At 70.9% G+C, this 55,286-nt stretch carries 56 protein-coding genes and 3 pseudogenes (2 of these 59 only partly in view); 25 read left to right on the top strand and 34 right to left on the bottom strand.

Annotated features, from left to right (window positions below; translation table 11 throughout):
* The 3 genes from OG758_RS38795 to OG758_RS38785 all read right to left on the bottom strand — a co-directional run.
* Positions 1 to 1,716, bottom strand: the 5' portion of a protein-coding gene (locus tag OG758_RS38795) for an SMC family ATPase (protein WP_326714141.1). 1,281 nt of this gene lie to the left of the window's left edge; the window shows 1,716 of its 2,997 coding nt (coding positions 1–1,716); it begins with the start codon at positions 1,714 to 1,716; its stop codon lies off the left edge, out of view.
* The gene (locus OG758_RS38790; protein WP_326714140.1) at positions 1,713 to 2,876 is read right to left on the bottom strand and encodes an exonuclease SbcCD subunit D; all 1,164 of its coding nucleotides are present in this window, start codon (positions 2,874 to 2,876) and stop codon (positions 1,713 to 1,715) included. The genes OG758_RS38795 and OG758_RS38790 overlap by 4 nt, the downstream gene beginning before the upstream one ends.
* A gap of 95 nt (positions 2,877 to 2,971) precedes the next feature.
* Entirely contained in the window at positions 2,972 to 3,598 is a 627-nt protein-coding gene (locus OG758_RS38785) for a YigZ family protein (RefSeq protein ID WP_266566891.1), read from the bottom strand.
* A gap of 172 nt (positions 3,599 to 3,770) precedes the next feature.
* Here OG758_RS38785 and OG758_RS38780 point away from each other — a divergent pair, with 172 nt between their 5' ends.
* The 4 genes from OG758_RS38780 (at position 3,771) to OG758_RS38765 (ending at position 7,662) form a co-directional block, all read left to right on the top strand.
* Complete coding sequence (locus OG758_RS38780; RefSeq protein WP_326714139.1) at positions 3,771 to 5,747, top strand: amino acid transporter; 1,977 nt, start codon at positions 3,771 to 3,773, stop codon at positions 5,745 to 5,747.
* Between the two features lie 75 nt (positions 5,748 to 5,822).
* Positions 5,823 to 6,239 (top strand): BlaI/MecI/CopY family transcriptional regulator, encoded by a 417-nt coding sequence (locus OG758_RS38775; RefSeq protein WP_266566889.1) that lies wholly within the window; start codon positions 5,823 to 5,825, stop codon positions 6,237 to 6,239.
* An 8-nt stretch (positions 6,240 to 6,247) separates the two neighbouring features.
* Complete coding sequence (locus tag OG758_RS38770) at positions 6,248 to 7,177, top strand: M56 family metallopeptidase (protein ID WP_326714138.1); 930 nt, start codon at positions 6,248 to 6,250, stop codon at positions 7,175 to 7,177.
* A 77-nt stretch (positions 7,178 to 7,254) separates the two neighbouring features.
* A complete protein-coding gene (locus OG758_RS38765; RefSeq protein ID WP_326714137.1) occupies positions 7,255 to 7,662 on the top strand; it encodes a CoA-binding protein in 408 nt (135 codons plus the stop codon).
* 39 nt (positions 7,663 to 7,701) lie between these two features.
* On the opposite strand, the gene OG758_RS38760 is transcribed toward OG758_RS38765, so the two are convergent.
* From OG758_RS38760 to OG758_RS38745, 4 genes are all read right to left on the bottom strand, one after another.
* The gene (locus OG758_RS38760) at positions 7,702 to 8,472 is read right to left on the bottom strand and encodes a cupin (RefSeq protein WP_326714136.1); all 771 of its coding nucleotides are present in this window, start codon (positions 8,470 to 8,472) and stop codon (positions 7,702 to 7,704) included.
* A 99-nt stretch (positions 8,473 to 8,571) separates the two neighbouring features.
* Entirely contained in the window at positions 8,572 to 9,411 is an 840-nt protein-coding gene (locus OG758_RS38755) for a hypothetical protein (protein WP_326714135.1), read from the bottom strand.
* Between the two features lie 109 nt (positions 9,412 to 9,520).
* Positions 9,521 to 10,078, bottom strand: a complete 558-nt coding sequence (locus OG758_RS38750) for a YbaK/EbsC family protein (RefSeq protein WP_326714134.1) — start codon at positions 10,076 to 10,078, stop codon at positions 9,521 to 9,523.
* A gap of 43 nt (positions 10,079 to 10,121) precedes the next feature.
* On the bottom strand, positions 10,122 to 10,694 hold the full coding sequence (locus OG758_RS38745; protein ID WP_326714133.1) for a helix-turn-helix domain-containing protein: 573 nt from the start codon (positions 10,692 to 10,694) through the stop codon (positions 10,122 to 10,124).
* Between the two features lie 103 nt (positions 10,695 to 10,797).
* Between OG758_RS38745 and OG758_RS38740 the strand changes: the two genes are divergently transcribed.
* Entirely contained in the window at positions 10,798 to 11,664 is an 867-nt protein-coding gene (locus OG758_RS38740; protein WP_326714132.1) for an EamA family transporter, read from the top strand.
* Positions 11,665 to 11,682: 18 nt separating this feature from the next.
* Here the strand turns inward: OG758_RS38740 and OG758_RS38735 are convergent, their stop codons facing one another.
* Positions 11,683 to 12,447 (bottom strand): acyltransferase, encoded by a 765-nt coding sequence (locus tag OG758_RS38735; protein WP_326714131.1) that lies wholly within the window; start codon positions 12,445 to 12,447, stop codon positions 11,683 to 11,685.
* Between the two features lie 144 nt (positions 12,448 to 12,591).
* On the opposite strand from OG758_RS38735, the gene OG758_RS38730 reads away from it, so the two are divergent.
* Positions 12,592 to 13,125: a gamma carbonic anhydrase family protein gene (locus tag OG758_RS38730; protein WP_326714130.1), complete on the top strand. Its 534-nt coding sequence runs from the start codon at positions 12,592 to 12,594 to the stop codon at positions 13,123 to 13,125.
* A gap of 51 nt (positions 13,126 to 13,176) precedes the next feature.
* Here the strand turns inward: OG758_RS38730 and OG758_RS38725 are convergent, their stop codons facing one another.
* Positions 13,177 to 13,812, bottom strand: coding sequence for a DedA family protein (locus OG758_RS38725; RefSeq protein ID WP_326714129.1), 636 nt, complete (start codon positions 13,810 to 13,812; stop codon positions 13,177 to 13,179).
* A 101-nt stretch (positions 13,813 to 13,913) separates the two neighbouring features.
* Positions 13,914 to 14,366 (bottom strand): DUF4442 domain-containing protein, encoded by a 453-nt coding sequence (locus OG758_RS38720; RefSeq protein WP_227293497.1) that lies wholly within the window; start codon positions 14,364 to 14,366, stop codon positions 13,914 to 13,916.
* A 72-nt stretch (positions 14,367 to 14,438) separates the two neighbouring features.
* Here OG758_RS38720 and OG758_RS38715 point away from each other — a divergent pair, with 72 nt between their 5' ends.
* Together OG758_RS38715 and OG758_RS38710 are read left to right on the top strand one after the other, a co-directional pair.
* Positions 14,439 to 15,395, top strand: coding sequence for a hypothetical protein (locus OG758_RS38715; RefSeq protein WP_326714128.1), 957 nt, complete (start codon positions 14,439 to 14,441; stop codon positions 15,393 to 15,395).
* Between the two features lie 96 nt (positions 15,396 to 15,491).
* Positions 15,492 to 16,529, top strand: coding sequence for a hypothetical protein (locus tag OG758_RS38710; protein WP_326714127.1), 1,038 nt, complete (start codon positions 15,492 to 15,494; stop codon positions 16,527 to 16,529).
* 70 nt (positions 16,530 to 16,599) lie between these two features.
* On the opposite strand, the gene OG758_RS38705 is transcribed toward OG758_RS38710, so the two are convergent.
* Positions 16,600 to 16,761 (bottom strand): hypothetical protein, encoded by a 162-nt coding sequence (locus OG758_RS38705; protein WP_326714126.1) that lies wholly within the window; start codon positions 16,759 to 16,761, stop codon positions 16,600 to 16,602.
* 206 nt (positions 16,762 to 16,967) lie between these two features.
* Between OG758_RS38705 and OG758_RS38700 the strand changes: the two genes are divergently transcribed.
* A complete protein-coding gene (locus tag OG758_RS38700; protein ID WP_326714125.1) occupies positions 16,968 to 18,278 on the top strand; it encodes an MFS transporter in 1,311 nt (436 codons plus the stop codon).
* Here OG758_RS38700 and OG758_RS38695 read toward each other — a convergent pair.
* From OG758_RS38695 to OG758_RS38680, 4 genes are all read right to left on the bottom strand, one after another.
* Positions 18,240 to 19,085, bottom strand: a complete 846-nt coding sequence (locus OG758_RS38695; RefSeq protein ID WP_326714124.1) for a spermidine synthase — start codon at positions 19,083 to 19,085, stop codon at positions 18,240 to 18,242. The two genes, OG758_RS38700 and OG758_RS38695, sit on opposite strands and share 39 nt — an antisense overlap.
* A gap of 146 nt (positions 19,086 to 19,231) precedes the next feature.
* On the bottom strand, positions 19,232 to 20,071 hold the full coding sequence (locus OG758_RS38690; RefSeq protein ID WP_326714123.1) for a patatin-like phospholipase family protein: 840 nt from the start codon (positions 20,069 to 20,071) through the stop codon (positions 19,232 to 19,234).
* Between the two features lie 88 nt (positions 20,072 to 20,159).
* On the bottom strand, positions 20,160 to 21,338 hold the full coding sequence (gene tuf, locus OG758_RS38685; RefSeq protein WP_326714122.1) for an elongation factor Tu: 1,179 nt from the start codon (positions 21,336 to 21,338) through the stop codon (positions 20,160 to 20,162).
* Positions 21,339 to 21,665: 327 nt separating this feature from the next.
* Complete coding sequence (locus OG758_RS38680) at positions 21,666 to 22,370, bottom strand: DNA alkylation repair protein (protein WP_326714121.1); 705 nt, start codon at positions 22,368 to 22,370, stop codon at positions 21,666 to 21,668.
* 50 nt (positions 22,371 to 22,420) lie between these two features.
* On the opposite strand from OG758_RS38680, the gene OG758_RS38675 reads away from it, so the two are divergent.
* A complete protein-coding gene (locus OG758_RS38675) occupies positions 22,421 to 23,146 on the top strand; it encodes a TVP38/TMEM64 family protein (RefSeq protein ID WP_326714120.1) in 726 nt (241 codons plus the stop codon).
* 33 nt (positions 23,147 to 23,179) lie between these two features.
* Here OG758_RS38675 and OG758_RS38670 read toward each other — a convergent pair whose 3' ends face one another.
* Entirely contained in the window at positions 23,180 to 24,349 is a 1,170-nt protein-coding gene (locus tag OG758_RS38670) for a thiolase family protein (RefSeq protein ID WP_326714119.1), read from the bottom strand.
* 119 nt (positions 24,350 to 24,468) lie between these two features.
* On the opposite strand from OG758_RS38670, the gene OG758_RS38665 reads away from it, so the two are divergent.
* Positions 24,469 to 24,939, top strand: coding sequence for a winged helix-turn-helix transcriptional regulator (locus OG758_RS38665; protein ID WP_326714118.1), 471 nt, complete (start codon positions 24,469 to 24,471; stop codon positions 24,937 to 24,939).
* Positions 24,940 to 25,132: 193 nt separating this feature from the next.
* Positions 25,133 to 26,008 (top strand): undecaprenyl-diphosphate phosphatase, encoded by an 876-nt coding sequence (locus OG758_RS38660; RefSeq protein WP_326714117.1) that lies wholly within the window; start codon positions 25,133 to 25,135, stop codon positions 26,006 to 26,008.
* A gap of 49 nt (positions 26,009 to 26,057) precedes the next feature.
* On the opposite strand, the gene OG758_RS38655 is transcribed toward OG758_RS38660, so the two are convergent.
* The gene (locus OG758_RS38655) at positions 26,058 to 27,674 is read right to left on the bottom strand and encodes a TROVE domain-containing protein (RefSeq protein ID WP_326714116.1); all 1,617 of its coding nucleotides are present in this window, start codon (positions 27,672 to 27,674) and stop codon (positions 26,058 to 26,060) included.
* Positions 27,675 to 28,161: 487 nt separating this feature from the next.
* Here OG758_RS38655 and OG758_RS38650 point away from each other — a divergent pair, with 487 nt between their 5' ends.
* Positions 28,162 to 28,338, top strand: a complete 177-nt coding sequence (locus OG758_RS38650; protein ID WP_266566843.1) for a hypothetical protein — start codon at positions 28,162 to 28,164, stop codon at positions 28,336 to 28,338.
* A 48-nt stretch (positions 28,339 to 28,386) separates the two neighbouring features.
* Here the strand turns inward: OG758_RS38650 and OG758_RS38645 are convergent, their stop codons facing one another.
* Entirely contained in the window at positions 28,387 to 29,025 is a 639-nt protein-coding gene (locus OG758_RS38645; protein ID WP_326714115.1) for a hypothetical protein, read from the bottom strand.
* An 87-nt stretch (positions 29,026 to 29,112) separates the two neighbouring features.
* On the opposite strand from OG758_RS38645, the gene OG758_RS38640 reads away from it, so the two are divergent.
* Positions 29,113 to 29,625, top strand: a complete 513-nt coding sequence (locus tag OG758_RS38640) for a nuclear transport factor 2 family protein (RefSeq protein WP_326714114.1) — start codon at positions 29,113 to 29,115, stop codon at positions 29,623 to 29,625.
* Between the two features lie 93 nt (positions 29,626 to 29,718).
* Positions 29,719 to 31,404, top strand: coding sequence for an apolipoprotein N-acyltransferase (gene lnt / locus OG758_RS38635; RefSeq protein WP_326714113.1), 1,686 nt, complete (start codon positions 29,719 to 29,721; stop codon positions 31,402 to 31,404).
* Here the strand turns inward: lnt and OG758_RS38630 are convergent.
* Positions 31,328 to 32,233 carry a Gfo/Idh/MocA family protein gene (locus tag OG758_RS38630; protein ID WP_326716174.1) on the bottom strand — a complete coding sequence of 302 codons (906 nt, stop codon included), beginning with the start codon at positions 32,231 to 32,233 and terminating at the stop codon, positions 31,328 to 31,330. The genes lnt and OG758_RS38630 overlap by 77 nt on opposite strands.
* A 326-nt stretch (positions 32,234 to 32,559) precedes the next feature.
* Positions 32,560 to 32,682: a hypothetical protein gene (locus OG758_RS38625; protein ID WP_326714112.1), complete on the bottom strand. Its 123-nt coding sequence runs from the start codon at positions 32,680 to 32,682 to the stop codon at positions 32,560 to 32,562.
* Here OG758_RS38625 and OG758_RS49160 point away from each other — a divergent pair.
* From OG758_RS49160 to OG758_RS38605, 5 genes and pseudogenes are all read left to right on the top strand, one after another.
* Positions 32,675 to 32,791 (top strand): annotated as a pseudogene (locus OG758_RS49160) (RHS repeat-associated core domain-containing protein); the annotation flags it as partial. The gene OG758_RS38625 and the pseudogene OG758_RS49160 overlap by 8 nt on opposite strands.
* A 109-nt stretch (positions 32,792 to 32,900) precedes the next feature.
* Positions 32,901 to 33,146, top strand: coding sequence for a hypothetical protein (locus OG758_RS38620; RefSeq protein ID WP_326714111.1), 246 nt, complete (start codon positions 32,901 to 32,903; stop codon positions 33,144 to 33,146).
* Between the two features lie 79 nt (positions 33,147 to 33,225).
* Positions 33,226 to 33,973: pseudogene (locus OG758_RS38615) on the top strand (transposase).
* A 489-nt stretch (positions 33,974 to 34,462) separates the two neighbouring features.
* Complete coding sequence (locus tag OG758_RS38610; protein ID WP_326714110.1) at positions 34,463 to 35,494, top strand: 7-epi-alpha-eudesmol synthase; 1,032 nt, start codon at positions 34,463 to 34,465, stop codon at positions 35,492 to 35,494.
* Between the two features lie 93 nt (positions 35,495 to 35,587).
* A complete protein-coding gene (locus OG758_RS38605) occupies positions 35,588 to 35,941 on the top strand; it encodes a hypothetical protein (protein WP_326714109.1) in 354 nt (117 codons plus the stop codon).
* A gap of 169 nt (positions 35,942 to 36,110) precedes the next feature.
* Here OG758_RS38605 and OG758_RS38600 read toward each other — a convergent pair whose 3' ends face one another.
* From OG758_RS38600 to OG758_RS38580, 5 genes are read right to left on the bottom strand one after another with little or no spacing between them, the layout of a single operon-like run.
* Positions 36,111 to 37,367 (bottom strand): cytochrome P450, encoded by a 1,257-nt coding sequence (locus OG758_RS38600; RefSeq protein WP_326714108.1) that lies wholly within the window; start codon positions 37,365 to 37,367, stop codon positions 36,111 to 36,113.
* Complete coding sequence (locus tag OG758_RS38595; RefSeq protein ID WP_326714107.1) at positions 37,348 to 37,971, bottom strand: GTP-binding protein; 624 nt, start codon at positions 37,969 to 37,971, stop codon at positions 37,348 to 37,350. The genes OG758_RS38600 and OG758_RS38595 overlap by 20 nt, the downstream gene beginning before the upstream one ends.
* Positions 37,952 to 38,323, bottom strand: coding sequence for a DUF742 domain-containing protein (locus OG758_RS38590; protein WP_326714106.1), 372 nt, complete (start codon positions 38,321 to 38,323; stop codon positions 37,952 to 37,954). The genes OG758_RS38595 and OG758_RS38590 overlap by 20 nt, the downstream gene beginning before the upstream one ends.
* Positions 38,320 to 38,736 carry a roadblock/LC7 domain-containing protein gene (locus tag OG758_RS38585; RefSeq protein ID WP_326714105.1) on the bottom strand — a complete coding sequence of 139 codons (417 nt, stop codon included), beginning with the start codon at positions 38,734 to 38,736 and terminating at the stop codon, positions 38,320 to 38,322. The genes OG758_RS38590 and OG758_RS38585 overlap by 4 nt, the downstream gene beginning before the upstream one ends.
* Positions 38,733 to 40,454 (bottom strand): sensor histidine kinase, encoded by a 1,722-nt coding sequence (locus OG758_RS38580; RefSeq protein ID WP_326714104.1) that lies wholly within the window; start codon positions 40,452 to 40,454, stop codon positions 38,733 to 38,735. The genes OG758_RS38585 and OG758_RS38580 overlap by 4 nt, the downstream gene beginning before the upstream one ends.
* A gap of 188 nt (positions 40,455 to 40,642) precedes the next feature.
* On the opposite strand from OG758_RS38580, the pseudogene OG758_RS38575 reads away from it, so the two are divergent.
* Positions 40,643 to 41,188 (top strand): annotated as a pseudogene (locus OG758_RS38575) (peptide deformylase).
* 556 nt (positions 41,189 to 41,744) lie between these two features.
* On the opposite strand, the gene OG758_RS38570 reads toward OG758_RS38575, so the two are convergent.
* Complete coding sequence (locus OG758_RS38570) at positions 41,745 to 41,894, bottom strand: hypothetical protein (RefSeq protein ID WP_326714103.1); 150 nt, start codon at positions 41,892 to 41,894, stop codon at positions 41,745 to 41,747.
* A gap of 368 nt (positions 41,895 to 42,262) precedes the next feature.
* Between OG758_RS38570 and OG758_RS38565 the strand changes: the two genes are divergently transcribed.
* From OG758_RS38565 to OG758_RS38555, 3 genes are all read left to right on the top strand, one after another.
* Positions 42,263 to 43,681: a cytochrome P450 gene (locus OG758_RS38565; RefSeq protein ID WP_326714102.1), complete on the top strand. Its 1,419-nt coding sequence runs from the start codon at positions 42,263 to 42,265 to the stop codon at positions 43,679 to 43,681.
* A gap of 652 nt (positions 43,682 to 44,333) precedes the next feature.
* Positions 44,334 to 44,963 (top strand): hypothetical protein, encoded by a 630-nt coding sequence (locus OG758_RS38560; protein WP_326714101.1) that lies wholly within the window; start codon positions 44,334 to 44,336, stop codon positions 44,961 to 44,963.
* A 766-nt stretch (positions 44,964 to 45,729) separates the two neighbouring features.
* Positions 45,730 to 46,560 (top strand): hypothetical protein, encoded by an 831-nt coding sequence (locus OG758_RS38555; protein WP_326714100.1) that lies wholly within the window; start codon positions 45,730 to 45,732, stop codon positions 46,558 to 46,560.
* Positions 46,561 to 46,640: 80 nt separating this feature from the next.
* Here OG758_RS38555 and OG758_RS38550 read toward each other — a convergent pair whose 3' ends face one another.
* Complete coding sequence (locus OG758_RS38550; RefSeq protein ID WP_326716173.1) at positions 46,641 to 47,903, bottom strand: FAD-dependent monooxygenase; 1,263 nt, start codon at positions 47,901 to 47,903, stop codon at positions 46,641 to 46,643.
* 156 nt (positions 47,904 to 48,059) lie between these two features.
* On the opposite strand from OG758_RS38550, the gene OG758_RS38545 reads away from it, so the two are divergent.
* On the top strand, positions 48,060 to 48,674 hold the full coding sequence (locus OG758_RS38545; RefSeq protein ID WP_326714099.1) for a TetR/AcrR family transcriptional regulator: 615 nt from the start codon (positions 48,060 to 48,062) through the stop codon (positions 48,672 to 48,674).
* 626 nt (positions 48,675 to 49,300) lie between these two features.
* Here OG758_RS38545 and OG758_RS38540 read toward each other — a convergent pair.
* The 7 genes from OG758_RS38540 to OG758_RS38510 all read right to left on the bottom strand — a co-directional run.
* Positions 49,301 to 49,852: a hypothetical protein gene (locus OG758_RS38540; RefSeq protein ID WP_326714098.1), complete on the bottom strand. Its 552-nt coding sequence runs from the start codon at positions 49,850 to 49,852 to the stop codon at positions 49,301 to 49,303.
* A gap of 164 nt (positions 49,853 to 50,016) precedes the next feature.
* Positions 50,017 to 50,700, bottom strand: coding sequence for a uracil-DNA glycosylase (gene ung, locus OG758_RS38535; protein ID WP_266566828.1), 684 nt, complete (start codon positions 50,698 to 50,700; stop codon positions 50,017 to 50,019).
* A 105-nt stretch (positions 50,701 to 50,805) separates the two neighbouring features.
* The gene (locus tag OG758_RS38530; RefSeq protein WP_326714097.1) at positions 50,806 to 52,386 is read right to left on the bottom strand and encodes an ABC transporter substrate-binding protein; all 1,581 of its coding nucleotides are present in this window, start codon (positions 52,384 to 52,386) and stop codon (positions 50,806 to 50,808) included.
* 174 nt (positions 52,387 to 52,560) lie between these two features.
* Positions 52,561 to 53,328 (bottom strand): SDR family oxidoreductase, encoded by a 768-nt coding sequence (locus tag OG758_RS38525; RefSeq protein ID WP_326714096.1) that lies wholly within the window; start codon positions 53,326 to 53,328, stop codon positions 52,561 to 52,563.
* A 17-nt stretch (positions 53,329 to 53,345) separates the two neighbouring features.
* On the bottom strand, positions 53,346 to 54,107 hold the full coding sequence (gene fabG, locus OG758_RS38520) for a 3-oxoacyl-ACP reductase FabG (protein ID WP_266566823.1): 762 nt from the start codon (positions 54,105 to 54,107) through the stop codon (positions 53,346 to 53,348).
* 158 nt (positions 54,108 to 54,265) lie between these two features.
* Positions 54,266 to 54,655 (bottom strand): DUF3037 domain-containing protein, encoded by a 390-nt coding sequence (locus OG758_RS38515; RefSeq protein WP_326714095.1) that lies wholly within the window; start codon positions 54,653 to 54,655, stop codon positions 54,266 to 54,268.
* Positions 54,652 to 55,286, bottom strand: partial view of a HipA family kinase gene (locus tag OG758_RS38510; protein ID WP_326714094.1) — the 3' portion only. 193 nt of this gene lie beyond the right edge of the window; only the last 635 of its 828 coding nucleotides appear in the window; its start codon lies beyond the right edge, outside the window — the gene reads right to left on this strand; the stop codon is at positions 54,652 to 54,654. The genes OG758_RS38515 and OG758_RS38510 overlap by 4 nt, the downstream gene beginning before the upstream one ends.

Below are 55,286 nucleotides of genomic sequence, written 5' to 3'. Positions count from 1 at the left end.
GGCGAGGGACTCACGCACCGCGGCGAGCCGGCTCTCCTGCTCGGTGCGCGCGTCGTCCGCGCGGCGGTAGGCGGCGAGGGCGGACTCCTCGGCGTCGCGTCCGACATGCTCCGCGGTCTTGCGCATGGGGTCGGGGTGCTCAGTGGAACCGCACACCGCGCAGCTCTCGCCGGGGACGAGCTGCGCGGCCAGCTCGGCCGCGATCCCGTTCAGCCGCTGCTCCTTGAGACCGAGCCAGTGCTCATGGGCGGCCACGGCCTCCTCGCGGGCGCGCAGGGTGCGCGTCTGGGCGTCGGAGGCCTCGCCGGAGAGCCGGTCACGGCGCCGGGCGGCCTCCGACTTCAGTTGAGCGGGCTCCAGTTGCCCCGCCAGGTGCTCGGCGCGCGTCGCGGCCTCCTGCGCGGACTCGACGGCTTCGTGGAGCGCGGCCCGGCTGCTGTCCCAGCCGGCGAGCCAGCTCGCCGCGTCCTGGAGCAGCTCGTCGTCGGCGCGCTCCTCGCGGTCGAGTCCTCGGCGCTGCCCGGCGAGTTCCGTCAGGCGCAGTTCGGCGCGCCGGGCGGACTCCAGGCCGCCCAGCTCCTCGGCCGCCTTCCGCGCGGCGGCGGCGAGACCCGCCGCGCCGGCGCCGGTGAACGACTCGGGCAGCGCGGCACGCGCGCGTGCGTCCTCGCTCGTGGCCCTGCGGTGTTCGCTCTCCGCGGCCTCGCGCAGCGCGAGGGCGGGCGCGACGGCCTCGGCCTTGCGGCCCCGCGCCATGCGCTCCTGGACCCGCCGGTGCTCGTCTGCCCGCTCGTCGAGCCGCGCGGCCCGCTCCCGCGCCTCCTCGAACCGCCGCTGGAGCCGGTGCACCTCCTGCACGCCGGCCAGGTCGCGCTGCGCCTCGGTGCGGGCCGCGTCGGCGGCGGTCAGCGCGAGGTGCGCGACGGTGAGCCGCTCGCGGGCGGTGGAGCGGGCTACGGCGGCCCACGTGAGAACGGAGTCGGCGAGCCCGGGGTCGCCGGGCGCGGCGTCGGTGGCGGGCAGTTCGACGATGTTCCCCGCGGCCTGCTGCATGCGGTGTGCGTCGGCGAGCAACTCGGCGTCCGCCGCGCGCACTTCGCTCTCGGCGGCGCGACGCTGCTCGGCGAGTCTTTGCTCGGCGGCGGCGAAGCGCCGTGTGTCGAAGAGCCGGCCGAGGAGCTTGCCGCGGGCCTCGGCGTCGGCCCGCAGGAACCGTGCGAAGTCCCCCTGCGGCAGCAGGACGACCTGGCAGAACTGCTCCTTGCTCATCCCGAGGAGCTGGCTGATCTCCTCGCCGATCTCCTGGTGGGAACGGCTGAGGTCCTTCCAGGTGCCCGCCGTGGCGTCGTACTCGCGCAGCCAGCTCTGGGCCTTGTCCATGGTGGTGCCGGTGCCACGCTTCTTGGGGCGCTCCCACGGGGGCTGCCGGGTCAGCTCCAGGCGGCGCCCCGCGACGGTGAGGTCGAGGGTGACCTCGGTGCGGGTGCCGGGCGCGGCGTGGTCGCTGCGCAGGGACGCGCCCTGGCCGCTGCCCTGCCGGGCGCCGGGGACCGAGCCGTACAGGGCGTAGCAGACGGCGTCGAGGACGGAGGTCTTGCCGGCGCCGGTCGGGCCGTGCAGCAGGAAGAGGCCCGCCGAGGAGAGGTCGTCGAAATCGACTTCCTGGCTTGCCCCGAAGGGCCCGAAGGCGGTGATCCGCAGCCGGTGGAGCCTCATCGGGCGACCTCGCGCCGGGTGTCGTCGATGCGCACGGCGTCGAGTGCCTCGCGCAGGACGGCGCGCTCGCGTTCGTCAGGTCCGGCGCCGCGCACGTGGGTCACGAAGTCCTCCGCGATCTGATGGTCGTCGCGCCCCTTGAGGCGCTGCGCGTACGAGACGTCGGGGTCCTCGGGGGCGCGCTGCGGGTCGAAGGCGAGGCTGAGGGTGTGCGGGAACCGCTCGGCGAGGCGGGCCATGGGGTCGTCGGGCCTGACCGGGTCGGTGAGCGTGGCCTCGACCCAGGACTCCTCGTGCGCGGTGAGGTCCGGGCGCGCGAGCAGGTCCGCGAGGTCCCCGCGGATCCGGGCGAGCGGCCTGGGCACCGGGCAGTCGACGCGCTCGACGGCGGCGAAGCCGTGCGCGTCCAGGTCGACGAGCCACATGCTCTTGCGGTGGTCGGCCTCGGAGAAGGAGTACGGGAGCGGCGAGCCGGAGTAGCGCACGCGCTCGGAGATGACCTGGCTGCCGTGCAGATGCCCGAGCGCCACGTAGTCGACGCCGTCGAAGACGCCGGAGGGGACGGCGGCGACTCCGCCGACGGTGATGTCGCGCTCACTGTCGCTGGCCTCGCCGCCGGTGACGAAGGCGTGTGCGAGGACGACGGACCGGGTCCCTGCCGGTCGCTCGGCGAGATCGGCCCGCACCCGGTCCATGGCTGCGGCCAGGACGGCCTCGTGGCCCGGCTTCGACACCCCGAACTCGTCCTTCACCAGAGCCGGTTCGAGATAGGGCAGCCCGTAGAAGGCCACGTCACCGGTGGCGTCCGGGATCAGCACGGGGGTCGCGCACGCGCCGGGGTCGGTACGCAGGTGGATGCCGGCGCGGCCGATGAGCCCGGCGCCGACGCCGAGGCGGCGCGCCGAGTCGTGGTTCCCGGAGATCATCACCGTGGGGATGCCCTGGTCTGCGAGGCGGTGCAGGGCGTCGTCGAACAGCTCGACCGCGGCGAGGGGCGGCACCGCGCGGTCGTACACGTCGCCCGACACGACCACCGCGTCGACGTCCTGCTCACGGACGGTCGCGACGAGGTGACCGATGAACTCGGCCTGGGCGCCGAGCATGTTCACCCGGTGAAACGCCCGGCCGAGATGCCAGTCGGAAGTGTGCAGCAGCCTCATGATCCCCGAGACTAACGGGCGGGTCGGACATCACGGGCGGCTACCGGCGTATCGGTACCTGCTCCGCCGCGCACCCGCCCCGCCCCCCGAGACGGTCACGCGTCCCCGTACGCCTCTCCCCCGAGCTCGAACTCCGCGGTACCGGCGGTGACATCGGCCAGCCACGCGCGGAACGCGTCCACGTCGGCGTCCGGCAGACCGATCTCGATCGTGACCGCCTCCCCGTAATGGACGTCACGCACCTCACGTCCCGTGGACCGCAGATCGTTCTGCACCTTGCCGGCGCGCTGGTGGTCGACGGTGACGGTGGCGAGCCGGAAACGGCGCCGGGTGAGGGTGCCCAGCGCGTCGAGCGCCTCGCCGACGGCTCCTCCGTAGGCGCGGATGAGGCCACCCGCGCCGAGCTTCACGCCTCCGTAGTAGCGGGTCACGACGGCGACGACGTACCGCATCTCGCGGCGCGTGAGCATCTGGAGCATGGGGACGCCGGCCGTGCCGCCCGGCTCGCCGTCGTCGCTCGCCTTCTGCACGGAGGCGTCGGCGCCGATGACGTACGCGTAGCAGTTGTGGGACGCGGTGGGGTGCTCCTTGCGGATGCGCGCCACGAAGTCCTGGGCCTCGCGCTCGGTGGCCGCGGGCGCGAGCGCGCACAGGAACCGGGAGCGGTTGATCTCGGTCTCGTGCACGCCCTCACGGGCCACGGTGCGGTACTCGTCCTGCATCCGGCCAGCGTATGCCGCGTGCCGGCGTTCGCTCGCCCCCGCCCGTCGCCCCGGTCACGCGGTGGTGAATACTCGCTCGTCGTCGCAGGGCTCGCGGAACGTCCGTTCCCGTGGCTTCCTGCGCGGATGCACCCCCGGGTCCGTACCGGCACGACAGAGAGCAGTTTCGCCCATGACCGGCACGCAGGCCGCACGCGCCGAAAGCACGGCCGTCCGGCCGACGTCCCCGCGATGGCGGGGCTGGCTCCTCGAAGGTCTGAGCGAGACGACGGCCCGGCATCCGGGACCGCACGGCACGCCGCCGGCCGAGCACAAGGGCCACACGTGGTGGCGGGTGATGTGCCTGACGGGCGTGGACTACTTCTCGACCCTCGGCTACCAGCCGGGCATCGCCGCACTCGCCGCGGGACTCCTGTCCCCGCTGGCCACCCTCGTCCTGATCGCACTCACGCTCGGCGGCGCGCTGCCGGTCTACCGCCGCGTCGCCAAGGAGTCCCCGCACGGCGAGGGTTCCATCGCGATGCTGGAGCGGCTCCTTCCGTGGTGGGCGGGGAAGCTGTTCGTCCTTGTGCTGCTCGGGTTCGCCGCCACCGACTTCATGATCACGATCACGCTGTCGGCGGCCGACGCCGCGGCGCACGTCGTCGAGAACCCCTTCGCGCCCGCGTCGCTCGACGGCGCGAACACCTGGATCACGTTGTTCCTGGTGGCGGGCCTCGGCGCGGTCTTCCTCAAGGGGTTCCGTGAGGCGATACGGGTGGCGGTCGTGCTCGTCGCCCTCTATCTCATGCTGAACGTGGTCGTCCTCATGACCGCCGCCTGGCACGTCCTGACCGAGCCGGTGAAGATCGGCAACTGGTGGGACGCCATGACCGCCGCGCACTCCTCGCCCGTCGCGATGATCGGCGTGGCGCTCCTCGTCTTCCCGAAGCTGGCGCTCGGCATGTCCGGCTTCGAGACGGGCGTCGCCGTGATGCCCCAGGTCCGCGGCGACGCCACCGACACGTACGCGCATCCCAAGGGGCGGGTGCGTGACACCCGCAAGCTGCTCACCACGGCCGCGCTGATCATGAGCGGTTTCCTGCTGCTCTCCAGCCTCGCGACGACGATCCTCATCCCCCAGTCCGCGTTCGAGAGCGGCGGCCCGGCCAACGGCCGCGCCCTCGCGTTCCTCGCGCACCAGTACCTGGGCGAGGGTTTCGGCACGGTGTACGACGTCTCGACCATCGCCATCCTGTGGTTCGCCGGAGCCTCTGCGCTCGCGGGGCTCCTCAACCTCGTGCCGCGCTACCTGCCGCGTTACGGCATGGCCCCGGAGTGGACGCGCGCCGTGCGTCCGCTGGTGCTCATGTTCATGGCGATCGCCGTCTTCATCACGCTCTGGTTCAACGCGAACGTCGATGACCAGAGCGGCGCGTACGCCACCGGTGTCCTGGTCCTGATGCTGTCGGCGTCGTTCGCCTCGACGGTCGCGGTGCGCTCGCGCGGGCGCAAGGCCGCGACCGTCGGCTTCGGGGCGATCACCGCCGTGTTCGGGTACACGCTCGTCACGAACGTCATCGAGCGGCCCGACGGAATCAAGATCGCCCTCCTCTTCATCGTCGGGATCCTCCTCACCTCGTTCGCGTCGCGCGTGCACCGGGCCTTCGAACTGCGGGCGGGCGAGGTGACGTTCGACGAGACGGCGACGCGGATCGTCGACGAGGCCGCGGGCCACGGCCCGCTGCGGATCATCGCGAACGAGCCCGACGAGCACTCCAAGGCCGAGTACCGCGCCAAGGAGTACAGCCAGCGCGAGCAGACCCACATCCCGGACGGGCGGCCCGTCCTGTTCCTTGAGGTCTTCGTCCACGACTCGTCGGACTTCACCGCGCCGGTCGAGGTCCACGGCGACGAGAGGCACGGCGTACGCCGGCTGCGCGTCCAGGGCGCGGGCGTGCCGAACACCATCGCGGCCGTCCTGATGAGCCTGCGGGCCCGCACGGGCGAGGTGCCGCACGCGTACTTCAACTGGACCGAGGGCCATCCCGTCAGCCATCTGCTGCGCTTCCTGGTGTTCGGCGACGGCGAGGTCGCGCCGGTCACCCGCGAGGTGCTGCGCCGCGCCGAGCCCGACCCCGCCCGGCGGCCCCGCGTCCACGTGGGCTGACCTGCGCCCGCATCCCTGCGGAATAGGATGTGGCGCCCACGTGTGGGTGACGGCCGGGGCGGAGGGCGACGGAACATGACGCGGGACGGACACGACGGCCGGCGGCCGCGGCGCCGGGGGCAGGGCGAGCTGGAGGCCCAGGTCCTCTCGGCACTGTGCGAGGCGCCGGGTCCGGTGACGGCGGCCTGGGTCCAGGAACGGGTCGGCGGCGACCTCGCCTACACGACCGTGGTGACGATCCTGACGCGACTCCTCGCGAAGAGCGCGGTGACCCGCGCACGCGAGGGCCGCTCCTTCCTGTGGACGCCGGCTGCCGACGGGGCGGGGCTCGCAGCGCTGCGGATGCGCAAGGTGCTCGACGGCGAGACGAACCGCGAGGCGGTCCTCGCACGCTTCGTCACCGCGCTTCCTCCGGGCGACGAACAACTGCTCCGGGACCTCCTCGAACAGGCGGAACGGCCGGACGAAGCCCCCGGCCCCGGCGAGGGCTGAGCCGGGCGATGGGGGTCTTCGTCTTCCTGCCGCTGGTGCTGCCGCTGACGGCGTGGCCCGTGGCGCGCCTGGCCGAGCAGCATCTCCACCCGCGCACCGCGACCCGTCTCCTGACGGCCGTCGCGGGAGTGATGGCCCTGTGCAGCACGCTGTGCCTGGCGCTGCTCATGGTCGTCGGCACGGCCCAACTGCCCGGAAACCCCCTTCCCGACGGCTGGTCGGACCCCGAGGTGCGGGCGGCCGTGCCGTACGACGGGGTGGCGGGCAGGGCCGCGATCCCCGCCCTCGCCGTCGTGCTCGTGGTCTGTACGCGGGTCGTCGTCCGGCACCACTTGGTGCGGCGCAGGGCCCGGCGGGCGCTCGCCGGGCACGACCGGGGCGTCGCGGTCGTGCCGGACACGGTGCCGTACGCGTATGCCCTGCCCGGTGGCGACCGTGACCGGGTGGTGGTCACGACCGGGCTCCTGGGCGTGCTCACCGGGCCGGAGCGCAGGGCGCTGTTCGCGCACGAGCGGGCCCATCTGGCGGCCCGGCACCATCGTCATCTGCTGGTGGCGCAGTTGGCGGCGCGGGCCAATCCGTTCCTGCTGCCGCTACGCACGGCGGTGGCGTACTCGACGGAGCGGTGGGCCGACGAGGAAGCGGCCCGCTCCGTGCACGACCGCCGCGTCGTGGCCCGTGCGATCGGCAAGGCCGCCCTCGTCTCGCGCGCCGCGCCGGCCCCCACGCTGGCGGGCCTCGCGGCGCCGGGCCCGGTCCCACGCCGGGTCGCGGCCCTCCTGCGCCCGGCCCCGACGGCACACAGCTGGCCACCGGCCGGCACGGGGATCGGCCTCGCGGCGTGGGCGGCGGCCGTGGGCACGGCGGTGTCGGCGATGTCGTCGGCGAACTCGGCGGTGACCATGATCCGCATCCTGCACGACGCCACGTTCCTCTGACCCCGGCCTGGGGGAATCCCGCACGGCACCGCCCTGTTGACCACGGTGAACACCCGTCGACCCCCAGGAGGCAGCGCATGTACGGCGATCAGGAGACGGTCCGCAGGATCCTCACGGAGCTCGGTGACACGTGGGCGGTCGTGGGCCTCTCCTCGAACAGGGCGCGCGCCGCGTACGGCGTCGCCGAGGTCCTCCAGCGCTTCGGCAAGCGCGTCGTCCCGGTCCACCCGAAGGCCGAGACGGTCCACGGCGAGCAGGGCTACGCGTCCCTCGAAGAGATCCCGTTCAAGATCGACGTGGTCGACGCCTTCGTCAACTCCCACCTCGCGGGCCAGGTCGCCGAGGAGGCCCGGTCGATCGGCGCGGAGGCGGTCTGGTTCCAGCTCGGCGTGATCGACGAGGCGGCGTACGAGCGCACGCGCGACGCGGGGCTTGCGATGGTCATGGACAAGTGCCCGGCGATCGAGATCCCCCGCCTGGGCTGAGTCGCTTCACCCCGACAACTGCCGCACGCGAAGGGAAAGTTACCCGTCGCGCTGCGGCAGCGTCATCCCGGGCAGCTCGTACTCGTCGCGGCGGCCGCACATGCCGTAGCCGCCGCGCCGGGTGGGACCCGTGTCGTACGAGGCCGATCCCGTGAGGTAGGAGGGGTCGCCGGATTCGAGGGCCGCGAGCTGGGCGCCGGTGCGCTCGGCAGTGGCCAGCGCGCCGGCCTTCCACAGCTCGCGCCAGGCGGGCACCTTGTCCCGGACGAGGCGCGCCGCGGCCCGCTGGAATTCCAGGTACGGCGCGTCGTCCCCGGCCAACAGCGCCTCGCGCAGCGGCAGATAGCCCTCGACGGCGAGGTCGCGCCGCTGCCGTGCGGCCACCTCCGCCAGGGGTCCCGTCCGCGCCGGGAGTGTCGCGGCGGCGGCGTAGCGCTCGGGATCGGCGAGCACGTCGGGCGGGAAGGTGAAGACGGCGTCCCCGGCCTCGGGCAGACCGCTGTTCTGCATGAGGACGGTGATGCGCAAGCCGCCGCGTTGCACCATCCGGTGCACGGTGCCCGGCGTGAACCACGCCACCGAGCCCGCTTCCAGGGGGACTTCCCGGTAGCCGCCGGGGCTGAGTGTCTGGACGGCTCCGCGTCCGCCGGTGACGACGTAGGCCTCCGTGCACACCAGGTGCAGATGCGGGGTACCGCCGCACACACCGTCGGCGGCCTCCCATTCGTAGGCATTGAGATGGGAGAGGCCGACGGCACCGGGCAGCGGATGTGCGAAGCAGGTCGACGGGAGGTCGGTTTCGGAGGGCATGCGGGGCTCCTCAGCAAGGCCGGGCGGAGCGGGGCGGGGGCGAGCGGGGCAGGCCGTGGAAAGCGCTTGCCCCGAGAGGGAGCCTAAGCGCCACCGTCCTCACTTGCACCCGATCGGCTCGATCGCCCCCGGCCACCGCTCCACGCCACCCCCGGTCCGCACATAGGCGTCGGACCTGTCGGCGGAGAGCCACAGTTGGCGCCGCCCGTCGCGGTACCCGGTGTCCGTGGCCCCGTCCGGCAGCCGGGTCTTCGGCGCGTACGAGGAGTGCAGGAGTTCGCGGGGCAGCGCGTGTTCGGGGTCCCGGAGGAACTGGCGGTCACCGAGGTGGAGGAACTCCACCGACTGCCAGTCGCAGTGCTCGGGCCCGGCCGCGCTGAAGATCTCGGATGCGGGCACCGGACGCCCCTCCCGGTCCTCCCACACCCGGATGTCGAGGTGGGCGCGGTCCCTGCGGGCGAACTCGGACGGATCGCACTGGGCGTACGTCTCCAGACCCCAACCCGGCCTGCGCGGCAGGTCCTTGGCGACGATCACGGCCACGCGGGTACGGCCGCCGACGTCGTACGAGTACAGGACGCGGCGGCCCGCCTCACGCTCGACGCGATAGCCGCGGTGCGGCAGGGACCGGGCGAACTCGTCGGCCACGAGCGCGTTCAGGGCCTCGTCCGGAGAGTCCGCGCCGTCCGACGCGCCCCAGCCGTCGTCCCCGCCGCCGCCCCGGTACGGCTTGCCCGCGCATTCGAGGGCGAGGACGGAGGCACCCCCGACCTGGATGTCGTCCTCGTCACCGTCGATGTCGGGCGCCTTCGCCCGGAGAGGCCCGCGGTAGGGGGCGGCCGGCGAGGAACCGGTCACCACCAGGCCCTCGGGGACTTCCGCGCCGCAGGCCGCAACGGACACCAGCGACCCCGACACCATCGCCAGCACGGCTGCCATCCGAATTCTCATACTTCGCCCCACCCGTTTCTCCGCCCCCGCCCCGCGCCACTGCGCGGAGCCGCTCCTCAGACGCGGCGGCCTCCGGGTTCGTTCGGCCCGGGCGGGGTCAGTTCACGCCGAGCCCTTCGAGGACCACCGCGCCGGGCAGGTCGAGGAACGCCTTGCCCGGCACGATGAGCTTGCCGCGGCGCGTTCCGCTGCCGATCAGGACGTGCGGCCGGTCGACGACCGCCGCGTCCACGAGGAGCGGCCAGTCGGCGGGCAGCCCGATCGGGGTGATGCCGCCGTACTCCATGCCGGTGGCGCCGGTGGCCGTCTCCATCGGGGCGAACGACGCCTTGCGGGCGCCCAGTTGACGGCGCACGACTCCATTGACGTCGACCCGGGTGCCGGAGAGGACCAGGCAGGCGGCGCGGGTCGTCTCGCCGCCGCGCTTGCCCGCGACGACGACGCAGTTCGCAGAGTCCTTGAGCAGCTCCGGGCCGTAGTGCTCGACGAACGTGGCCGTGTCCGCCCAGGCGGGCTCGGTGTCGACATGGATCAGCTGCTCGGCCGGGACCGTGCCGTGCCAGGTGCGTACGGCGTCGGCCACCGGGCCCGTCAGCAGGTCGAGCGCCTCGGGAGCGGGGCGGACGTGGTCGAAGTTTCCGATGGGTGCGCGCATGTCGGCACGCTAACAGCCGTCCGCGGCGGCCGAGTCGGGCGTCTCAGCGTACGGGCGGCACCGACACGGCCATGGTCATCTCCATCGTCTCGGTGCCGTCGTTGCGGTAGGTGTGCGAGGCGTCGGCCTCGAACGAGACGCTGGATCCGGCGGGCACGCGGTACTCGGCGCCGTCCACGACGAGGGTCAGCTCGCCGGCCGTCACATGGAGCAGCTCCACCGTGCCCGCGGGGTGCGGGTCGGAGCCACTGCCGTCGCCGGGCTCCAGGTGCCAGTCCCACATCTCCAGGGGGCCGGGGGCCTCGGTCCCGGCGAGCAGCCGGTTGTAGCTGCCGGCGTCCGTGCTCCACAGCCGTACGGCCTGCTCGGGCGGGACGATGCGGACCTTCGGGCCCTGTTCGTAGTCGAGCAGGGTGGTGATGCTGATGCCGAGCGCGTCACCGATCTTGACCACGGTGCCGATGCTGGGGTTGGTGCGGGCCTGCTCGATCTGGATGAGCATGCCGCGGCTGACTCCGGCGCGCGTCGCGAGACCGTCGAGGGTGAAGCCGCGCTCGGTGCGCCAGCGCTTGACGTTGCGGCCGAGGGACTGGGTCAGCAGGTCGAGGTCCGACACATTCCGTCCAATATTCTGGATGACAGCGTTCAATTCATTGAACTAACGTGTGGTGCAACAAAGCATTCACCGATGTTCACCACACTGTACTGCGAGGCAGACCATGACAGCACTCTTCGCCCTGGCCACCAGCCTCATGTGGGGCCTGGCCGACTTCGGCGGAGGGCTGCTCACCCGACGAACTCCCGCGCTCACGGTCGTCGTGGTCTCGCAGAGCATCGCCGTCGCGGTGCTCGGCGCGATCGTGGCCGCGACCGGCGCCTGGAGCGAGGCGGGACCGCAGCTGTGGTTCGCGGTCGCGGCCGGTCTCGTCGGCCCGGTCGCCATGCTCGCCTTCTACAAGGCGCTCGCCCTCGGCCCGATGGGCGTCGTCTCGCCCCTCGGCTCGCTCGGCGTCACCGTTCCCGTAGCCGTCGGCCTGGTGCTCGGGGAGCGTCCGGGGCTGCTCCAGTTCGCGGGCATCGGCGTGGCCGTCGCAGGGGTGATCCTGGCCGGCGGTCCGCAGTTCGGAGGCGGGCCCGTGCAGCGTCAGGCCGTCCTGCTCACGCTGCTCGCCGCGTTGGGCTTCGGCGCGGTGATGGCCCTGATCGCGGAGGCCTCGACCACCGTGACCGGGCTCTTCCTGGCGCTCTTCGTGCAGCGGGTGACCAATGTGACGGCGGGCGGCACGGCCCTGTACGTGTCCGTGCGGCGCGGCGGCCGGGCGCTTCCCGTGGACGGCGGGACGCAGGTCGTCCGGTCGGCGCTCCCCGCGCTCGCGTTCGTGGGCCTCGCCGACGTGGCGGCCAACGGCACGTACGCGATGGCGGCGCAGCAGGGCCCGGTCACCGTGGCCGCCGTGCTCGCCTCGCTCTACCCCGTCGTGACGGCGCTGGCCGCGCGCGGCTTCCTCGGCGAGCGGCTGCGCGGGGTACAGGCCGCGGGGGCGGGCCTCGCACTGGTGGGCACGGTACTGCTGGCGACGGGTTAGGGCCTGCCCGGACAGGCCCTAGGCGCTCGCGCCCGGCTGGACGCCGTCTTCGAGTTCTTCCAGGCCGGCGAGAGCGAGGAGCTGCTCGGGGGTGACACCTTCGGGGATCGGGGCGGGGGCGGGTGTGCGCAGCGGCGGCTGCCACCCGTTCTCCTCGTCCCAGCTCCGTACGACCCGGGCGGGCGCACCGGCCACGACCGAGTGGTCCGGCACCTCGCCGCGCACGACGGCACCGGCGGCCACCACGACGTTCCGGCCGATCCGCGCGCCCGGCAGGATCACCGCGCCGGTCCCGATCCAGCAGCCGGGCCCGATCTCCACCGGCTCCATGCGCGGCCACTGCTTGCCGATGGGCTGGTGCGGATCGTCGTACGAGTGGTTGGTCGACGTCACGTAGACGTACGGGCCGAAGTAGCAGTCGCTGCCGATCGTCACCGTCGTGTCGGCGATGACATGGCTGCCGCGGCCGAGGACGACGCCGTCGCCGATGCGCAGGATCGGTTCCGTGCCGAGGTCGAGGTCGGGCATCAGGCCCGCGGTCAGAGTGACCTGTTCGGCGACGATGCAGTGCGCGCCGAGGTGGATCCAGGGCTCACCGAAGACCGTGCCCTGCGGGAAGGCCAGCTTGGTGCCGTGGCCCAGGGACCCGAAGCGGTAGCGGCCGGGATGCTCGGCGGTCACCGCGCCCGCGCGCTGCGCGAGGCGCCAGCCCGCCTGCACCGCGCGATGGGCCAGGCGTCCGGTGAAGGCGCGGGATGAGAACGCGTTCCAGGTCTTCGGCACAGCCTCACGTTACTCAGCCGTACGCCACCGCGTGGAGCCGTGGCCTGTGATCTTCGCCCCACGCGGCACGCGCTGGGGGCCGTCCCGTACGGTTCGCTCTGGCGCGACACAGTCGGCGCGGAAGACGGAAGAGGAGACAGATCGATGGGCCAGCAGGCACTCATCACCGGGATCGGCGGCAAGGACCCGGACCTCGACCAGGAGGCGTTCGCCGCGCCGACCTCGGTCGTGATCGGCGAGGTCACCCTGCACTCCGGGGCGAGTGTCTGGTACGGCGCGGTGCTGCGCGCGGACTGCGGCCCGATCGTGCTCGGCGCCGACAGCAACATCCAGGACAACTGCACCGTGCACGTCGACCCCGGTTTCCCGGTGACGGTCGGCGAGCGGGTCTCCGTGGGACACAACGCGGTCCTGCACGGCTGCACCGTCGAGGACGACTGCCTCGTGGGCATGGGCGCCACGGTCCTCAACGGCGCGGTGATCGGCGCCGGATCCCTGGTCGCCGCCCAGGCGCTCGTCCCGCAGGGGATGCAGGTCCCGCCGGGCTCACTCGTCGCCGGGGTGCCCGCCAAGGTGAAGCGGCCACTGACCGACGAAGAGCGTGCGGGCATCACGCTGAACGGCACGCTCTACGTGGAACTGGCGAAGGCACACCGCGCGGCGCACGCGGACGGCTGACAGCTGACAGCTGACAGCTGACGACAATCGTCAGGCGTCAGGCGCCAGGTGTCACTCGGCGGCCGGGACCGGCTGCGCCTCGGCCGCCGCCTTCTTCGCCTTGCGCCTGACGATCAGCATGGAGGCCAGGCCGATCAGCACGGCCGCGGCGAGCCCGTAGTACGAGAACCGCTTGAGCCAGTCCTCGGCGACCACGCCGATGTAGTAGACGACGGCGGTCGTGCCGCCGGCCCAGATGACCCCGCCGAGGAAGTTCGCGATGAGGAACTTCCAGTACGGCATGTGCAGCACGCCCGCGAGCGGGCCCGCGAAGATGCGCAGCAGGGCGACGAAGCGGCCGAAGAAGACCGCCCACATGCCCCACTTCTCGAAGGAGCGCTCGGCGGTCGCGACATGGGCCTCGCCGAAGTGGCGCGGGAACTTGTTGCCGAGCCAGGCCAGCAGGGGGCGTCCGCCCTTGCGGCCGATGGCGTATCCGATGGAGTCGCCGACCACGGCTCCCGCGCTGGCGCAGGCGCCGAGGATGATCGGGTTGACGTCACCCTGCTGCGACGACAGCAGCGCCGCCGAGACCAGGACGATCTCCCCGGGCAGCGGGATGCCCAGGCTTTCGAGCCCGATGACCCCGGCCACCAGGGCATAGATGGCGACCGCCGGTACCGTGTCGAGCCATTCCTGGACGTGCAACGCCGATTCCTCCCGTGACCGTGGGCGGGTGCCCGGCGCACGCTCCCCCGGGTGCGCATGCCGGCCAGCCTACCTGTTCAAGGAAAACGGAGACGTCCGGCTCAGCTGTTGGGGCGCAGCGTCCAGACAACGGTCATTTCCCCGGTCACCGCACCGTCGGCGCGCTGGATCGCGACGGTCACCGGGAACTCGGGGCGCTCCCCCGCGTCGAGCTCGGCGACCACGTCGGCGGCCGGGCGGCCGAGCGTGGCCGTCGCCGTGACGGGGCCCATGGCGAGCTTCTTGTACGCGATGTCTGCGCGCACGGCGAGCGGCACCGCCCGCGAGAGCTGGTCCCCGAAGGCGGCGAGGACGATCGCGCCGCTCGCGGACTCGCCGAGGGTGAACATCGCTCCGGCGTGCGGTCCGCCGACGTGGTTGTGGTACTCGCTCTGGTCCGGCAGGGCCACGACGGCCTTCTCCGGGGTGGTCTCGAGGAATTCGATGTTCAGGGTCCGGGCCATCGGCACGGTGGCGGCGAGCATCTCGCCGATCGACATCTGTTCTGCGCTCATGGTGCGTGATGTTACCCACGAGTAGCGACCTTGGCCATCCTCGGTCCGGCGGTGGCCCTATCGTTGCTCGCCATGTGGCCAGGAGAGCAGGGTCCCGGGGGCGAGCAGAACCCGCAGGGCCGCCAACCGAATCCGTACCAGCAGTCGAACCCGTATCCGCAGCCGTCCGGACATCAGGTCTGGAACGCGCCCACGATTCCCGCCGGTTCACCCCAGGCGTCACCCGAACCTCCGAAGCGCAGACGGACGGCTCTCGTCGCCGTGGTGGCCGCCGCCGCGGTCGTCGTCGCGTCCGTGGTCACCGGGGTCCTCGTCCTCGGCGGCGGCAAGGACAAGAAGGACGACAACGCCGGTCCCGGCCCAACGAAGTCCTCGGCGCCCGCGCCGAGCGCGACCGGCAACCCGCGCGCGGGCGGCGGCGTCGAGCCCACCGTGCACGGCTGGAAGACCGTGGTGAACACCGATCACGGCATGGCGTTCGACGTTCCCTCCACCTGGCTGGTGAAGTCGAACGGCTGGGTCAACTGGGTCTCCAAAGAAGGCGACCCGCGCGAGAAGCCGCTCATCGCCATGAGCAACCCGGCGTTCCTCGAAGAGAAGTGGTGCGTCTCCGACGACGACAAGGACGGCAACGAGGAGGAGTCCTCGCTCGGCGCGACCGGGTCGCGGGGCAACAACGGCGCCAAGAGCACCGAGGACGCCGCCACCAAGGACGCCACGATGTGGGTCTACGGCGCGTACTCGCAGCCCGACAAGAAGAGCATCACCACGAAGCCGGCGGAGTCGTACACCACCGCGTCCGGCCTCAACGGCAGCCTGGTGACCGCCTCTTCGACGGGCGTCGAGCAGAAGAAGCACGGCAAGTGCTCCTCCGACGGCAAGGCCGCCGTGTTCGCCTTCAAGGACGCCGACGGCGACTTCGCGTCCTGGTCGTTCTTCGGGCCCACGGGCGTCAAGGGCGAGGTACCCGACGCGACGGTCAGGAAGATCGTCAGCACCGTGCGGCTCGTGGACGTCAGCGACTCCTGAGACACGGCGCGCACACGCGGCCGCCGGCGAACCGTTGCACGTCCGGTACAGGGCGACGGTGCCGGCGACTGCCGAGGCCTCGTATTGTTGTGCGCCATGTGGCCAGGACAGCAGCCGCCCGGGGGCGAGCAGAACCCGCAGGACCAGAATCCGTACCAGCAGCCGGGGTACCAGCAGCAGCCCAACCCCTATCAGCAGCCGGGCTACCAGCAGCAGCCCAATCCGTACCAGCAGCAGCCCGGGCAGCAGCCTCCGGGGCAGTGGGGCGCTCCCACCGTCCCGCTCGGCGCGCCCCAGCCGCCGAGCGGCAACGGCGGCGGCAACAAGACGAAGATCACCGCGATCGTCGCGGCCGCGGCCGTCGTGGTCGCCGCCGGCGTGACCGGTTTCCTTGTTCTCGGGGGCGACAAGGAGGACAAGGCGGACCCCAAGCCGTCCACGTCCCCCACGAAGTCCGCCTCCAAGGACCCGAGTCCCGACGCGAGCGACGACGTCAACCCGCGCGACCCGGCGAACGCGCCGAAGGCCACCGTCGCGGGCTGGCAGGTCGTCGTGAACCCCAAGTACGGGACCGCGTTCGACGTGCCGGCCGACTGGGCCGTCAAGTCGGACGGCGTGATCACCGGCTTCGACGACGCGAAGGACGACGGCGCCAAGCCCCTCATCACGATGTCCGCACCCGCGTTCCTCAAGGAGAAGTGGTGCACGTCCGACGACGACAAGGACGGCAACGAGGACGACAGCGCCCTCGCCGCGGCGGGCACCAAGGGGCAGAACGGCGCCAAGAACACCCAGGACGTCGCGCGCAACGACTCGGCGTGGTGGGTGTTCGGCGGCTACACCGACCAGAAGAACGCGTCGAAGAAGCTCCTGAAGATCGGTAAGCCGAAGGACTTCACGACCGCTTCCGGCGTCAAGGGCAGCGTGGCGACCACCTTCTCGTCCGGTGTGCCGAAGACCGGCAAGTGCGACACGGACGGCAAGGCCACCGTGTTCGCCTTCAAGAACTCCCAGGGCGACTTCGTCTCCTGGACGTTCTACGGCGCCAAGGGCGTGAAGGACGAGGTCCCCGACGCCACGGTGCAGAAGATCCTCAGCACCGTACGGCTCCAGGGCGACCCCAGCACGCACTGAGCCGCACAAAGGCAGCGTCCGGCCTACCCGATGAAGGGCAGGCCGGACGCTGTGGAGCGGCATGGTCCGATCAGCGCAGGTAGTTCCGGTAGACCCACCTACCGGAGATCTCGTCCTCGGTCACCTTGCAACTGCCGATGCACACCCACGGGTTGCCGGATCCGTTGGTGCAGTCCCAGTAGGCGTGCACCGAGTTGTTCTTGTAGACGTAGTCGATCACGCGCGCGTTCACCGAGAACGAGACGTGGACGGCCGCCTTCCGTATTTCATTCCCTCCTTCAGAACCAACCGGTTCCGGGAGGTGGCAGATTGGTCGCGGACATGACACAAAATCTCCATGATCAATCTACTGGATCGACACGGCCGTGAGCATCAGGTTCGGCCGAGGCGAAAGAATCTCGTTTGGCAAGTCGCCCCCACTGCGGCGATAGTCCCTCAGTGAACTCTGCTGCCGCCTCCCCGCTCAGACCCCGCCGACCCGCGTGGGCGGGCCGCAACTACAGCCTGCTGGCGTTGGCGGCGTTCGTGACGACCCTCGGCAGCAACGGCGCGCTGATCGCGTCCGCGTTCGCGGTGCTCGAGACCGGGGGCGACGGCGGGGACGTCGGCCTCGTCGCCGCGTCACGCACCCTGACGCTCGTCCTGTTCCTGCTCGTCGGCGGAGCCGTCGCCGACCGGCTGCCGCGCCACCACGTGATGGTCGCGGCCAACGCGCTCAACTTCCTCTCCCAGGGCGCCTTCGCGCTGCTCGTCCTGACCGGCAAGCCCGAGCTGTGGCAGATGATGCTGCTCAGCGCGCTGGGCGGCACCGGGCAGGCCTTCTTCAACCCCGCCGCCGAAGGCATGCTGATGTCGTCGGTCGACCGGGAGCAGGCGAGCCGCGCCTTCGCCCTCTTCCGGATGGCGATGTCGGGCGCGGCCGTGGGCGGCGCGGCGCTCGGCGGCGCGATGGTCGCGGTCGTCGGGCCCGGCTGGGTGCTCGCCGTGGACGCGATCGCGTTCGCCGTCGCGGGCGCCCTGCGCTCGTTCCTCGACGTCAGCCACATCGCGCCGCGCGAGCCCGGCGGAGGCCTCCTCGCCGATATGCGGGACGGCTGGCAGGAGTTCATCAGCCGGCCGTGGCTGTGGGGCGTCGTCGCGCAGTTCTCCGTCGTGGTCGCGGTGGTCGGCGCCGCCGACGCGGTCTTCGGCCCGCTGGTGGCGCGCGACTCCCTCGGCGGACCCGGGCCCTGGGGGCTCGCGCTCGGCGCGTTCGGCATCGGGACCGTCGCCGGGGCGTTGCTGATGATGCGGTGGAAACCGCGGCGGCTGCTGCTCGCCGGGACCCTGTGCGTGTTCCCGCTGGCGCTGCCCTCGGCCGCGCTCGCGGTACCGGTGCCTCTCGCCGTGCTGGTCTGCGTGATGTTCGTGAGCGGCGTGACGATCGAGGTGTTCAGCGTCTCCTGGATGACGGCGCTGCACCAGGAGATCCCGGAGGACAAGCTGTCCCGGGTCTCCGCGTACGACTGGTTCGGCTCCGTCGCGATGGTGCCGGTCGCCACCGCGCTCGCGGGCCCCGCGGAGGCCGCCTTCGGCCTGGCCCCCGCGCTGTGGGGCTGCGCGGCGCTCGTCGTCGTCGCGACGGGAGCGGTCCTGTTCGTGCCGGAGGTACGCCGGCTGACGCGCCGCCCCCACACCGCCGGGCAGCCCGCGCCCGCGCCCGAGCTCGTCTCAGCCGATGCCGAAGGAGCCGCCGGGCGGCTCGGGTGACGGCACCGCCTCCTCGTCCCGTACGGGCTTCGCGCTGCCCGTGAAGCGGCGCAGCTGAGCGCCGTGCTCGACGCGGGCCGGGAACGCGTCGGCTGCGGCGCGGCGGGCGAGGGCCGCGATGTCGAGTTCCTCGTGGGAGGCCACGAGGACCGTGTTCCCGAAGCGCCTGCCGCGCAGCACGGCGGGCTCCGCGATCAGCGCGAGATGCTCGAACACCGTTGAGAACGTGGCGAGTTGGGAGCGGAGGAAGGCGAAGGGCGTGCCGTCCGCGAGGTTCGCCGCGTAGACGCCCGTGGGACGCAGGACCCGCTCGGCGGCCTCGGCGTACGCCACGGTGGTCAGATGGGCCGGGACGCGGGACCCGCCGAAGACGTCCGCCACGAGTACGTCGGCGCTGTCGGCGTCGGCCGACTCCAGCCAGGTGCGGGCGTCGGCCCCGTGGACGGTGATCCCTGCGCCGTCCGGGACGGGCAGGTGCTCGGCGACGAGGGCGAGCAGCCCCCGGTCCGCCTCGACCACGTCCTGACGCGATCCTGGCCGCGTCGCCGCCGCATAGCGCGGCAGGGTCAGCGCGCCACCGCCGAGATGCAGCACGTCGAGCGGCTTTCCGGGTTCGCCCGCACAGTCCAGGACATGCCCGAGCCGGCGCGCGTACTCGAATTCGAGGTGTTCCGGCGCGTCCAGATCGACGTACGACTGCGGCGCCCCGTCGACCGTGAGCAGCCAGGCCCTGCGCCGGTCCACGTCGGGCATCAGCTTGGCGGTGCCGTGATCGACGGTCCTGGTCACGGGTATCGGCTCGTCCACGCGTCCATTGTGCCGGGCGGGGGACGGGCGGGGTGGACGGGGCCGCGGGGTAGCCGGCTTACCGGGCGACAGGCGTGCCGGGTGGCATTCACCGGGTGCGCGGCCGGCGGGGGCCGAGTGCCGCACGGCATTCGTCAGGGCGTTGCTCAGCCCCACGCCTCCGCCACGCCCGCCGCGTGCGCCGGCGCCTGTTCCCGGCCCGCGCGGGCCGAGGGGGCGCGGTGTGTCGGGTCGAGGTTGTTGTGGCCCATCGCCCTTCTGGTGGTGCGGTTCGGGGTGATGAGGGTGACCCTCGCTCCGCCCGCGGTGAGGCGTTCCGCCTGGGCGCGGGCCGATTCGAGGGTGCCGCCGCCCGCGGCGATCGGGGCGATGATCACGATGCGGTCGTGGCCTTCGGCGAGGTGCGCGTTGGCCGGGGAGCGGACGCCGCCGTCGATCCAGCGGTCGTCCTCGAAAGTGACCGGCGGCCAGACGCCCGGCACGGCGCAGCTGGCCGCGACGGCGTCGACCAGGCCGACGCCGCCGCCCCGGTCGAGGACACGGAACTCGCCGGTCGTCGCCCGTACCGCCGTCACCAGGAACGGCCGCTCGGGCCAGCGGTGGGAGACGAGCCGCCCCGCGATGACCGCGCGGCGCGTCGCCTCGTCCGGGGTGTCGGCGGCCAGCGCGATCTGCCCCACCTTGCGGCCGAAGTCCTCCGGTGTACGGGAGGAGAGCGCGGCGCGGGCGTGGCGGAGGGTGGCGGCGGCGCTCAGGTGCCCGGCGATCTCCCCCACGGGCGCGGCGAGTTGGCGCTCGTACAGCTCGGCGGGGGTCAGTCTGCCGGAGGTGAGCTGGGCGCCGACGACGGAGCCCGCGGAGGTGCCGATCACGGTGTCGGCGTCCCACAGGTCGGCACCGGCCTCGGCGAGGCCGTGGAGGATTCCGGAGATCCAGCCGATGCCGGAGAGGCCGCCGCCCCCGAGCACGAGTGCCCTGCCCGCCACGTGAGACCTCCCTGCCGGCTCCGGCGTCCAGTGTGGCCGACGTGCGACCGCCCGCCTCCCGCGGGGTGCGGGAGGCGGGCGGTGCGGTTCAGCCGACGGAGCTGACGGTGCCCGCGCCGACGGTGCGCCCGCCCTCGCGGATCGCGAAGCCGAGGCCCGCCTCCAGGGGCATGTCGCGGCCGAGCTCGACCGTCATCGTGACGGTGTCCCCGGGCCGGGCGACGGCGCTCTCGCCGAGGTCGACGTCGCCGACGACGTCCGCGGTCCGCAGGTAGAACTGCGGGCGGTAGCCGGTGGCGACCGGTGTCGTCCGGCCGCCCTCGGCCGCCGAGAGGACGTACACCTGGGCCGTGAAGCGGCGGCTCGGGCTGACGCTGGCCGGGGCCGCGACGACGTCGCCGCGGCGGACCGCGTCGCGGGGCACTCCGCGCAGCAGCAGCGCCACGTTGTCCCCGGCCTGCGCCTCCTCCATGGGCTTGCCGAAGGTCTCCAGTCCGGTGACCACGGTCGCCGCCGCCTCGGTGTCCGCGCCGAAGATCTCGACGCGGTCGCCGACGCGCACCCTGCCCCGCTCGACCGCCCCGGTGACGACCGTGCCGCGTCCGGTGATGGTGAGCACGTTCTCCACCGGCAACAGGAACGGCGCGTCCACGTACCGCTCGGGCATGGGCACATACGTGTCCACGGCGTCGAGCAGCGCGTCGATCGCCCCGGTCCAACGCGGGTCGCCCTCAAGGGCCTTGAGCCCGGAGACCCTCACCACGGGGACGGAGTCACCGCCGTACCCGTGCGCGGAGAGCAGTTCGCGGACCTCGAGCTCGACCAGGTCGGTGAGCTCCTCGTCTCCCGCGTCCGCCTTGTTGAGCGCGACGACGATGTGGTCGACGCCGACCTGGCGGGCGAGCAGGACGTGCTCGGCGGTCTGCGGCATGATCCCGTCCAGCGCGGAGACCACGAGGATCGCCCCGTCGAGCTGCGCGGCCCCGGTGACCATGTTCTTGACGTAGTCGGCGTGCCCGGGCATGTCGACGTGCGCGTAGTGGCGGGTGTCGGTCTCGTACTCGACGTGCGCGATGTTGATGGTGATGCCGCGGGCGGCCTCCTCCGGGGCGCGGTCGATGCGGTCGAAGGGCACGAACGTGCCGGCGCCGCGCTCGGCGAGGACCTTGGTGATGGCGGCGGTGAGGGTCGTCTTGCCGTGGTCGACGTGGCCCATGGTGCCGATGTTGAGGTGCGGCTTGGTGCGCACGTATGCCGTCTTGGGCATGACTGGGTGGTTCCTCCCGGAACGTGTTCCTCAGCGGAACAGGGTGTGATGGCCTCCTTGAAGAGGCGGGGACCCCGGATTCCCACCGACCCTCCCCCTGCGGGGTCCGCCGGAATGTCCGGAGAGGGTCAGCTTCGGGCGCCGTCTGCTGCGGCGGCCAGGAAGACGGCAGCCTTCGCAGCGTCCGCGACTGCGGACGTGGCTGCGGGGAAGGCGTACCGGAACATGACGCCGATCATTGCCGAGGAAGCGGCGCAGGTCGAATGGTTTTCCGGCGGCCCGGGTGGCTCGGCGGGTGGCCCGGTCTGCCGTGGGGCGTAAGGGAGTTCAGGGTCCGATGTTCTTCAGGGCCTCGCGCACCGACAGAGGCGCGAGCCGGTCCCGGTGGGCGGCGACGAAGGAACGTACGGCGTCCGGGTCGGTCTTCGCGTACTCACGCAGGCACCAGCCGATGGCCTTGCGGATGAAGAAGTCGGGATGCGGCGCCTGGCGCAGGCAGTACGCGAAGAGGCGCTCCGTGTCGGTCGTCTCCTTGCGGCGGAGCTGGTGCAGGAGCGCGGTGCGGGCGATCCACAGGTCGTCGTCCTCGATCCACGCGTCCATGTCCTTCGCCAGGCGCGGGTCGGCCGAGACGAGCGCGCCGACGACGTGCGCGGCGAGCAGATCGACGGTGTCCCACCACGGGACCGTCGACACGAGGTGCCGGGCGACGGGCAGGAAGCCGGACGAGCAGCGGCCCGCATGCCGGCGCAGGTAGTCGACCGCGAAGTACGCGTACTCGCGCTCGGGCAGCTCCCAGCAGCGCAGCGCGAGCGCGGTGCAGTCGGTCTCGTCGGGGCGCGGGGCACCGGCCAGGACCGTGCGCGAGAGGGCGCGGCGTACGGGGGTGGTGAGACCGAGGAAGGGAGCCACGTCCTTCATGTACGCGCGCATCTGCCCGGCCCGTTCGGTGTCGGCCGCCGTGGGGTACACGGCGGTGAGCCGCTCCAGCAGAGTGTCGGCCAGCGCGCTGCGCGGGACTGTGACGGTCATGCGACACAACCCTACGGCGAACTTACATGTGGGTCGGTTAGTCTCCCCGGATGCCCGACACCGTCGCGACCCGTCCCGAGGGACTCGCCGCCGCCCGGCCGGCGGGCCTTGCCCTGCGTTGCACGAGAGTTCTGCTGTCACCGTGGTCGCGGCTGTCGCTCCTGGTGGCGCTGCTCGCCTCGGGCGGGGCCATGGTGTTGCTCCTTCAGCCGCAGCGGTTGCTCGCGGACGGCTGGCCACCCCAGATGAGCGGCGGCGCCGCGGTCGTCCTGTTCGGCGTCGCGTACGGCCTGTGCACGGTGGCCTTCGTTCCGCGGCCGCTGCTGAACCTCGCGGCGGGGCCGCTGTTCGGCTCGCAGCTCGGCACCCTGGCGGCGCTCGGTGGGACGGTGCTCGGCGCCGGGGTGGCGTTCGGGCTCGGCCGGGTGCTCGGCCAGGAGGCGCTGCGGCCCCTCGTACGCGGCCGCTGGCTGAAGGCGGCCGACGGGCAGCTCAGCCGGCACGGCTTCCGGGCGATGCTGGCGGCACGGCTGTTTCCAGGTGTGCCGTTCTGGGCGGCCAACTACTGCGCCGCGGTCTCGCGCATGCGCTGGGCGCCGTTCCTGCTGGCCACGGCGATCGGTTCGGTCCCCAATACGGCGGCGTACGTCGTCGCCGGGGCCAGGGCCTCGACGCCGACGTCGCCCGCGTTCCTGATCGCCATGGGGTTCATCGCGCTGACCGGGCTGGCGGCGGCGGTGGTCGCGTGGTGCAAGCGGCACCGCCTCCGCGGCTGACACGCTCCGGAGACTCGGAGCGCCGCTGACGACTCAGAGCGCTTCGAGGACGGTCGCGTTGGCGAGCCCGCCGGCCTCGCACATCGTCTGGAGTGCGTAGCGTGCGCCGCGGGCGCGCATCGCGTGGACCAGGGTGGTCATCAGGCGGGTGCCGCTGGCGCCGAGCGGGTGGCCGAGTGCGATGGCCCCACCGTGCACGTTCAGCTTCGCCGGGTCGGCGCCGGTCTCCTGGAGCCAGGCGAGGACGACGGCCGCGAACGCCTCGTTGACCTCGAACAGGTCGATGTCGCCCAGCTCGAGACCCGCCCTGCGCAGCACCTTCTCAGTGGCGGGGATGACGCCCGTGAGCATCAGGAGCGGGTCCGAGCCGGTGACGGCGAAGCTGTGGAGGCGGGCGAGGGGGCGCAGGCCGAGCCGGGCCGCGTTCTCGCTCGTGGTGATGAGGACGGCGGAGGCGCCGTCGTTGATGGGGCTCGCGTTGCCCGCGGTCACCGACCAGTCGATCTGCGGGAAGCGCTCGGCGAAGTGCGGATCGTAGTAGGCGGGCTTGAGACCGGCGAGGATCTCGGCGGTGGTGCCGGGGCGCACGGACTCGTCCCGGGTGACGCCTTCGAGGGGCGCGACCTCGGCGTCGAAGAGCCCGTCCGCCCAGGCCCGGGCGGCCTTGCGGTGCGACTCGACGGCGTAGGCGTCCATCAGGTCGCGGGACAGCGACCACTTGGCGGCGATCAGCTCGGCGCTGACGCCCTGCGGGACCAGCCCCTCCGGATAGCGCTCTGCGACGCCGGGACCGAACGGGTCGGCGCCCTCGGGCACGTTCGACCACATCGGCACGCGGCTCATGGACTCCACGCCGCCGGCGATCACCATGTCGTATGCGCCGGAGATCACGCCCTGCGCGGCGAAGTGCACGGCCTGCTGGGACGAGCCGCACTGCCGGTCGACGGTCGTGGCGGGCACGGACTCCGGGAAGCCCGCCGACAGGACGGCGTACCGGGTGGTGTTCATGGCCTGCTCGGCGACCTGGTCGACCGTGCCGCCGATGACGTCGTCGATCTGCGCGGGGTCTATTCCGGCGCGCCCGACGAGGGTGCGCAAGGTGTGGGCGAGGAGTTCGACGGGGTGCACATGAGCGAGCGTCCCGTTCGGTTTGCCCTTCCCGACGGGGGTGCGTACGGCTTCGACGATGACTGCGTCACGCATGGTGCGGGCCTCCTTGGCCGACGGGTCGGTGCCCGGCACCGATTACCAGTGAGTAGGAAAGCTGAACCCACGATAACCCTGTCAGTTGGAAAAACAAACCCTCGCCTACACTGAGGCGCATGCCAGCCGCCAAGGACCCGCGCCCCTGTTCGATCGCCGACACGCTGGCCGTGGTCGGCGAGAAGCACTCGCTCCTGGTCCTGCGCGAGGTGTGCCTCGGCAACGGACGCTTCGACCAGCTGGTGCGCAACATCGGGGCGCCGCGCGACATCCTGGCGACGCGTCTGCGCCGCCTCGTCGACGCCGGCATCCTCAAGAAGGTCGCCTACCAGGAACGCCCGCAGCGCTTCGAATACCGGCCCACCACGGCGGGGCTCGAACTGGAGCCGGTCCTCATGACCCTCATGGCGTGGGGCGACCGTCATCTGCGCGACGACGGCGACCGCCCGATGGTGATCGAGCACACCTGCGGCAGCGAACTGGTCCCCGTCGTGACCTGCTCCGCGTGCGGCGACACCGTCCACCACGAGGACCTCAGCGCCCATCCGCAGGCCCCGGGCTGGACCACGGCGGGCCCGGCGGCGGCGTAGCGCCGTCCGGGTGAAGAGGCCCTGTCATCGTCTCTTCACACAAGGGCGCTACGCTGCCCCACGGCGGGCGCCCTTCCACTTCCGTACCTCTTAACCCGTACGGCCTCGCCCGCCCGTCCGTCCTTCCTCCGTGTCCGCCTCTGGCCTGCGTGTCCGCGGTCAGCTCACGTCAGCACTTGGATCGCGTAACTTCATGTCTTGGTTCGAATCATTCATCCTCGGGCTCGTCCAGGGGCTGACCGAGTTCCTGCCCATCTCGTCGAGCGCGCATCTGCGGCTGACCGCGGCCTTCGCGGGCTGGCACGACCCGGGGGCCGCGTTCACGGCGATCACCCAGCTCGGCACGGAGACGGCGGTGGTCATCTACTTCCGCAAGGACATCGCACGGATCATCTCCGCGTGGTTCCGCTCCCTCACGAACAAGGCGCTGCGCAGCGACCACGACGCGCAGATGGGCTGGCTCGTGATCGTGGGCTCGATTCCGATCGGCGTGCTCGGTGTCGCCTTCAAGGACCAGATCGAGGGCCCGTTCCGCGATCTGCGCCTGACCGCGACGACCCTCATCGTGATGGGCGTCGTCCTCGGTGTCGCCGACCGTCTCGCGGCGCGCGACGAGGTCGGCGGCAAGCACCGCGCGGTGCGGGAGCGCAAGGGGCTCAAGGACCTGAGCGTCAAGGACGGGCTGATCTACGGCGTCTGCCAGGCCATGGCCCTGATCCCCGGAGTCTCGCGTTCCGGCGCGACCATCAGCGGCGGCCTCCTCATGGGGTACACCCGTGAGGCCGCGGCCCGTTACTCGTTCCTCCTCGCGATCCCCGCGGTCCTCGCCTCCGGGGTCTTCGAGCTGAAGGACGCCGGGCAGGACGGCTCCGTCTCCTGGGGCCCGACCGCCTTCGCGACGATCATCGCTTTCGGCGTCGGATACGCAGTGATCGCATGGTTCATGAAGTTCATCTCGACGAAGAGCTTCATGCCGTTCGTGTACTACCGGATCCTGCTCGGCATCGTGCTGATCGCGCTGGTGGCGGCGGGCGTCCTGAGCCCGCACGCCGGGGAGTCGGCGGGCTGACCCCGCCCGGCCCGAGCCTGACGGGACCACCCCTCGCTCGCCTCTCCCGCTACTTCTCCCACGGCCAGCGCGCGTCGCCGCCCCGCTCGATGAGCGGGATCAGGCGGAACGCCTGGTCGGTGAGGCCGCCGAAGGCGTGCCGGTTCGCGCCGCCCGAAGGGGTCGCGCCCACCTTGTATCCGGCCATGTTCCACATGTAGACGGGCACGTCCCTCGGCACGAGCGCGTCGATCTCGGTCTCGGCCATGCCGCCGAAGCCCTCGGCGTTCGACGGGAACCAGCCGGGCCGGGTCTGCTCGTCGGTGACGACGACCACACGGTCGTGCCCGGAGTAGTGCTTCTTCACCGCGGTCGGGATGTCGGTGCCGGAGATCTGCCCGAACCTCTCGACGAGCCGCAGCACACTGCCGCCCCTCCGGAAGTTCAGACGCCGGCTCTCCATCCCGAACTCGACGAGCGTCGGCAGCTCCGCGCGCATGGCGAGCGCGGCGCCGAACACCGCCGCCTGCTCGGCGAGCGGGATGTCCGAGCGGTGCGGCGTCGACCATACGCAGCCGGGAAACATCGACGGCGACCGGTCCACCAGGATCAGCGAACGGCCGGGCAGCGCGGGCACACCGGCCAGCGAGTGCGCGAGCGCCCGCTCCAGAGCGTGCCCCCAGCGCAGCGACGGGGCGTGCTTGTACGCGGCCCAGAAGCGGAACGGGAACATACGCGAGCGACGCACCTCATCCGCGTCGGCGAACCGCGCCGCCACCCGCTGCGCGACCTCGTCCGAGACACCGGCCTCGTCGAAGTTGCGCAGGTTCCGCGCGAGAGCCATCAGACCCATGGACGGGATGATCGCCTCCCACGCCGCCGCGTCCATCGGCCGCTGGAGCCAGCCCGCTAGCGACTCCCACGTCATGGCCGCCTCGGCGAGCCTGCCGGTGTCCGTGGTGAGCAGCGCGTGGCGCTCCTCCACCGGTACGCGCATCAGCCGCTCGCGGGCGCGCAGGGTGCGCAGCCGCTCCGGGATCTCCTCGGCATTGCCGTGCCGGCGGTCGAGGGCGTGCTGGAACAGTTCGCCCTGCCACGGCTTGTCCGTGGCAGGCGCCGGGTGCGCGAGGTTGAGGACGTCACCGAACCGGTAGCCCTTGGAGTCGGTGTCGTACTTGAGGAGCGAGCGCTCGTTGTAGAGCCGCTGGACGGCGTCGGCGATGCCGCGCCTCACCGGCTTCGGCAGGCGCCGGCCGTACCGCGAGGTCCAGTAGCCGAGCAGCTCGCCCGGCTCGTCGGCGCGCTGGAGGACGCTGTCGACGGCCTGACGGGAGTGGCCGGGCTCGCCCGCGTCGATGCGGGCCTTGACGAACTCGGCGGCGCCGACGAGCGCGGCGGTCCGCATGTTCCCCTCGCCGCGCAGCCAGCCGAGCAGGCCCGCGGTCCACTCGGGGTCCTCGACGGCGAGCTGCCGCACGAGGGTGCTGTAGCGGTCGTCGCGGTCGTCCGCGGACTCGTAGAAGGCGTCCGTGGCGACGAGGTTCGAGACGGCGAGCAGGAACAGTTCACTGCGCGTGTCGCGCAGGTATCCGGTCGCGCCCTCGTGCGTGCGCGCCCGCTCGCCCGTCACGGTGGCGATCGGCGACCGGCCCACCGGGCGGGTGCCGCGGGTGTTGAAGCGTGCCATGAGGCGGCCCCTCTCTGTGGAGGGGAGGCACGGCCGTGCGCGCACGCCGAATCGAGGTGCGGCGCTGCTGGGTGCCTCCCGAGATCAAGTCGGCCCGCGGCGTGCGTTCAAAATAAGAAGGAGCCGCGGACCTGCGCACCGGGAGGTGCGTGAAGTGTGTTGCCCAGAGATCAGAATCGGTGCAGGTACAAGGTGCTCTGCCAACTGAGCTACGCCGACCCGAAGCCGACGACGGGACTCGAACCCGCGACCACCCCATTAACAGTGGAAGTAACCCGCTCCTTCGCACCTGGGCATGCTGCAACTGTAGTGACGGGACGCGACGCTGCCACCTGGTTTTTCACCGCCCGGTCCGAGCACGATCCGCCCCTCCCCGACGGCCGTTGCCAGGGACTGGCAGCCAACTGATCGATGTTTAGGATCACTTGGCGAATATGTTCCGTCGCTTAGGGTTCCCAGTGGGCGGCACGCACCCTAGCCTTACCGCATGCCGCTTGAGTGTTCGGGTTCCGCGCGGTCTGCCGAGGAAGTGAACGAGCAGATCCGCGGGTTGTGGTTGCGCGCGGGTGGCCGTCTCTCCACCGAGCAGCGCGCACAGTACGCGCTGCTCGTCACCGAATGGGCGATCGCGGTCCGTACGGAGGTCGTCCAGGCTGCGGCCTGACGCTCCGTCGATTCTCTGTCGTACCCGGCCCGGTCGGCTTGCCGGCCGTCAGCGGACTTCGGCGTTCCAGCGCCAGGCCGTGAGCCGCTCCCTGCCGGGCAGCTCGCCTCGCCCCGTCGCCCACAGCAACGTACGCCAGGGGTCGTCACCCTGCGGCGCGTCGGGGAACAGCCGGGCGAGAGCCCGGGTGCAGAGGACGCCGGGCGGGGTCCAGTCGAGGCCGAGGCCTTCGGCGATGTCCTGCGTGTGGACGAGGGTCTCCACGACGCCCATGGCGCCGAAGCCCACGGGATCCGAGAGGCCGAACACATGGTGGGCGCGGGTCTCGGGCGCGGCCGTCCGCACCATCGCGATCAGCAGGGCGCCGCTCGCGTCGAGCACCTGGAGCAGTCCCGCCGGGCCCGCGTCGCGGTTCGCGAAGATGACGTTCGCGGGGCCGTCCGGCCTGCGGCGCGTCCAGTCGAACGGCACTTCGGTGTCCAACGGCGGCTTCGACGGCCCGAGTTGGGCCGCGTACGCGAACAGGTCGTCGGCCAGATGCTCGGCCGTCTCCCAGCAGTCCCACTCCAGCGAACCGGCCTTGACGCCCCAGTCGGCACCCAGCGCCCCGCCGAAGGTGTCCACCGCGAGCCGCACGGAGTGCGCGAGGTCGTCGGCGGCGGTCTGTGAGGTGCTCTCTCGGGACATGCCGAGAAGGTACCAATGATCACTGCCGCGGGCCTCTCCCCCGTCGCGCCCCTTGGATCTGCGGTTCCGGTGCCCAAGACTGGCTCAATGACACAGCGCGTAGAACTCGCCACCGTGATGGACCGACTCGCCATCGAGGAGCTGATCACCGACTACGCGGTGTCCGTGGACGACGGGGACTGGACGGCGTACCGCGGACTCTTCAGTCCGGACGGGCGCGCCGACTACCGGCGGGCCGGCGGCATCGAGGGCAGCGCGGCCGAGATCACCGAGTGGCTGACCCGGACGATGGAGCTGTTCCCGATGCGCCAGCACCTGATCGTCAACCGGCGCCTGCGCTTCGGCCGCCTCGACAACGACACCGGCGACACGGCCGACGTGCAGGCCGACTACATCAACCCGATGCGGCTCGCCGGCGACGGCGCGGGCAGCCCCTCCGACGCGCTCTCCCATACGCCCTCCGGAGCGCCCGACTTCGTGTGCGGCGGCCGCTACGCCTTCGGCCTGGTGCGGACGCACTCCGGCTGGCGGCTGCGCGGGGTGACGGTGCACGAGAAGTGGCGCCGCACCGAGGGCGCCGCGGCGGCCACCACGCCCTGACGCGGGCGCCCCCCGATGCCCACTGTCAAAGATCGTCCCGGGCGCGCACACTGAAAGCACGTACCGGGCGTCGGACGACGAGGGAGGCGGCGCATGGACGGGTCGGGCGGGAACGGTCGGCCGCGCTCGTCGAGTACGACGCAGTCATGGCCGGCGTCGGCGGCGTGGGCGGCGCCCGCCGCGTCGTGGCAGGGCATCGCTCCCCGCCTCGCGGCGTCCCCCTGGTGGCGTGGCGTCGCCGCCGTGTGCGCGGGCGCGCTGCCCGCGCTCGCGTTCCCGGCGCTGTCGCTGTGGTGGCTGGCCTACATCGCTCTGGTGCCATGGATGCTCCTGGCCCGCTCCGCCGCCACACCGCGCCGCGCGACCCTCGACGGCTGGCTCGGCGGGCTCGGGTTCATGCTGGCGGTGCACCAGTGGCTGCTGCCGAGTCTGCAGGTGTTCACGGTGGTGATCGCGGCGCTGCTCGGCGCGCTGTGGGCTCCCTGGGGCCGGCTCGTGCGGCGGCTGCTCGGCGGCACGCCTACGCGCGGGCAGGCGGCCGTCGCCCTGGTGGCGGTGCCTTCGGCATGGCTGATGGTCGAACTGGTTAGGTCCTGGCAGGGGCTGGGCGGCCCGTGGGGGCTCATCGGGTCGAGCCAGTGGCAGGTGCAGCCCGCCCTGCGCGTCGCGTCGGTAGGCGGGGTGTGGCTGGTCAGCCTGCTCGTCGTGGCGGTCAACACCGCCGTCACGGTCCTTCTCGTGACGCGCAGCGCCCGTACGCCGGCGGTGGCTGGGCTTCTGGTGACGGCCACGGTGACGACGGCCTCCTGGGCCTGGGCCCCGCGCCCCGAGCCGGATGGCCAGGTCAGGGTCGCCGTCGTGCAGCCAGGCCCGATAGGCGGCGCCGACAGCAGCGAGAAGCGCTTCGACCGGGAGGAGGTGCTGACGCGCGGCCTGGCCGGGCAGGGCGTCGACCTGGTGGTCTGGGGCGAGAGCAGCGTCGGCTTCGACTTCTCGCAGCGGCCGGACCTCGCGCGCCGGATCGCGGCGCTCTCGCGCGAGGTGGGCGCGGACGTCCTGGTGAACGTGGACGCGCGGCGCGTCTCCCCCGGCGGCTCCCCCGGCATCTTCAAGAGTTCGGTCCTGGTGGGCCCGAACGGTCTCACGGGGCAGCGCTACGACAAGATGCGGCTTGTCCCCTTCGGGGAGTACATCCCGGCGCGTCCGCTGCTCGGCTGGGCCACGTCGGTGGGCAAGGCGGCGGGCGAGGACCGGGTGAGAGGGACCCGGCAGGTCGTGATGGACGCGCGGTCCGCGCGGGACAGCCATCTGCGGATCGGCCCGCTCGTGTGCTTCGAGTCGGCGTTCCCCGACATGACACGGCACCTCACGCGCGACGGTGCGCAGGTGCTGCTCGCGCAGTCCTCGACGTCCACGTTCCAGCACAGCTGGGCGCCCGAGCAGCACGCGTCGCTCGCGGCCTTGCGCGCCGCGGAGACGGGCCGTCCGATGGTGCACGCGACGCTGACCGGGGTGTCGGCCGTGTACGGCCCGGACGGCTCACGCGTCGGTCCCTGGCTGGGCACGTCGGCGAGCGCGGCCCGGGTCTACGAGGTGCCGACGGCGCACGGCACGACGCTGTACGTGCGATTCGGCGACTGGCCCGTGCACGCGGCCGTCACCGTGCTCGTTCTGCTGGGCGCGGCGGAGGCCGTCCGCCTGTTCAGGCGGCGAACCGCTGCACCTCACGTACGACCTGCTCGCACAGCACATGCGTCTCCAGCGCGTCCTTGGCGCTGAGGACCTTCCCCGCGCGCACGCCGTCGAGGAAACCGAGCACCACCTGCTCGATGCCGCGCTGGCGGGCCACCGGAACCCAGTCGCCGCGGCGGCGCACCGTCGGCTGGCCCTTGTGGTCGATGACTTCGGCGAGGTTGACGACCTGCCGCTTGGTGTCCTGCCCGGAGACCTCGAGAATCTCCTCGGTCGAGCCGCTGAGCCGGTTCATGACTCCGATCGCCGTGAACCCGTCCCCGGCGAGCTGGAGCACCACGTGGTGCAGCAGGCCGTCCTCGACCCGGGCGCGCACCGACACGTCGTCGATCGGACCGGGCACGAGGTAGCGCAGGGTGTCGACGACGTGGATGAAGTCGTCGAGGACGAGCGTGCGCGGCTCCTCGGGCAGCCCGATCCGGTTCTTCTGCATCAGGATCAGCTCGCGGGGGTGCTCGGCGCACTGCGTGTAGCCGGGCGCGTGACGGCGGTTGAAGCCCACCGTCAGGCTGACCCCGCGCTCCTCGGCGAGCCGCACGAGGCGCTGCGATTCGGCGAGTTCGTAGGCGAGCGGCTTGTCGACATAGGTGGCGACGCCCGCTTCGAGCAACCGCGTCACGATCTCGGGGTGGACGGCGGTCGGCGCGTGCACGAAGGCCGCGTCGAGCCCCTGCGCGAGCAGCGCGTCCAGGTCGGTGTGCCGGTGTTCGGCGGGGATGTGGTGCGTGTCCCCGACCCGCCGGAGCGTCGCGGGTGTGCGGGTCTGCAGGTGCAGCTCGACCCCCGACAAGGTGGTGAGCACCGGTAGATACGCCTTCTGCGCGATGTCTCCGAGTCCGATGCAGCCGACCTTCAGACCACGGTTTTCGCTGGTAGACACCGCTTTGACCTCACCATTCGCATCGCCAGTAGGGCTCTAGTCAGTCGTGATTGCGCTCTGGTTACCCACTTCGGTTCCCACTTGTTTCCCACCCGAGCAACCATGACTTCTCGCGAAACTCTCCCATGCGCGCGCGGGGGCTTGTAAACACACAGAACCGGAGCCGGACCCCTGTGCGCCCTTGGAGGCGATGAGGGGCCCGGCTCCGGCTTCCTTGCTCAACGAGCGGATCACTTTCGTGCCCGGTGTGAGGTGCAGGCCCGCCCGCCGCTACCGTCTTACCCTTGCGGCGGGCGGGGGTCTCAGGCCCGCGCCTTGGGCGGACAAATCTTGTGCAGCTGGAGGGTCGAGCCGGCCGCCGAGGCGGAGTGGACCACGATCTCCTCGTAGTCCTCGCCCGGCTTGATGCCCTGCTGTCCCGGCACCCGCGGCTACGTCGGCGGCACCACCGACCCGACCGGCCTCACTCATCTCGGCGCCCGCGAATACGATCCGAACCTGGGCAGCTTCATCTCTGTCGACCCGGTCATCGATCTAAGGCCTGCCTGAAGTTGTGATCAAGGACTGAGATTCCTCTTTCGGTGATCGTTGGGCGGTGTTCTGTGCGTCGCTCTGGATCCCGCTGACCCGGCAAGATGCCCTCATGGAAATTGGTTTCCCATGGGGATCCACGCCAACCGTCGATCTCCGCCTGTGGCGCTCCGATGCCATCGTGCTGTTCGACTGGCTGATGAGCACCGACCTGAACGCCGTACCGATCACGCATCCGGCTCAGAAGCAGGCTCTCGCAGACCTGCTGGCGCGCTTGGAGGAGGTGGACGTTATCGAGCCCACCGAGGAAGAGATCGCCGCGGCCCAGGAAGAGGTGGCCAAGGACATGGGCTGGTAGGAGAGCACATGGCGAGCGAACTCGATGGCACGGAAGCAAAGTTGGCCGCCACAGGGCATTCGGCTGGTAGACGTCTGGGATGGCGCGTAGGGAACTCACGGACGATGAGTGGGAGTTGATCGAGCCGTTCCTGCCGATAGGCAGGTCCGGCCCGCATCCGGAGCATCTGCGGGACCAGTTCGAGGGCGTGATCTGGAAGTTCCGCTCGGGTGCCCAGTGGCGGGAGATGCCGCCGGAGTTCGGGGTCTGGCAGACCGTCTACAACCGCTTCGTCCGGTGGCGTGACGCGGATGTCTTCGAGGTGCTGATGGACGGGATGATCGCCGAGGCGGCCCGGCGAGGGCAGACGGACTTGTCCCTGGTCAGCGTGGACTCCACGGTCGCCCACGCCCATCACGATGCCGCGGGCATGCGGGTCGACGAGGAGGTCCTGTCGTCCCCGGAGAAGGCCGCCGAGGCGTCAAAGGGGGCCGCGGAAAGGAACGAAAGCCGCAGGTCGAAGGCGAACAGGACACGTCCGACGCGGATCGGGAGGAACGGCGGCACATCCGGCGGCGACGCCGGGCCCGCCGGAAGGCGGCCCGGCTGGGCCGCTCGCGTGGAGGTCTGACCACCAAGGTCCACCTCGCTTCCGATCCGCGCTGCCGCCCGCTCGACCCGTCTCCCACGATGCCGAGCTCTACAAAGACCGCAACACAGTCGAACGCCTGATCAACAAACTGAAGGCATGGCGCGGCATCGCGACCCGCTGCGACAAGACACCCCAGAGCTACCTCGCCGGCCTCCAGCTGCGAGGCACGGTGATCTGGATGCGCAGCCTCCAGTGATCACGACTTCAGACAGGCCCTAGCCCCGCTGCGGGATTGTGGGGCGCCGGCTTGCTGTCCTACCGGACTAGTCAGTCCGGCCGCCCCGCCGCCCTGTCACCGTCCGGGGATCTCACCGCGCATGAAGCGCTGCTGGTGGTGCTGGAAGCCTAGACGCCCCTCTAGCGGCGCCAACCCGGCGGCCTCGCACGCATGCCAGATCACCTCGACCATGATCCCTGCCGCGGCCGCGGTTACGCGTGGCGGGTCGGCGTGCCACCAGATGTCAGCCCTTGGCTCTACCTGCGGTGAAACGCGTTGCGGCGATTCACACCTGCATCACGCGTTGCAGACGTCACACCATAGATCGTTTAGGCTCTGGGCAGTCTCGAAGCGCACTTGAGTCGTCAACTATCGACTCAGGCAGACCAGTTCGAGTCAGCAGGCGACGACAACGATCGCCTGTTCGCAGGGGCGGGGGCCTGTGATTTGTCTCAAGAGAGGACGCGAATGCCACAGGACGTCAGGTTCGAGCTCCCCTTCAAGACTCCGGTCAGCGAGCACTTGGAGTTCGCCCGAGAGCGGCATCTGCGCTGGGTGTGGGACATGGGGCTGGTACGCAGCCAGGCGGGATTCGAGGAGTACCAGTCCTGGGACCTCCCCCAGGCTGCTGCGCGCACCTACCCGTACGCCTCGCCGGACGACATGGTCGTCCTGATGAACTGGTTCTCGCTGGCCTTCCTGTTCGACGACCAGTTTGACGCCGGAAGGCCGGATCGCGCAGATCGCATAGCGGAGGTCGCGCGTGAACTGATCGCGACTCCTCTGCGCCCCACTGGGACTGCTCCTCGTGTGGTGTGCCCTATCACCGTCGCCTGGGCCGAGGTCTGGTCCCGGCTCTCGGATGGCATGTCCCTGACCTGGCGGACACGTTTTGCCGCTTCCTGGGGGCGCTTCCTGGTGGCACACACTGAGGAGGTCGACCTGGCAGCCCGCGGTCTGGCGGGCAAACTCGGCCTCGAGGAGTACGCGGAGTTCCGGCGCCGCACGGTGGGCATCCACCACAGCATCGACGCCGGGGAGCGCAGCCGTGGCTTCGAAGTGCCGCCGCAGGTCCAGGCCCATCCGCTCATGGTGCGGATGCGCGATCTCGCCGCGGACACCATCGGATTCATGAACGACATCCACTCCTTCGAACGCGAGCGGCGACGAGGAGACGGTCACAACCTGATAGCCGTGCTGCACCGCGAACGCGACTACAGCTGGGAGGAGGCCGCCGCGGAGGCGTACCGGATGACCACCGACTGCCTGGACGCGTACCTCGAACTCGAGGGCCGTGTCCCGCAGATGTGTGACGAACTCGCTCTCACGACCGAGCAGCGCGAACACGTGCAGATGGGCGTGGAAGCCATCCAGCACTGGATCAACGGCAACTACGAGTGGGCCCTCATCTCAGGCCGCTACACCGCCTCGAAGGAAGGGCCGGCCGCCCTTGCCGAGCTGTCGGGCAAGGGATCGCTGGACGATCTCCTCGCGGTGTGACACACCGCTTCTGCCCGGCTGGGGGATCCCACCGGGCAGAAGCGCTGCGCCGAGCACGGTGACCGTCGCCGCCCCGGTGACAACATCTCGGGCATGGATGAGATCACCGGAGTTCTGAGGCGGGAGTTCGGCGCAGCGGAGGGGAGCTTCCTGCTACGGCTCCGTGGTGATCTGGAGTGGGATCGGGCTGCCTTCACCTGCTTGGAACGGGCGATGCGAGCCGTATGCGAGCGGTCCCAGTCCGACGAGAAGCTCGATCGCTGGGTCGCTGAGGGGTTCTACGAGGTCGCGACCTGGGTTCCGTTGTGGACATCACGCCCGAATTTCCCAAGACCGACGCCCGATGCCTACTTCGAGGACTGCATCGAGCGAATCGGGGATCTCGCCAACTGGTTCTTCCGGGGCCGGCACGACTACTGCGAGGGACATGCCTGGACTGACCTGTGAAGACTTCCGGGAACTTGGTGAGGCTCCATCGTCGCGGTCGCGTTCGATGGCTGCGAGCGGGTCTTACAGCCGGTAGCTGGGGCCGTTGATGGAGATCACGTCGCGCTGGGGCACGTTCACTTGTACGCCGACAAGCGGGGAGCCACGTGCGTCCGTGGCTCCCCGGCGCTCACGCCCCGGTGGTCTGCGCCGCGAACTTCACAGGTAGGGCATCGAGTCGTGCCTCCCAGGTGGAGGCCGTCGAGGTGAGTTCATCGGTCGGCACCGTCAGCTCCAGGCCCGGCAGCCGGTGCAGGAGGACGTCGACGGCGGTCTCGATGATGGCTTGGCCGATGTCCTGGCCGGGGCACTCGTGTGCGCCGCCGCTGAACGCCAGGTGCGACTGGTTGCCCTGGAGTGAGACACCGGCGTCGGGCCGGATCTCGGGGTCGAGATTTCCCGCGGTGAGCCCGAGCACCAGGAGGTCGCCCTCCTTGAGGTGTTGGCCGCCGAGTTCCAGGTCGGTGGTGGCGAAGCGTCCTGGTAGAACGGCCAGTGGCGGCGTGTTCCACATGACCTCCTCGACGACCGTGGAGACGCTGAGCTGTCCGCTCACGAGGCCGGAGAGACGGGAGGCTTCGGTGAGGATGAGCTGGAGCACCCGGGCCAGCAAGTTGCTGGTGGTGGTGTGGGCGGTGATCAGTACCAGGCGCAGGTGGCTGAGGATCTCGTCCTCGTCGAGGTTCGCGTGGTGCCCGAGGAGCCCTGTCGTGAAGTCGGCGCCGGGCTCGTCACGCTTGCGCGACGCGAGGTCCGCGAGGATCTCCATGATGCGGTCGTTGTGGGCGAGGGCGTCTTCGCCCTTGATGAGTTTGGCGCAGGAGACGGCGAGGTTGCGTCCCTCGGCCGCGGGGAGCCCGAACAGCCGGGTCAGGACGAGCATGGGCAGGTATTCGGTGTAGTCGCTCACCAGGTCGGCACTGCCGGTTTCGGCGAAGGCGTCGATCTGCTTGTTCGCGAAGTGTGTGACATGGCGTCGGATGCCGCGCCCGGCAACGGTTTGCAGGCCGTCGGTCACCGCACCGCGCAGCCTGCGGTGTGGCTCGCCGTCCTGCGATACGCAGTCGGGGCGCCAGCCGAGCATCGGGATCAGCGGCGAGGTGGCTTCGATCCGGCCGTCGTTCCAGTCTCGCCAGATCCGCGAGTCACGACTGAACTGGCGGGGGTTGTCCAGTACCCGCCGGTTCTCCCGATACCCGAGGACGAGCCAGGCCGGGATGTCGCCGTCCAGAAGGACCGGCGCAACCGTTCCATGCTCCTTGCGCAGGCGTGCGTAGATCCCGTGCGGGTCGAGCGCCGCTTCCGGCCCGTACAGCCGGGTCAGGTCGCCGTCGGCGCCGTGTGCGACAGGGCATCCGATAGGGGTGTCAGGACGCTGGTCGTTCACCGGGACTCCAACTCGCGACGACAGGGCGTTCCTTGATGTGACGTATCAGCGCGATGAGGACGTCACGGCTGGATGCGCGGTCGCGTGCGTCGCATGCCACGACCGGGGTGTGAGGGGAGATGTCGAGGGCTTCGCGGATCTCTTCGACGGGATAGCTCTCGGAGTCGGGGAAGACGTTGAGAGCGATGACGAAGGGGACGTCTTGCCGCTCCATCTCCTCGATGGCGCGGAAGCTGGAGTCCAGCCGCCGGGTGTCCACCAGGACCACTGCGCCGAGGGCACCCTTGAAGAGGCCGTTCCAGAGGAACCAGAACCGCTCCTGGCCGGGCGTGCCGAAGAGGTAGAGGACGAGCTCGTCGTTGATTCCGATCTTGCCGAAGTCCAGGCTGACGGTGGTCTCCGTCTTGTCCGCCACGCCGATCAGGTTGTCGACGCCGGCGCTGGCCTGGGTCAGCGTCGCCTCTGTGGTCAGCGGCTTGATGTCGCTGAGCACGCCCACCATGGTGGTTTTGCCGGTGCCGAAGCCGCCGGCGATCATCACCTTCAGCGAGTCGATGCCCCCGGTCGTCTGCCGGCCGGGGTGGTCAAAGCTTTTGGAGTGCACTCAAAACCTCCTCGAGGAGCGCGTGGTTGGGCCCGCTGCCCGCGCTTGACGCCGGGATGGGGTGACGGGCTTCCACACGGCCTGCGTCCAGCAGATCGGCGAGGAACACCGCGACAATGTGGAAGGGCAGGCCGAGGTGCGCGCCGATCTCGGCTACCGCCAGCGGATCGCGGCAGCGCCGGATGATCTCCTCGTGCTCGTGCTGCATGCCGGGTACGGCCCCGGCGCGGGAGACGATGAGGGTTGCGACATCGAGGCCTGCAGCCGAGCCGCCCGGTCCGCTGCGGCCGCCTGTGAGGACGTAGTAGCGCTCAAGACCGGACGGGTCCATGGGCGGGCGGGGAGAACTCATCCAGAATTCTCGTCCAGGCGCGGAGTTGTGCCCAGGAGCTCACCCATCCTGCGGGCCAAGTCCCTCATCTGGTGGCCGAGAAGACCTTGGTCGAGGCCTTCCTTGGCCAGCACTCCGAGGTAGGTCTCCACGCCGGCCCTCACCACGAAGAGGTGACCTCCGTCGACCTCGATCATCGCGAGCCGCAGCTGACCGTTCTTCGGGAATTTCGCGGCCACCGGCTGGGCGAGTGCCTGCAGACCCGCGACGACGGCCGCGAAACGGTCCACGTCATCAGGATCCTCGGCACCGTAGGACGTGATGGCCTTGCCATCACTCGATGCCACCAGGGCAAATCGGATCTCCGGGATGCTCTCCGTCAGGTCACGGAGCGCCCAACTCACGTCGGTTCCCTGTGTTCCCTGTTGCGTCATGTGGACTCGTCGCTCTCTTCCGTGCGGCCGGACTTGCGCCCGGCAAATTCGCCGCTGCCTGCTGCGTCGTTGTCCGCGGTCGTCTCGCGCGGCAGGTCGCTCTGCCCGCCTGCCGTGGCGAAGGCGGCGAGGCCCGCGAAGGACTCCGGCGACGGCACAGCACCCACGGCTTCATCGGGACGCTCGACGCGCCCGGAGGACCCCTCCGGCGCGTCCGGGCGCGGTCCGGTCCTGTTCCGCTCCGGCGCATCACGCCAGGCCTTGCGCTTGGGCAGGCCGCCGGACGTGAGTTCCTGAGCCTTGGCGTTCTGTGCGGGGGCTACCGGGGCAGATGCGGCGGTCGGCTCTACCGCTGCGCCGCGGGGGACGGGCTCGGTGACGGCAGCGGGAAGGGCGCTGAAGTACTTGCCGGGGACCACGACGACCACCGACGTTCCGAGCCAGGGAGAGTCTGCGAGGGTGACTCGGATGCCGTAGCGGCGCGCCAGGATGCCCACCGTGCGCAGGCCCAGGTTCGCGCCCTCCGAGATGCCGCCGAGGCCGGGGCCCTCTGCGTCGCCCGCGAGGGCCTGTTCCGCTTCGCGCTTCTTCTCCTCGCTCAGGCCCTTGCCCACGTCCTGGATCTCGATGCCGACGCCGTTGGGGACTTCCCTGCCGGAAACGACCACCGGCTCGGACGGCGGCGAGTAGCGGGCCGCGTTGTCCAGAAGGTGGCCGAAGATCGTCGTAAGGTCGTCCACCAGCCCGCCGTCGACACCGAGTTCGGGCAGGGCGCCGACCTTGACGCGGTCGAAGTCGTTGATCTGGCCGATGCCGCCGCGCACGACGCGGAGCAGATTCTGCGGCTCCTGCCACTGCCGTCCGGGACGGACCGAGCCACCGAGCACGCTGATGCTGGTCGCGAGCAATACAGCAGGGCCAAGACGCGCGTCCAAGAACATGAAGGCTTCGCGCAGGGCAGGCAGCCGTCCGTGTTCCGTCTGCAGTTCGTGCAGGCGTCCGCGCAGGCCGCCGATCAGGACCTGGAGGCGGCTGCCGATGCTGACAACAGCGTGCTCAGCTGAGGTCGCGCGGTCGAGCTCTTCCTCCACGCCGATCAGCGCGGTTCGCAGGACCTTGCGCACCTCGGCCCGCATCTCGGGCGTGGCGTCGGGCTCGTCGACCTCGGCCAGGACGTCGTCGATGGCGTCACCGGCCTGCAACCGCTCGAGTGCCTGTGGCAGATGCACGCCGGCGAGGCGCGCGACGACGGCCAGCTGCAAGGCTATCTGCTCCTGCTGGGCCTTGGCTTCAGCGCTCAGCTTCGCTTCATAGGCCTGCGTGGCTTCAGCCAGCTTCGCTTCATGGACCTGGGCGGCTTCAGTCAGCCGGCCCTCCAGGGCGGAGCGCTGGCCTGCGAACTCCTTCTTCATGCCGTCCACGTACTGGTCCCACTGCTGCTGCTGGAGCTGGGCCTGCCGCCACTGCTCGGCCTGTGCAGTGGCAACGTCGGCGGTGGCTCGGCGCAGTTTGGCCTGAGCCCGCAGGAGTATTCGTACGCAGGCGCCACTGGCCACGGTGGCCGCAGCGCCGGCAAATGTGGCGGGTATCTGGACCTGGTCGGGTCCCGCAACGGCGGTGGCGACCGTTCCAGCGCCGAGAGCCAGAGGCATGAGCCACCAGCCGTTCCAGGCAACGGGTGCCCGCGCCGCCTCCGGGGGCGGAGTGGCATGTTCCATCTGGATCCTTCGCAAGCAACACGATCGGACAGGGGGTGTGTGCGCCGCATGCGTCAGGGAACGCAGCGCGAGGCTGCCGAGCGTGTGTCGTCAACTCGCAGCGCCGGAAGGGAGCTTATCGGTTGTCAGATCGAAAGGATCAAGTTCCCTACCCGTACTGACGGGTATTCGGTCATGTTCGGACAGGAATGCTCGCATCGACAAATCCCCTGATTGACAACGCAGTTGTCAGGACGGCGACTCGATCCTGCACCAGACGTTCCGCCAGTTCGACCTGCCGGCCGAAGCCGAGGACGCCCGCCGCGTTCGTCGCCGAACTGGTCTCCGCCGCCGGCCGGGCCGCCACGGTTCACGTGTTCGGCAAGGGCGTGGGGATCGCCGCGCCACAGATCGGCATCGACCCGGCCGCCGCGATCGTCCGCGCCCCCGAAGGGGAGTCGATCGCCTTGTTCAACCCGCGGATCGTCGAGGAGTCCCCCCGACACGGATGAGCAGTACGAGGCTGTCTGTCGTTCTTCGACGTGCACGGCAAGGTCCCTCGCCCGCTCGCCATCTCCGTCGAGCACCAGGACATCAACGGCACCGAACGCACCACCATCTTCGAGCAGGGGCCTGGCTCGACTGGTCGCCCACGAGGTCGACCACCTGCACGACACGCTCTACCGCTCCCGCTCCCGCATGCGCGAGGGCGTCGATCCGATCCCCGTATCGGAGTACGGCGGCACCGGCACTAGCTGGCGGTACGGCAAGCAGGGCTGAAGCGAAAACGACGGACCTGCGCCCCGCATCGCCATCGCCGAGCTGGAGCTCATCTTGCCCGCAGGCATACGGGAGGCCGCCCTTCTTCTGCACAGGAAGGTCATCGCGTTCGACGCCTTCGTTGTCGTCCGGGGATCTGCCGTCCGTCGTCGGCAGCGCTACCTGGGATCGAACCGTGACGCCGCCAGCGCTCGGCAGGCACTGGAATCGCTGCAGCTGGTATGCGCCCATCCCGAAAGAGCGGCGGACCGTGCAACCCATCGCGAGTTGGCTGAGGCCGCGCTCGCAGCTTTGAACGTTCCCTGAGCGGACGCTCGACGGCTGATCCGGGACGCCGAGCAGGGCGCTCCCGGCTGGGCTGACCGCATAGAGCACATCGAGAACATCGCTGATGCACGCGAGGAGCTGATCGCGGCGCGAGCACTACTCATCGCGGACGGCGCGCTCTAAGCCAGGCTGCCCCCGGCCCTTGGGGGGGGCGGAGGAAGGGCCCCGACAGCGCAGCCGGCTGGGGCTCGCGTCTTTCCTGGATCAGTCGCCGGAGCTCTGTTCGTGGCGGTGGGAGCCGCGGGCGACCTCCTGAAGGATCTCGTGCTCGGCGCGGCCGGTATCCCTGGCGACCTTCCGCAGCAGAAGCGCGCAGAGCGCGGCCGTGCCATCCAGCAGGTGCTCGGCGGCCATCGGGTCCTCGCGGCGCCGTTCGTTGACATAGCTGAAAGCATGTCGTTGCCGGAGGCGTAGGCCGTCATGAACTCGATGCCGAGCCTGAGCCGTTCGTAGGCGTTGCTCATGAGGGGCACCGTGGAACAGATCGACGCTTGTGTTCCCTCCGGTCCAGGCATCAACTGCCGCGTATCGCCGAGCCGCCGCCAGCCTGGGTGAGCTGTCGCGCTCCAGGGAGGAGCTCTCGACGCCGGTGGTAGAGCGCCACAGGATAGTTCGGCGACGGAACGGTCGGCAGTGATCAGACCGTTGGGGTAAGCAGCGATCCACAGGGGCATGCATGCCACGCTCGACCCCACTCGGAATGATCTTGAGGAGATGTACGCATGAGTCGCCTGTCGGGTTCCCCCACCGCGGCACCCACCGCGCCCGGCCGCTTGCCCCTGATCGGACACGCCCACCAGCTGGCCCGCCGCCCGCTGGACTTCATGGATTCCCTGCGCCGGCACGGGAGCGTCGTGCGGATCCTCCTCGGACCCACCCCCGCCTACGTGGTCACCGACCCCGCCGTCACCCACAAGGTATTGGTGACGGAGGTCGATGCCTTCGCCAAGGGCGGGAAGATCATCGACGCGCTGCGGGTCTTCTTCGGCGACGGGCTCGCCACGATCGCCGACGGCGACCTGCACATGAAGCACCGGCGCCTGATGCAGCCCATGTTCAACAAGGCGCACATAGCCACCCGCGGTGACGGCATGATCGACCACGTGCGGACGGTGACCGGCGCCTGGACGCCTGGGGTCGCGCGCGAGACGTACGACGACATGGACAAGCTCACCCTCTCGACCTTCCTGGTCGCCCTCTTCGGCTCCGGCCTGCCCACCCATGTCGAGGAAGAGTTCACGGCCCTGATGCCCGCGATCATGCGCGGCACGATCCGGCAGACCATCCTCCCGGGCTGGGTAACGAAACTGCCGCTGCCGGCGAACCGCGCGCACGAGCAGCGTGTAGCGCGCCTGCGGGTGTTGATCGATCAGGCGATCGACCACCACCGCGCGCAGTTGTCTGCCGCGGCACCGGTTGCCTCCGAGGCGCCGGTCGGCTGCCCGGCGCACCAGCCGGCCGGACAGGCCGCATCGCGGGGGCTGTTCTCCACGCTACTTACGGCCGACGATCCCGAGACCGGCCCGCTCTCGCATCAGCAGCTCCAGGACGAGGCGATCACGCTGCTCACAGGTGCCATCGAGACCACGGGCACGACCCTCGCCTGGGCGCTGTATGAGATCAGCAGGAACCCGGCGGTCGAGCAGAGCCTGTACGCGGAGCTCGACGCGGCCTGCGGCGACCGGCCGCTCACCCAAAGGGACCTGGCCTTCCTCCCCTACATGCGCAGCGTTCTGCGGGAGACGATGCGCATGTACGGGCCCGCATGGCTGGTCACACGCACCACCACGCGTCCGGTCACGCTGGACGGTCACCCGATACCCAAGGGCGCGGACGTCATCTACAGCCCCTACGCCCTCCAGCACGACCCCGACGTCTACACCGACCCGGGCACCTTCGACCCAGGCCGCTGGGAGCCCGAGCGGGCCAAGGGCCTCGGCCGTTCCTCGTTTCTTGCCTTCGGCGACGGCCGCCGCAAGTGCATCGGCGAGGAGTTCGCCTGGACGGAGCTCCTCATCATCCTTGCCGCGGTGCTCCAGCGCTGGCGGCTGACGCTCGCCTCGGCTCCCCCGCGCCCGCAGGCCATCGTGACGGTCAAGCCGGACAAGCTGTCGATGACGCCGCAGTTGCGTACGGCCTAGCCGGCGCTCGGATCAACTGCGGAGCCGGCTGTCGCGGGACAGTATCTCCGCGATAGCCGCCTGTCTCCCGCGCCTACGCGGTCGGCCGCTTCGAGTCCCGACCCCGGTTCGCGGGGAGGATATCGCGCTGAGTGGGGTCGGGCAGGGCGAGCGGCGGAAATCCGGACCTGGCGTGAAGGGCAGCCGCCAGGTTGCGAAGACCGTACTGCTTGCCTGGGCCCTCCTCTTTACCCGTCACGTGGCCGGCGGGTGAGAGGATCCATCAAGCCGAGCAGCCCCTCTGCTGCGTGGATGTGCTTGTGCACGGTAGTGGAGCGGAGGCCGAGGGCCTTTGCTGCGGCATCGACACGGAAGTCCTGGCTTGCCCAGGTACGGACGGTGAGATTGATCGTTTCGCTTCTGAGCGTTCGCCGGTCTGAGTGCTCCTGCCGCAGAGGCGCGAGAGTGTCGGTGGCCCATGCGGTGACCCGAGGATCGGCCAGGAGGTCGGCGAGGCCTGGCACCGGGTGGGGGAGGCGGACTGCGCAGGTGCAGGACCGTGCATGGTGTGGATCTGTAGGGCGAGGGAGAGCGTGATGCGATCCAGCGCGCAAGCGGAGTCGAGACCGGTGGCCTGCATGGTGGAGCGCACACGGCGGCTCAAGGTGTTGCGGTGGATGGCAAAGATCTTGGCGGCGCCCGCGACCTCGAACTCCAAGGCCATGGCGACGGGCGGGAGGTACTGGGCGGCACCCTTCTTCTGACTCAGGACCGGGCCCAGCAAGGACGTCGCCCACTGCAGGGCCGCGGCCTGAGGGAGAGCGCCGAGGAGTCCGGCGGCGGTGGTCGCCGGCGCGGCTCGGCTCCCACTGATCCGGGCGGTGGCGATGGCCTCGTAGGCCATGCCGTACCCGTCGGCTATCTCCACCATCGGCAGTACCGGGCTCATACCCAGGCTCAGGTACGTGCCGCCGTCGGCAACGAAAGATCGCAGCGCGGTGATGGCAGGCGCCTCGTGCGTCGACGGGTCGGGATGCGGGGCGACGACGATGACATGCCCATCGAACACAGGACAGCGAACAGCCAGGCCGATGTCGCCGATGCGGGCCTCGATAGGCGCGAAGACCTCATCGCGTCGGCGCGCGAGGCCCTCATCGAATTGCTGCGCGAAGACCAGATCGCGTACGCGCTCGAAGCCCTCATCGAGGGGGCGGCGCCACAGTCGACGATGCATACCTGCGTCATCGCCGCATCGAGGACCGTTGAGAGGGAGCTCAGGATGCGCTGCGCCGGCTCGATCTGACCGGCCATCAGTGCCTGGAAGACGGACAGGCGCAAAGCTCGGATGCTTTCTTGGACCTTCGCGGCGCTGGGCGCCTCCCGCCGGGCGGGCAGCGCCATCACGACGGCGGCACCGAATGAGATCTGTCTCCGGCGCGGTCCACGCAGCCCGCGCGCGGCGGGCCATGAGGACCTGGTCGGTGGACCCTATCGGCTGGCTGTACGCCGCCTTGCGGATTAAGGGGCGTGCGCTCCCATTGCCATTCGTCCCCGACTCCTCGTGTCCGTGGCTCGGGGCCGGCGTCGCCTCCGCGTTGAGTTCCCGGGCCAGCCAGTCGACGAGCCCGGTACTGATGAACTCGTCGTCTCCATTGGACAGTTGGTCCAGGAGGCGGGAGAGCCGGGCGGCGCGCTGATCGGCCGCCCGGAGGCGATGCTCGGCGACGTGGGAGATGAGGGTCCGGCGCCAGTGGGTCAGTGGGGCGGTGAAGTGCAGCAGCGGGAATGCTGCCTGACGAGCGGCGGTCAGCAGCACAGCCGGGAGTACCTGGGCGGGGGGGCCGACCCGTCGACGTGACCCGGCTGGATGAAGCACCGGACCCGGCAGACCTACCGAGTCGAGGGCTGGGAGGAGTTCGGCGAGTGGGTGGGCATGTCGAGCGCCCAGGCCACTGTTGCCGACGCCGAGCTGAGGATGGCCCAGCTGAAGGCCCGTTTCCCCGAACCCCAACTGGCCCGGTGCCGACCCGCGTCCCGACGAGGACGAGGAGGAGCGCTACGACGAGGACGTGGAGCGGTACGGCAAGGGTGACGGCCTTCTCCCGGCGATCTGCGTCGAGCGGCAAGTGCAGTACGTGGACGGCGTGCTCGGCTTCTATCCGCCGAAGTACGACTCCTACCGGACGCTGGTGATCCCGGCGTTCCTGGCGGACATGCTGGAGAAGCTGCTCGACAGCCACACCTCGCCGTGGGTCTTCGTGGGCGTAGACGGGGGCTGCCTGGCGCAGACTGACTTCAACACCTTCTACTGGCGACCGGTAGCGGACGGCAGTGAGGAGCAGCCCAGGCGTGCCGGTGGGCAGTTGCGCCCGGCGATCCCCGCGGTTCCCTCGTTCAAGGCTAAGCGCATGTATCTGATCTGGCGCGGCCACAAGGCCTGGCTAGATGAAGACGGCCACTCGCGGTATGTCGTGGAGACGCGCATGGGCCACGAGTTGCCAGGCGTGGAGGGCACGTACAGCAACCTGACGCCCGCCCTGGAGCGGCGGGTGGCGGAGATGCTGCAGGCCCGCTGGGAGAGTCACAGGGAAACCCTTGGGCCTGACGAGGCTGTGGAGATTGAACCCCGTCCTGCGGAGGCCCGCGTGTCGAAGCTGGTCCGCGAGGCGATGGCCCAGGGTGTTACGAAGCCGCTCGATGTGCTGCGCGAGGTTCGTCTTGTGCAGCCGGAGGCGCAGTACATTCCCATGCGGTCGGCTTTACAGCGGGAGCGAGCACGCCTGCGGCGTGCTGCGACTGACGGGGCGCGAGAGGGCCGCTCGTCTCCCGTTCGTTTCCCACTAGCGGGGTCGGTGGCGAGTAAGCTCCTCGTCAGAGGCTTTGGCGCGCCGCATCGTTGACCTTCTGCGCGATATCGCCCAGTCCGATGCAGCCGACCTTCACGTCCGTCTTCCCCTCGCCCAGGGCCGTCGGTGTCCGGCTAAGCCCTCCGTGTCTGGGCAGCATACGGCCGCTGCGGGGGCCCCCAGTCCGCGATCTCGTCGAATCCGCGCAGCATGACGGCGGGTCCGGTCTTGTCGAGAGCGGTGATGAGGGCGTTGCGCATCGCTATCGCGGGCCGGTTCCTGAGCATGTTCACCCGGCCGACCCCGACCGCCTTGCGGGCGATGGCGGTCGTACGCGGCCTGCGCGCGGCGGTGTACGCGGCGAGGCCCAGGGCGTCGGGCTGCGCGGGGTCCGCGTGGTGGGCGAGCACGACGGCGTCCTCGATGGCCTGGTTGCCGCCCTGGCCGAGGGTCGGAGGCATGGCGTGGGCCGCGTCGCCGAGGAGCGCGACCCGGCCGCGGTGGAAGGCCGGCAGGGGTTCGGTGATGTGGTGGACGTCGTGGCGCAGGATCTCCTCGGGCGCGGCCGCGTCGATGATCGCCGGGATCGGGTCGTGCCAGTCGCCGAAGCGGCGCAGGAGTTCGGCCTTCTCGCCGTCGGGGGCGTGTGCGCCGGCGGGTGCGATGGCGGCGCCATAGGCGTAGACAGTGCCGTCCGCGAAGGGGTGCGTGCCCCAGATGCGGCCGCGTCCCCAGGTCTCGTGCTGGGCGAAGGGCCTGCCGAGGGGCGGGACAAGGAGGCGCCAGGTGGTGAAGCCGGCGTAGACCGCGCCCGGGTGGGCGGGGAAGAGCGCCGCGCGTACGGCGGACCTGATGCCGTCGGCGCCGACGACGAGTTCGGCTTCGAATGCGCCTTCCGCAGTGGTCACCCGGGCGGGACGGGCCGGGTCGCCCACGACGCCGGGGTCGGCGAGGGCCGCGGCGGACGCGGTGTGGACGACCCCGTCGGGGAGCCGGGACGCCAGCTTGTCGATCAGGGTCGCGCGGTGGAGGAGCACGAGGGAGCCGCCGAAGCGCTGGGCGGCGGCCTTCGCGTCGGAGCGTGAGAGCCAGCGGCCGCTGGGCGTGCGCAGGCCGCCCTCGCCCTCCCATGCGGCGAGGGACCGGACCTCCTCGCCGAGGCCGATGACGTCCAGAGCGCGCTGCGAGTTGGGGGCGAGAGAGAGCCCGGAGCCGACGGTCTTCAGCTCGGTGGCCCGCTCGAGGACGGTGACGTGCCAGCCGCGCAGGTCGAGCGCCACGGCGGCGGTGAGGCCGCCTATGCCGCCGCCCACGACGACCGCGCGGGGCCGCCGCCCGTGGCGGTCGGCGGTGCGTGCTTCCGGTCGCGCCGGCGTCTTCCCCGTCGAGTCGGTCAGTTCGGCGGGAACCGCTGAATCCATCGGTTCGGCAGTCATGGCTTCGCGCTCCTCACGTCTCGCAACGCCCGGTTCGGCCCGTCGAAGCTCACTACACCTGTAGTGTGCCTGCTCTCGAACGTACTACATCTGTAGTTCCGGCGGTAGGTTGGGACCATGCCCCCTCGCAAGCGCGCCGCCGGCGCCACCGGCGCACCTCGCGCCGAAGTCATCGCCGACGCCGCACTCGATCTGCTCGCCGAGCGCGGGATGCGGGGCCTGACGCACCGAGCTGTCGACGAGGCGGCGGGCCTGCCGCAGGGGTCGACGTCGAACTACGCACGGACCCGGCTCGCCCTCCTGGAGGCGGCGGTGCGGCGCCTCGCCGTGCGCGAGTCACGGGTACTCGCCGTGGACGAACTGCCGGATCCGGCCGGCGGGATCCACTCGCTCGTCGACGGCATGGCGCTCGCGCTGCACCGCTATCTGACCAAACACCCTCAACTGCTGGTCTGTCGTTACGAGTTGGCGCTGGAGGCGACGCGGCGGCCGGAGTTGCGGACGTTCTTCGACGAGACGGGCCGGCAGTTCCACGAACCGCTCACCGCGCTGCTGCGGGCCGCGGGGTCCCGGGATCCGGAGCGGCACACGCTGTCGCTGGTGGCCTGGTCCGAGGGAATCATGTTCTCGTGCGTGGCCGGGGCGTTCCACGCGTCGGTCCCGGACCTGGCGGAACTGCGGGCGGGGTTCGGGGAACTGCTGCGCGGGATGCTCGACGCGTCCCCGTCCTGACCTGCGCGTCACCCGTGCGGGGCATCATCCGCCGACGGGCGCGCCACGAGGGTCCGTACCCGACAGAGTTGCGCGGGTGCATCGATCGACGACGTCAGCAGCGCTTCTGCTCACGGTGGCGGCCACGGCCGCCGCGGTGTCCGGTTGCGTGAGCGTACGGCAGCCGGAGCCCCCGGCCACGCCCCCCAGCGCCCCGGCCGTTCCGGCGGCGCCCCGCCCCGACGGCCGGGCGGACCCCCAGGTCGTGCAGGCGCCGGTGCGGGAGGCGCTGGACAGGATGGGCCACACACCACCGGCCCACTCGCCCTCACCGGAGCCGACCCGTGCGCCGCGCCCGCCCCAGCCGCCACGCCACGAAGCCCCGCACCGGTCGGGCCCCGGCCACGCGGCACGTCCCGCAGCACCTCCGCCGCACCACCCGCACACGGCCGCCCCCGCGGCTCCGGGCGTTCCGCGCGTTGTGTGCGCCCTGGGCCACCAGTACGGCAAATGGAACCCGGACAGCCCCGAGGCCCGCATCTGCCGGGAGGCGTACGGAGGGTGAGGCGAGGCGGAAGGCGAAGGGCGACGAAGGGCGAGGCGAAGCGGGCGGCCCATCGAGCGGGGGCCGGTGAGAGGGTGGCCGCCTACGAACTCCGTCTGGGCGGCCCCAGCGGCTCGCCCCCGGCGGAACCGCGGCCCGGGCCCTCGCCCCCTCCGGGCGGCATCACCGCGACCCGCCTTTCCAGGCGGGCGATGGCCGCCCGTACGCCGTCCCCGTAACCGTCGTCCCCGAGCGCGCCCACCGCGGCGCGCGCCTGCGTCAGATGGCTGCGGGCCGCTTCGGGGCGGCCGAGCTTCACATAGTCCGCCGCCAGGTTGAGATGCAGCGAGGGGTAGAGCGCGCGGACCGCGAGCGACTGCTCGTGGAGCGCGAGCCGCGCCTCGGTCAGTCCCTCGGCGGCGGACAGGGCCCGCAGGTCCCATGCCAGCTCGTCGTCCGGGTCGTCCTGGGCGTCCGCCATGTAGTGCGCGAGCGTGCAGCGGTGGAGAGGGTCGCCGTCCTCGCCGATCTCCGCCCACAGGCCGAGGTACCTGTCCCTGGCCTCCTCGCGGTCACCGGCGTGATGGAGCATGACCACCTGCCCGATCCGGGTCATCATGGCGTCGTCCGCCGCCTGCTCCCGCTGCTCAGCCACAGGTCCTCCACGCGCGTATGCCGATCGTCCGAGCTGATAACGATTCCGACGCTATAGGCAGCCGCTGACAATCCCGGTCAGGCGCGGGCGGGGGTCCCTCCGGGGGCCGGGCCGTCACCGCACGCAGAGCTGCACGCACCCGGAGGGACTAGCACCCCGGGGCGTCAGCCCAGGTCCGGGATCCGCCAGTCGATCGGTGTGTGACCCTGCGCGGCCACCGCCTTGTCGATCTGCGTGAAGGGATGCGAGCCGAAGAACTTCTTCGCGGAGAGCGGCGAGGGATGCGCGCCCTTCACGACGACGTGGCGCTCCTCGTCGATGAGGGGGAGCTTCTTCTGCGCGTAGTTCCCCCACAGGACGAACACGGCCGGGTCGGGCCGGTCGGCCACCGCGCGGATCACCGCGTCGGTGAACTTCTCCCAGCCCTTGCCCTTGTGCGAGTTGGCCTCGCCGGCCCGCACCGTGAGCACCGCGTTCAGCAGGAGGACGCCCTGCTCGGCCCACGGCATCAGATACCCGTTGTCCGGGACCGGGTGGCCGAGCTCCTCCTTCATCTCCTTGTAGATGTTCCGCAGGGAGGGCGGCGTCTTCACGCCGGGCCGCACGGAGAAGCACAGACCGTGCCCCTGCCCCTCCCCGTGGTACGGATCCTGGCCGAGGACAAGGACCTTGACCCGGTCGTACGGGGTCGCGTCGAGCGCCGCGAAGACCTCCTCGCGCGGCGGGTAGACGGGACCCTTCGCGCGCTCCTCCTCGACGAACTCGGTGAGCTCCTTGAAGTAGGGCTTCTGCAGCTCCTCGCCGAGGACGCCGCGCCAGGACTCGGGCAGCATCGCGGTGTCGGTCACGTCAACAACCTCCGGGGTACGGTCACTTCACGGCCGTACGAGGCACGGCCGCTGCACACCCCAGAACCTACCCGCGCCCACTGACAACGGGCCCCGGCGGGCCGCCTACCAGCTGGTCTTGCGCTGCAGCTCCCACATCATCATGATCGTCGACGGGTCGAGGGCCCGCTCGCCGCCCGAGATCTCCTCGCTGGCCGCGATGTACTGCTTGCCCTGCCACAGCGGCAGCAGCCGGGCGTCGTCGACGAGTATCTGCTGGGCGCGCTTGAACTGGCCCACCACGGCGGCGCGGTCGCTCTCACGGCGCGACTGCGGCAGCAGATCGTCGGTGATCTCCTTGGACGTGTAGGGCGTTCCGAGTGCGTTCTGCCGGCCGACGAAGGGCGCGATGAAGTTGTCCGCGTCCGGGAAGTCGGGGAACCAGCCGCGTCCGAAGGCGGGGTACTCGCCCTTGCGGTATCCGGCCTCGAACGTCTTCCAGGGGCGTCCCTTGATGGTGACGTCGAACAGTCCGGACGCGTTCAGCTGCCGCTTGAGCTCGGTGAACTCGGCGCCGGTCGCGGACCCGTAGCGGTCGGTGGTGTACCAGAGGGTGAGCGGGACCCGGTCCGTGATGCCCGCCCGGGTGAGGATGGCCTTGGCCTTGGCCGCGTTCGGGTCGCCGAAGTCGTCGAAGAAGCCGGTGGTGTGCCCGGTCAGACCCCTCGGAACCATCGAGTAGAGCGGTTCGACGGTGTCCTGGTAGATCTTGTGGGCGATCGCGCCCCGGTCGACGACCTGGGCGACTGCCTTGCGGACGGCGGGCTTGCGCGCCCAGGGGTCCTTGGGGTTGAACACCAGGTAGCTGATCTCCATGCCCGCGCCCTCGACGAGCTGGATGCCGTCCTTGGCCTGCTTGCCCTGGAGCCCGACGACGTCCGACGCGGCGAGCCCGCGGTACGTGGCGTCGATCTTCTTGGCGCGCAGAGCGCCGACCATCGAGGCGGAGTCCTTGAAATAGCGGATGGTGACGGCGTTGTTCTTGCGCTCGGCGAACCCGTCGTAGTGGTCGTTCTTGACGAGCTCCGCCTTGTCGCCGTCGGTGTACGCGTCGAGCGCGTACGGCCCCGAACCGGCGATCTTGCCGTCGTCACGGACCGCGTCGGCCGGGTACTCGGCGGGGTCGACGATGGACATCGCCGGTGTCGCGAGCACGAAGGGGAAGGTCGCGTCGGGCTTGTTCAGCGTGAAGGTGACGTCACGGTCGCCCTTGACCTCGACCGACTTCAGGCTGCCGAGGAGCCCCTCGGGGCCGCCCTTGACGTTGATCCTTCTGATGCGGTCGAAGGAGTACTTGACGGCCGCCGCGTCGAGCTTGTCGCCGTTCGAGAACGCCATGCCCTCGCGCAACTTGCAGTGGTAGACGCTGTTGGAGGGGTCGGTGAACTCGCAGCGCTCGGCGGCGTCGGGCTTCGGCTCGGAGGCGCCGGAGGGGAAGCTGACGAGGGTCTGGTAGACGTTCCTGAACAGCTCCCAGGAACCGTCCCAGGACGCGGCCGGGTCGAGGGTGCTCGGCGCGCTGGTGGTCCCCACGACAATGGGTTCGGTGTCGTCGGACTCACCGGACGACATCAGTCCGCATCCGGCGAGGAGCGATATGCACGTTATCGCCGCCAGTTGACGGGGGCCCTGGATCCGGTTGAACACGCGCGCGCTCCTCGATCGGCCATGCCACAGGTCGGCAGACCATACCGCAGTGCCCCGCCGGGCCAACGAGGCACTCCGGCGGGGCACTTGATGCGCACGTACGCGGTGTACGCGACGTACGCGGGGAACTTCAGTTAAGCGAACTTGGTCCGATTCAGCCTCGCGGAGGCTTTGTCAGCTGACGCCCGCATTGAGGAAAATTCCGCCGTCGACCACGAGGGTCTGACCGGTGATCCAGTCGGACTGCTGCGAGGTCAGGAACGCAGCGGCGCCGCCGATGTCCTCGGGCACACCGAGCCGGGCCAGCGGGTAGGCGGCCGCGGCCTCGGCCTCCCGGCCCTCGTAGAGAGCCGTCGCGAACTTGGTCTTCACGACCGCCGGGGCGATCGCGTTGACCCGCACCTTGGGCGCGAACTCGTGCGCGAGCTGGACGGTCAGGTTGATCATCGCCGCCTTGCTCATGCCGTACGCGCCGATGAACGGGGACGGGGCGAGACCCGCGACGGAGGCGATGTTGACGATCGCCCCGCCGTTCTCGCCCTGCCACGCCTTCCACGTCTGCTGGGCGAAGCCGAGCGCGGAGATCACGTTGGTCTCGTAGACCTTGCGGGCGACGCTCAGGTCGAGCTCGGCCATCGGGCCGAACACCGGGTTCGTACCGGCGTTGTTGACCAGGTAGTCGACCCGGCCGAACGCCTCCATGGTGCGCTCGACGGCGGCGGCCTGGTGCGCCTCGTCGTGGGCCTTTCCGGCCACGTAGATGACGCGGTCGGAGCCGAAGGCCTCGACGGCCTCCTTGAGCGCGTCCTCACCGCGGCCGGTGATGCACACGCGGTCGCCGCGCGCGACGAAGGCCTCGGCGATGCCGTGGCCGATGCCGCGGCTTCCGCCGGTGACGAGGGCGACCTTGCCGGAGAGCTCCGGGAGCTGGGATGAAGTCATGTCCGTTTCCCCCGGCCCTAGTTGAGCGGTCCGCCGGCGACGTACATGACCTGGCCGGAGACGAATCCGGCCGCCTCGCCGGTGAAGAAGGCGATGGCGTTGGCGATGTCGTCGGGCTTGCCCACGCGCTGAACCGGGATCTGCGTGGCGGCGGCGGCCTGGAACTCCTCGAAGCCCATGCCGACGCGGGCGGCGGTGGCGGCCGTCATCTCGGTGACGATGAAGCCGGGGGCGACGGCGTTCGCGGTGACGCCGAACTTGCCGAGCTCCTTGGCGAGGGTCTTGGTGAAGCCCTGGAGGCCGGCCTTGGCCGCCGAGTAGTTGACCTGGCCGCGGTTGCCGAGCGCCGACGACGAGGACAGGTTGACGATGCGGCCGAACTTGGCGTCCACCATGTGCTTCTGGACGGCCTTCGACATCAGGAACGCACCGCGCAGGTGCACGTTCATGACGGTGTCCCAGTCCAGGGCGCTCATCTTGAACAGCAGGTTGTCGCGGAGCACGCCCGCGTTGTTGACGAGGATCGTCGGCGCGCCGAGCTCCTCGGCGATGCGCGCGACCGCGGCCTCGACCTGCGCCTCGTCGGCGACGTCGCAGCCGACCGCGAGGGCCTTGCCACCGGCGCTGGTGATCTGCTCGACGGTGTCCTTGCAAGCGGCCTCGTCGAGGTCGATCACGGCTACGGCGCGACCCTCGGCGGCCAGACGTACGGCGGTGGCGGCGCCGATGCCCCGTGCGGCACCGGTGACGATCGCGACGCGCTGCTCAGTGGTGGACATGCTCTTCGGTCTCCTCGCCCTAGAGTGCGGCCCTCACGTCCAACTCGGTGAGCGACCGCTTAGTACCCTGTGGACGTGACGCTAGAAGTCCTGGCACCCGGTGTCAACGTACCCACCGGGTGCGCCTGATCACTCATCGCGAAGGGGCCTCCGCGAGGTCACCTCACCAGGAGGTCGAGAAGCCTGTCGGCCTCGACTTCGGGGTCCTCGGTGAGACCGGTGTGCACGGGTCCCGGCTGCACGACCGTGGAGCGCGGCGCGACCAGCCACCGGAAGCGCCGGCCCGCGTCGTCGTCCGCCGCCTGGCCCGCGTCACCGCCCCCTCGGCAGTGGCTCTCGACGGCGGCGAGCGACGCGCGGACGCCGGTCACGTCCGCCTCCGGGTCGAGGGCGCGCAGCTTCGCCTCGTCGAGGTGCGTGAGCGCGCGGACGTAGGACTTGGCGCGGCAGTAGACGACCACGCCGGCGTTGATCTGCTCGCCGCGCTCGACGCGCGGGACGACACGCAGCAGCGCGTATTCGAAGACGTCTCGGGTGATCGTGGTCACCGGGTGCCGCCCTTCACACTCGCCGTGCCGGTCAGCCAGCCCGGGGTGCGCGCGACGCGGTCGGGATCCGGCTCGGGCAGGCCGATCCGCTCGTGGACGGTCGCCGCGCGGGGCAGCAGCACGGCGGCGTACGCGCGCCGCACCGCGTCCGGGTCGTCGAAGCCCGGCTCGTCGGCGAGCCAGGCGTCCGGGACGTCGGCGGTGACCTCGGCGAGCAGTTCCTCGGTGAGCCGCGGCGCCAGCTCCGCGGCGGCGGCCGCGACGTCGGGCGCGAAGGGGGCGAGGGCGTGGTCGAAGGCGTCGTACGGCCGGGCCGCAGCGGCCTGCGCGCCGCGCCAGTTGTGGTGCCAGATCATGCTCGCGCCGTGGTCGATGAGCCACAGGTCGCCGTGCCAGACCAGCATGTTGGGGTTGCGCCAGGACCGGTCGACGTTGTTGATCAGGGCGTCGAACCAGACGACGCGGCCCGCCTCCGCGGGATCCACCTCGTAGGCGAGCGGGTCGAAGCCGAGCGCGCCGGAGAGGTACCGCATCCCGAGGTTCACGCCGCCGCTCGACTTGAGGAGGCCCTGCACCTCCTGGTCGGGCTCACCGAGGCCGATCACGGGGTCGAGTCCGATCCGTACGAGCC

Source organism: Streptomyces sp. NBC_01474, from assembly GCF_035918215.1.
In the GTDB taxonomy this organism is placed as follows: domain Bacteria; phylum Actinomycetota; class Actinomycetes; order Streptomycetales; family Streptomycetaceae; genus Streptomyces; species Streptomyces aureus.
This window is presented reverse-complemented; position numbering and strand designations above follow the sequence as displayed.

Excerpts from the sequence above, each read along its gene's own strand:
- OG758_RS38790 (WP_326714140.1), bottom strand. The coding sequence starts at position 2,876 with ATGAGGCTGCTGCACACTTCCGACTGGCATCTCGGCCGGGCGTTTCAC.
- OG758_RS38785 (WP_266566891.1), bottom strand. The coding sequence starts at position 3,598 with ATGCAGGACGAGTACCGCACCGTGGCCCGTGAGGGCGTGCACGAGACC.
- OG758_RS38780 (WP_326714139.1), top strand. The coding sequence starts at position 3,771 with ATGACCGGCACGCAGGCCGCACGCGCCGAAAGCACGGCCGTCCGGCCG.
- OG758_RS38775 (WP_266566889.1), top strand. The coding sequence starts at position 5,823 with ATGACGCGGGACGGACACGACGGCCGGCGGCCGCGGCGCCGGGGGCAG.
- OG758_RS38770 (WP_326714138.1), top strand. The coding sequence starts at position 6,248 with ATGGGGGTCTTCGTCTTCCTGCCGCTGGTGCTGCCGCTGACGGCGTGG.
- OG758_RS38765 (WP_326714137.1), top strand. The coding sequence starts at position 7,255 with ATGTACGGCGATCAGGAGACGGTCCGCAGGATCCTCACGGAGCTCGGT.
- OG758_RS38760 (WP_326714136.1), bottom strand. The coding sequence starts at position 8,472 with ATGCCCTCCGAAACCGACCTCCCGTCGACCTGCTTCGCACATCCGCTG.
- OG758_RS38755 (WP_326714135.1), bottom strand. The coding sequence starts at position 9,411 with ATGGCAGCCGTGCTGGCGATGGTGTCGGGGTCGCTGGTGTCCGTTGCG.
- OG758_RS38750 (WP_326714134.1), bottom strand. The coding sequence starts at position 10,078 with ATGCGCGCACCCATCGGAAACTTCGACCACGTCCGCCCCGCTCCCGAG.
- OG758_RS38740 (WP_326714132.1), top strand. The coding sequence starts at position 10,798 with ATGACAGCACTCTTCGCCCTGGCCACCAGCCTCATGTGGGGCCTGGCC.
- OG758_RS38730 (WP_326714130.1), top strand. The coding sequence starts at position 12,592 with ATGGGCCAGCAGGCACTCATCACCGGGATCGGCGGCAAGGACCCGGAC.
- OG758_RS38720 (WP_227293497.1), bottom strand. The coding sequence starts at position 14,366 with ATGAGCGCAGAACAGATGTCGATCGGCGAGATGCTCGCCGCCACCGTG.
- OG758_RS38715 (WP_326714128.1), top strand. The coding sequence starts at position 14,439 with ATGTGGCCAGGAGAGCAGGGTCCCGGGGGCGAGCAGAACCCGCAGGGC.
- OG758_RS38710 (WP_326714127.1), top strand. The coding sequence starts at position 15,492 with ATGTGGCCAGGACAGCAGCCGCCCGGGGGCGAGCAGAACCCGCAGGAC.
- tuf (WP_326714122.1), bottom strand. The coding sequence starts at position 21,338 with ATGCCCAAGACGGCATACGTGCGCACCAAGCCGCACCTCAACATCGGC.
- OG758_RS38680 (WP_326714121.1), bottom strand. The coding sequence starts at position 22,370 with ATGACCGTCACAGTCCCGCGCAGCGCGCTGGCCGACACTCTGCTGGAG.
- OG758_RS38675 (WP_326714120.1), top strand. The coding sequence starts at position 22,421 with ATGCCCGACACCGTCGCGACCCGTCCCGAGGGACTCGCCGCCGCCCGG.
- OG758_RS38670 (WP_326714119.1), bottom strand. The coding sequence starts at position 24,349 with ATGCGTGACGCAGTCATCGTCGAAGCCGTACGCACCCCCGTCGGGAAG.
- OG758_RS38665 (WP_326714118.1), top strand. The coding sequence starts at position 24,469 with ATGCCAGCCGCCAAGGACCCGCGCCCCTGTTCGATCGCCGACACGCTG.
- OG758_RS38660 (WP_326714117.1), top strand. The coding sequence starts at position 25,133 with ATGTCTTGGTTCGAATCATTCATCCTCGGGCTCGTCCAGGGGCTGACC.
- OG758_RS38655 (WP_326714116.1), bottom strand. The coding sequence starts at position 27,674 with ATGGCACGCTTCAACACCCGCGGCACCCGCCCGGTGGGCCGGTCGCCG.
- OG758_RS38650 (WP_266566843.1), top strand. The coding sequence starts at position 28,162 with ATGCCGCTTGAGTGTTCGGGTTCCGCGCGGTCTGCCGAGGAAGTGAAC.
- OG758_RS38645 (WP_326714115.1), bottom strand. The coding sequence starts at position 29,025 with ATGTCCCGAGAGAGCACCTCACAGACCGCCGCCGACGACCTCGCGCAC.
- OG758_RS38640 (WP_326714114.1), top strand. The coding sequence starts at position 29,113 with ATGACACAGCGCGTAGAACTCGCCACCGTGATGGACCGACTCGCCATC.
- lnt (WP_326714113.1), top strand. The coding sequence starts at position 29,719 with ATGGACGGGTCGGGCGGGAACGGTCGGCCGCGCTCGTCGAGTACGACG.
- OG758_RS38620 (WP_326714111.1), top strand. The coding sequence starts at position 32,901 with ATGGAAATTGGTTTCCCATGGGGATCCACGCCAACCGTCGATCTCCGC.
- OG758_RS38610 (WP_326714110.1), top strand. The coding sequence starts at position 34,463 with ATGCCACAGGACGTCAGGTTCGAGCTCCCCTTCAAGACTCCGGTCAGC.
- OG758_RS38605 (WP_326714109.1), top strand. The coding sequence starts at position 35,588 with ATGGATGAGATCACCGGAGTTCTGAGGCGGGAGTTCGGCGCAGCGGAG.
- OG758_RS38590 (WP_326714106.1), bottom strand. The coding sequence starts at position 38,323 with ATGAGTTCTCCCCGCCCGCCCATGGACCCGTCCGGTCTTGAGCGCTAC.
- OG758_RS38585 (WP_326714105.1), bottom strand. The coding sequence starts at position 38,736 with ATGACGCAACAGGGAACACAGGGAACCGACGTGAGTTGGGCGCTCCGT.
- OG758_RS38580 (WP_326714104.1), bottom strand. The coding sequence starts at position 40,454 with ATGGAACATGCCACTCCGCCCCCGGAGGCGGCGCGGGCACCCGTTGCC.
- OG758_RS38570 (WP_326714103.1), bottom strand. The coding sequence starts at position 41,894 with ATGGCCGCCGAGCACCTGCTGGATGGCACGGCCGCGCTCTGCGCGCTT.
- OG758_RS38565 (WP_326714102.1), top strand. The coding sequence starts at position 42,263 with ATGAGTCGCCTGTCGGGTTCCCCCACCGCGGCACCCACCGCGCCCGGC.
- OG758_RS38545 (WP_326714099.1), top strand. The coding sequence starts at position 48,060 with ATGCCCCCTCGCAAGCGCGCCGCCGGCGCCACCGGCGCACCTCGCGCC.
- OG758_RS38525 (WP_326714096.1), bottom strand. The coding sequence starts at position 53,328 with ATGACTTCATCCCAGCTCCCGGAGCTCTCCGGCAAGGTCGCCCTCGTC.
- fabG (WP_266566823.1), bottom strand. The coding sequence starts at position 54,107 with ATGTCCACCACTGAGCAGCGCGTCGCGATCGTCACCGGTGCCGCACGG.